The sequence below is a fragment of the Arenibacterium sp. CAU 1754 genome, assembly GCF_054482635.1.
The window spans coordinates 1-57,671 of record NZ_JBTLRG010000002.1; the positions used below are offsets into that span (position 1 = coordinate 1).

General features: G+C 59.3%; 55 protein-coding genes and 1 pseudogene (1 of these 56 running past the window's edge). 30 read left to right on the top strand and 26 right to left on the bottom strand.

Going from position 1 to position 57,671, the window contains the following annotated elements:
- From ACXYMO_RS06630 to ACXYMO_RS06660, 7 genes and pseudogenes are all read left to right on the top strand, one after another.
- Positions 1–119, top strand: a pseudogene (locus ACXYMO_RS06630) (S-(hydroxymethyl)glutathione dehydrogenase); the annotation flags it as partial.
- Positions 120–127: 8 nt separating this feature from the next.
- Complete coding sequence (fghA, locus tag ACXYMO_RS06635) at positions 128–964, top strand: S-formylglutathione hydrolase (RefSeq protein ID WP_458877904.1); 837 nt, start codon at positions 128–130, stop codon at positions 962–964.
- 11 nt (positions 965–975) lie between these two features.
- Entirely contained in the window at positions 976–1,392 is a 417-nt protein-coding gene (locus ACXYMO_RS06640; protein ID WP_458877905.1) for a c-type cytochrome, read from the top strand.
- A gap of 137 nt (positions 1,393–1,529) precedes the next feature.
- Positions 1,530–3,332, top strand: coding sequence for a lanthanide-dependent methanol dehydrogenase XoxF5 (gene xoxF5, locus ACXYMO_RS06645; protein ID WP_458877906.1), 1,803 nt, complete (start codon positions 1,530–1,532; stop codon positions 3,330–3,332).
- Positions 3,333–3,417: 85 nt separating this feature from the next.
- Complete coding sequence (locus tag ACXYMO_RS06650) at positions 3,418–3,945, top strand: c-type cytochrome, methanol metabolism-related (RefSeq protein WP_458877907.1); 528 nt, start codon at positions 3,418–3,420, stop codon at positions 3,943–3,945.
- Positions 3,929–4,771, top strand: coding sequence for a substrate-binding domain-containing protein (locus ACXYMO_RS06655; protein WP_458877908.1), 843 nt, complete (start codon positions 3,929–3,931; stop codon positions 4,769–4,771). The genes ACXYMO_RS06650 and ACXYMO_RS06655 overlap by 17 nt, the downstream gene beginning before the upstream one ends.
- A 14-nt stretch (positions 4,772–4,785) precedes the next feature.
- Positions 4,786–5,307, top strand: coding sequence for a PQQ-dependent catabolism-associated CXXCW motif protein (locus tag ACXYMO_RS06660; protein WP_458877909.1), 522 nt, complete (start codon positions 4,786–4,788; stop codon positions 5,305–5,307).
- Positions 5,308–5,410: 103 nt separating this feature from the next.
- Here the strand turns inward: ACXYMO_RS06660 and ACXYMO_RS06665 are convergent, their stop codons facing one another.
- From ACXYMO_RS06665 to ACXYMO_RS06680, 4 genes are all read right to left on the bottom strand, one after another.
- Positions 5,411–6,226: a quinoprotein dehydrogenase-associated SoxYZ-like carrier gene (locus ACXYMO_RS06665; protein WP_458877910.1), complete on the bottom strand. Its 816-nt coding sequence runs from the start codon at positions 6,224–6,226 to the stop codon at positions 5,411–5,413.
- Between the two features lie 2 nt (positions 6,227–6,228).
- Entirely contained in the window at positions 6,229–7,095 is an 867-nt protein-coding gene (locus ACXYMO_RS06670) for a YncE family protein (protein WP_458877911.1), read from the bottom strand.
- Between the two features lie 67 nt (positions 7,096–7,162).
- Positions 7,163–7,702, bottom strand: a complete 540-nt coding sequence (locus tag ACXYMO_RS06675; RefSeq protein WP_458877912.1) for an SRPBCC family protein — start codon at positions 7,700–7,702, stop codon at positions 7,163–7,165.
- Positions 7,703–7,709: 7 nt separating this feature from the next.
- On the bottom strand, positions 7,710–8,213 hold the full coding sequence (locus ACXYMO_RS06680) for a DUF3280 domain-containing protein (protein ID WP_458877913.1): 504 nt from the start codon (positions 8,211–8,213) through the stop codon (positions 7,710–7,712).
- Between the two features lie 120 nt (positions 8,214–8,333).
- Between ACXYMO_RS06680 and ACXYMO_RS06685 the strand changes: the two genes are divergently transcribed.
- From ACXYMO_RS06685 to pqqE, 10 genes are all read left to right on the top strand, one after another.
- The gene (locus ACXYMO_RS06685; protein WP_458877914.1) at positions 8,334–9,518 is read left to right on the top strand and encodes an ABC transporter substrate-binding protein; all 1,185 of its coding nucleotides are present in this window, start codon (positions 8,334–8,336) and stop codon (positions 9,516–9,518) included.
- A gap of 13 nt (positions 9,519–9,531) precedes the next feature.
- Complete coding sequence (locus ACXYMO_RS06690; RefSeq protein ID WP_458877915.1) at positions 9,532–10,506, top strand: YVTN family beta-propeller repeat protein; 975 nt, start codon at positions 9,532–9,534, stop codon at positions 10,504–10,506.
- Positions 10,507–10,571: 65 nt separating this feature from the next.
- Positions 10,572–11,003: a hypothetical protein gene (locus ACXYMO_RS06695; protein WP_458877916.1), complete on the top strand. Its 432-nt coding sequence runs from the start codon at positions 10,572–10,574 to the stop codon at positions 11,001–11,003.
- Positions 11,004–11,396: 393 nt separating this feature from the next.
- Positions 11,397–12,983: a sensor histidine kinase gene (locus ACXYMO_RS06700; RefSeq protein WP_458877917.1), complete on the top strand. Its 1,587-nt coding sequence runs from the start codon at positions 11,397–11,399 to the stop codon at positions 12,981–12,983.
- Positions 12,984–12,992: 9 nt separating this feature from the next.
- Positions 12,993–13,682 (top strand): response regulator transcription factor, encoded by a 690-nt coding sequence (locus ACXYMO_RS06705; protein WP_458877918.1) that lies wholly within the window; start codon positions 12,993–12,995, stop codon positions 13,680–13,682.
- Between the two features lie 116 nt (positions 13,683–13,798).
- On the top strand, positions 13,799–13,894 hold the full coding sequence (gene pqqA, locus ACXYMO_RS06710; protein WP_458877919.1) for a pyrroloquinoline quinone precursor peptide PqqA: 96 nt from the start codon (positions 13,799–13,801) through the stop codon (positions 13,892–13,894).
- A 22-nt stretch (positions 13,895–13,916) separates the two neighbouring features.
- A complete protein-coding gene (gene pqqB / locus ACXYMO_RS06715) occupies positions 13,917–14,813 on the top strand; it encodes a pyrroloquinoline quinone biosynthesis protein PqqB (protein ID WP_458877920.1) in 897 nt (298 codons plus the stop codon).
- Positions 14,810–15,559 carry a pyrroloquinoline-quinone synthase PqqC gene (pqqC, locus tag ACXYMO_RS06720; RefSeq protein WP_458877921.1) on the top strand — a complete coding sequence of 250 codons (750 nt, stop codon included), beginning with the start codon at positions 14,810–14,812 and terminating at the stop codon, positions 15,557–15,559. The genes pqqB and pqqC overlap by 4 nt, the downstream gene beginning before the upstream one ends.
- A complete protein-coding gene (gene pqqD / locus ACXYMO_RS06725) occupies positions 15,556–15,834 on the top strand; it encodes a pyrroloquinoline quinone biosynthesis peptide chaperone PqqD (protein WP_458877922.1) in 279 nt (92 codons plus the stop codon). The genes pqqC and pqqD overlap by 4 nt, the downstream gene beginning before the upstream one ends.
- Positions 15,831–16,940 (top strand): pyrroloquinoline quinone biosynthesis protein PqqE, encoded by a 1,110-nt coding sequence (gene pqqE / locus ACXYMO_RS06730; protein WP_458877923.1) that lies wholly within the window; start codon positions 15,831–15,833, stop codon positions 16,938–16,940. The genes pqqD and pqqE overlap by 4 nt, the downstream gene beginning before the upstream one ends.
- A gap of 15 nt (positions 16,941–16,955) precedes the next feature.
- Here the strand turns inward: pqqE and ACXYMO_RS06735 are convergent, their stop codons facing one another.
- On the bottom strand, positions 16,956–20,549 hold the full coding sequence (locus tag ACXYMO_RS06735; protein ID WP_458877924.1) for a BTAD domain-containing putative transcriptional regulator: 3,594 nt from the start codon (positions 20,547–20,549) through the stop codon (positions 16,956–16,958).
- 290 nt (positions 20,550–20,839) lie between these two features.
- Between ACXYMO_RS06735 and ACXYMO_RS06740 the strand changes: the two genes are divergently transcribed.
- Together ACXYMO_RS06740 and ACXYMO_RS06745 are read left to right on the top strand one after the other, a co-directional pair.
- A complete protein-coding gene (locus ACXYMO_RS06740; RefSeq protein WP_458877925.1) occupies positions 20,840–22,099 on the top strand; it encodes a hypothetical protein in 1,260 nt (419 codons plus the stop codon).
- Positions 22,089–22,991, top strand: a complete 903-nt coding sequence (locus tag ACXYMO_RS06745; protein ID WP_458877926.1) for a histidine decarboxylase, pyruvoyl type — start codon at positions 22,089–22,091, stop codon at positions 22,989–22,991. The genes ACXYMO_RS06740 and ACXYMO_RS06745 overlap by 11 nt, the downstream gene beginning before the upstream one ends.
- A gap of 757 nt (positions 22,992–23,748) precedes the next feature.
- Here the strand turns inward: ACXYMO_RS06745 and ACXYMO_RS06750 are convergent.
- Positions 23,749–24,147, bottom strand: a complete 399-nt coding sequence (locus tag ACXYMO_RS06750; RefSeq protein ID WP_458877927.1) for a VanZ family protein — start codon at positions 24,145–24,147, stop codon at positions 23,749–23,751.
- Between the two features lie 115 nt (positions 24,148–24,262).
- Positions 24,263–24,529 (bottom strand): hypothetical protein, encoded by a 267-nt coding sequence (locus ACXYMO_RS06755; protein ID WP_458877928.1) that lies wholly within the window; start codon positions 24,527–24,529, stop codon positions 24,263–24,265.
- Positions 24,530–24,786: 257 nt separating this feature from the next.
- On the opposite strand from ACXYMO_RS06755, the gene ACXYMO_RS06760 reads away from it, so the two are divergent.
- Positions 24,787–25,932 (top strand): polysaccharide pyruvyl transferase family protein, encoded by a 1,146-nt coding sequence (locus tag ACXYMO_RS06760; protein WP_458877929.1) that lies wholly within the window; start codon positions 24,787–24,789, stop codon positions 25,930–25,932.
- Here the strand turns inward: ACXYMO_RS06760 and ACXYMO_RS06765 are convergent.
- The 10 genes from ACXYMO_RS06765 to ACXYMO_RS06810 all read right to left on the bottom strand — a co-directional run bounded on the left by ACXYMO_RS06765 (position 25,929) and on the right by ACXYMO_RS06810 (position 36,719).
- Complete coding sequence (locus tag ACXYMO_RS06765; RefSeq protein WP_458877930.1) at positions 25,929–27,266, bottom strand: nucleotide sugar dehydrogenase; 1,338 nt, start codon at positions 27,264–27,266, stop codon at positions 25,929–25,931. The genes ACXYMO_RS06760 and ACXYMO_RS06765 overlap by 4 nt on opposite strands.
- A gap of 52 nt (positions 27,267–27,318) precedes the next feature.
- Positions 27,319–27,831 (bottom strand): glycosyltransferase, encoded by a 513-nt coding sequence (locus tag ACXYMO_RS06770; RefSeq protein ID WP_458877931.1) that lies wholly within the window; start codon positions 27,829–27,831, stop codon positions 27,319–27,321.
- Positions 27,828–28,289, bottom strand: a complete 462-nt coding sequence (locus tag ACXYMO_RS06775) for a UDP-N-acetylglucosamine--LPS N-acetylglucosamine transferase (RefSeq protein WP_458877932.1) — start codon at positions 28,287–28,289, stop codon at positions 27,828–27,830. The genes ACXYMO_RS06770 and ACXYMO_RS06775 overlap by 4 nt, the downstream gene beginning before the upstream one ends.
- A 17-nt stretch (positions 28,290–28,306) precedes the next feature.
- Positions 28,307–29,041 carry a polysaccharide deacetylase family protein gene (locus ACXYMO_RS06780; protein WP_458877933.1) on the bottom strand — a complete coding sequence of 245 codons (735 nt, stop codon included), beginning with the start codon at positions 29,039–29,041 and terminating at the stop codon, positions 28,307–28,309.
- A gap of 91 nt (positions 29,042–29,132) precedes the next feature.
- Entirely contained in the window at positions 29,133–29,876 is a 744-nt protein-coding gene (locus ACXYMO_RS06785) for a CehA/McbA family metallohydrolase domain-containing protein (RefSeq protein ID WP_458877934.1), read from the bottom strand.
- Complete coding sequence (locus ACXYMO_RS06790) at positions 29,873–31,048, bottom strand: hypothetical protein (protein WP_458877935.1); 1,176 nt, start codon at positions 31,046–31,048, stop codon at positions 29,873–29,875. Before ACXYMO_RS06790 ends, ACXYMO_RS06785 begins: the two co-directional genes overlap by 4 nt.
- Positions 31,049–31,723, bottom strand: a complete 675-nt coding sequence (locus tag ACXYMO_RS06795; protein WP_458877936.1) for a polysaccharide deacetylase family protein — start codon at positions 31,721–31,723, stop codon at positions 31,049–31,051.
- Between the two features lie 86 nt (positions 31,724–31,809).
- Positions 31,810–33,369, bottom strand: a complete 1,560-nt coding sequence (xrtD, locus tag ACXYMO_RS06800) for a VPLPA-CTERM-specific exosortase XrtD (protein WP_458877937.1) — start codon at positions 33,367–33,369, stop codon at positions 31,810–31,812.
- A gap of 137 nt (positions 33,370–33,506) precedes the next feature.
- A complete protein-coding gene (locus ACXYMO_RS06805) occupies positions 33,507–35,981 on the bottom strand; it encodes a tetratricopeptide repeat protein (protein ID WP_458877938.1) in 2,475 nt (824 codons plus the stop codon).
- Positions 35,982–36,029: 48 nt separating this feature from the next.
- Complete coding sequence (locus ACXYMO_RS06810) at positions 36,030–36,719, bottom strand: sugar transferase (RefSeq protein WP_458877939.1); 690 nt, start codon at positions 36,717–36,719, stop codon at positions 36,030–36,032.
- A gap of 661 nt (positions 36,720–37,380) precedes the next feature.
- Between ACXYMO_RS06810 and ACXYMO_RS06815 the strand changes: the two genes are divergently transcribed.
- From ACXYMO_RS06815 to ACXYMO_RS06830, 4 genes are read left to right on the top strand one after another with little or no spacing between them, the layout of a single operon-like run.
- Positions 37,381–38,238: an ExeA family protein gene (locus ACXYMO_RS06815; RefSeq protein WP_458877940.1), complete on the top strand. Its 858-nt coding sequence runs from the start codon at positions 37,381–37,383 to the stop codon at positions 38,236–38,238.
- Entirely contained in the window at positions 38,239–39,789 is a 1,551-nt protein-coding gene (locus ACXYMO_RS06820) for a GumC family protein (RefSeq protein WP_458877941.1), read from the top strand.
- A 37-nt stretch (positions 39,790–39,826) separates the two neighbouring features.
- The gene (locus ACXYMO_RS06825; protein WP_458877942.1) at positions 39,827–40,675 is read left to right on the top strand and encodes a CpsD/CapB family tyrosine-protein kinase; all 849 of its coding nucleotides are present in this window, start codon (positions 39,827–39,829) and stop codon (positions 40,673–40,675) included.
- Entirely contained in the window at positions 40,656–41,546 is an 891-nt protein-coding gene (locus ACXYMO_RS06830; RefSeq protein WP_458877943.1) for a glycosyltransferase family 2 protein, read from the top strand. The genes ACXYMO_RS06825 and ACXYMO_RS06830 overlap by 20 nt, the downstream gene beginning before the upstream one ends.
- Before the next feature lie 69 nt (positions 41,547–41,615).
- Here the strand turns inward: ACXYMO_RS06830 and ACXYMO_RS06835 are convergent, their stop codons facing one another.
- The 3 genes from ACXYMO_RS06835 to ACXYMO_RS06845 all read right to left on the bottom strand — a co-directional run bounded on the left by ACXYMO_RS06835 (position 41,616) and on the right by ACXYMO_RS06845 (position 44,091).
- Positions 41,616–42,377, bottom strand: a complete 762-nt coding sequence (locus tag ACXYMO_RS06835; protein ID WP_458877944.1) for a VPLPA-CTERM sorting domain-containing protein — start codon at positions 42,375–42,377, stop codon at positions 41,616–41,618.
- Positions 42,378–42,534: 157 nt separating this feature from the next.
- A complete protein-coding gene (locus tag ACXYMO_RS06840) occupies positions 42,535–43,203 on the bottom strand; it encodes a VPLPA-CTERM sorting domain-containing protein (RefSeq protein ID WP_458877945.1) in 669 nt (222 codons plus the stop codon).
- Positions 43,204–43,416: 213 nt separating this feature from the next.
- A complete protein-coding gene (locus tag ACXYMO_RS06845) occupies positions 43,417–44,091 on the bottom strand; it encodes a rhomboid family intramembrane serine protease (RefSeq protein ID WP_458877946.1) in 675 nt (224 codons plus the stop codon).
- A gap of 129 nt (positions 44,092–44,220) precedes the next feature.
- Here ACXYMO_RS06845 and ACXYMO_RS06850 point away from each other — a divergent pair, with 129 nt between their 5' ends.
- Positions 44,221–45,447 carry a Coenzyme F420 hydrogenase/dehydrogenase, beta subunit C-terminal domain gene (locus ACXYMO_RS06850; protein ID WP_458877947.1) on the top strand — a complete coding sequence of 409 codons (1,227 nt, stop codon included), beginning with the start codon at positions 44,221–44,223 and terminating at the stop codon, positions 45,445–45,447.
- Positions 45,448–45,566: 119 nt separating this feature from the next.
- Complete coding sequence (locus ACXYMO_RS06855) at positions 45,567–47,144, top strand: hypothetical protein (RefSeq protein WP_458877948.1); 1,578 nt, start codon at positions 45,567–45,569, stop codon at positions 47,142–47,144.
- Here ACXYMO_RS06855 and ACXYMO_RS06860 read toward each other — a convergent pair.
- The 3 genes from ACXYMO_RS06860 to ACXYMO_RS06870 all read right to left on the bottom strand — a co-directional run bounded on the left by ACXYMO_RS06860 (position 47,141) and on the right by ACXYMO_RS06870 (position 49,320).
- Complete coding sequence (locus ACXYMO_RS06860; RefSeq protein ID WP_458877949.1) at positions 47,141–48,550, bottom strand: oligosaccharide flippase family protein; 1,410 nt, start codon at positions 48,548–48,550, stop codon at positions 47,141–47,143. The genes ACXYMO_RS06855 and ACXYMO_RS06860 overlap by 4 nt on opposite strands.
- 146 nt (positions 48,551–48,696) lie before the next feature.
- Positions 48,697–48,948, bottom strand: coding sequence for a hypothetical protein (locus ACXYMO_RS06865; RefSeq protein ID WP_458877950.1), 252 nt, complete (start codon positions 48,946–48,948; stop codon positions 48,697–48,699).
- A gap of 72 nt (positions 48,949–49,020) precedes the next feature.
- Entirely contained in the window at positions 49,021–49,320 is a 300-nt protein-coding gene (locus ACXYMO_RS06870; RefSeq protein WP_458877951.1) for a hypothetical protein, read from the bottom strand.
- A 348-nt stretch (positions 49,321–49,668) separates the two neighbouring features.
- Here ACXYMO_RS06870 and ACXYMO_RS06875 point away from each other — a divergent pair, with 348 nt between their 5' ends.
- Together ACXYMO_RS06875 and ACXYMO_RS06880 are read left to right on the top strand one after the other, a co-directional pair.
- Positions 49,669–50,226, top strand: coding sequence for a polysaccharide biosynthesis/export family protein (locus tag ACXYMO_RS06875; RefSeq protein ID WP_458877952.1), 558 nt, complete (start codon positions 49,669–49,671; stop codon positions 50,224–50,226).
- A 20-nt stretch (positions 50,227–50,246) separates the two neighbouring features.
- Positions 50,247–51,641, top strand: a complete 1,395-nt coding sequence (locus tag ACXYMO_RS06880) for a hypothetical protein (RefSeq protein ID WP_458877953.1) — start codon at positions 50,247–50,249, stop codon at positions 51,639–51,641.
- 21 nt (positions 51,642–51,662) lie between these two features.
- Here ACXYMO_RS06880 and ACXYMO_RS06885 read toward each other — a convergent pair whose 3' ends face one another.
- The 3 genes from ACXYMO_RS06885 to ACXYMO_RS06895 form a co-directional block, all read right to left on the bottom strand.
- Positions 51,663–53,024, bottom strand: a complete 1,362-nt coding sequence (locus tag ACXYMO_RS06885) for an efflux transporter outer membrane subunit (RefSeq protein ID WP_458877954.1) — start codon at positions 53,022–53,024, stop codon at positions 51,663–51,665.
- A gap of 169 nt (positions 53,025–53,193) precedes the next feature.
- Entirely contained in the window at positions 53,194–54,495 is a 1,302-nt protein-coding gene (locus ACXYMO_RS06890; RefSeq protein WP_458877955.1) for an HlyD family type I secretion periplasmic adaptor subunit, read from the bottom strand.
- A gap of 11 nt (positions 54,496–54,506) precedes the next feature.
- On the bottom strand, positions 54,507–56,555 hold the full coding sequence (locus ACXYMO_RS06895; RefSeq protein ID WP_458877956.1) for a type I secretion system permease/ATPase: 2,049 nt from the start codon (positions 56,553–56,555) through the stop codon (positions 54,507–54,509).
- Between ACXYMO_RS06895 and ACXYMO_RS06900 the strand changes: the two genes are divergently transcribed.
- Positions 56,445–57,482 (top strand): cupin domain-containing protein, encoded by a 1,038-nt coding sequence (locus tag ACXYMO_RS06900; protein WP_458877957.1) that lies wholly within the window; start codon positions 56,445–56,447, stop codon positions 57,480–57,482. The genes ACXYMO_RS06895 and ACXYMO_RS06900 overlap by 111 nt on opposite strands.
- Positions 57,479–57,671: the beginning of a fumarylacetoacetate hydrolase family protein gene (locus tag ACXYMO_RS06905; RefSeq protein WP_458877958.1), read on the top strand. Its footprint extends 506 nt past the window's final position; 193 of the gene's 699 nt are visible here — the first part of the coding sequence; its start codon is at positions 57,479–57,481; the stop codon falls past the right edge of the window. Before ACXYMO_RS06900 ends, ACXYMO_RS06905 begins: the two co-directional genes overlap by 4 nt.

Genomic DNA, 57,671 nt, shown 5'->3' on the forward strand with positions numbered 1-57,671 from the left:
TGGAGGGCAAGATCGAGATCGACCCGATGATCACCCACACCATGGGCCTTGAGGACATCAACAAGGGCTTCGATCTCATGCACGAAGGCAAATCAATCCGTTCCGTCGTGCTGTACTGAGGGGTATCATGGAGGTTCTGTCCGAAAACAGATGTTTTGGTGGGGTGCAGACGGTTTATCAGCACCCTTCCAAGACGTGCGGCGTGGACATGACATTTGCTGTCTACATGCCGCCACAGGCCGAGGATGGCCCCGTGCCGGTTCTCTGGTTTCTGTCCGGACTGACCTGCACCCATGAAAACGCCATGACGAAAGGCGGATTTCAGGAACATGCGGCGGATCACGGTATTGCCGTCGTGTTCCCAGACACTTCACCGCGCGGCGAGGGCGTGGCAGACGATCAGGCCTATGATCTGGGGCAAGGCGCGGGGTTTTACGTCAACGCCACCCGCGATCCCTGGCGGCCGCATTTTCGCATGTATGACTATGTGGTGTCCGAATTAAGGGGCATCGTGACCGACAACCTGCCGGTGACCGATGCGCATGGAATTACTGGGCATTCAATGGGCGGGCACGGGGCTCTGACGATTGCGCTGCGCAACCCGGATCTGTTCGCCTCGGTTTCCGCCTTCGCACCGATTGCGAACCCGACCCAATCGGATTGGGGCCGCAAACAGCTGAGCGCCTATCTGGGTGATGATGAATCGGCCTGGGCCTGTTATGATGCGTCTATCCTGCTCGAAGAATTCGGCTGGAAGGGGGACATCCTGATCGATCAGGGGTCAAATGATCAGTTCGTCGACCTGCTCAAGCCCGAGGCGCTGGCCAATGTGATGACCAAACGCCGTCAGCCCGGCCTCGTTCGCATGCAGCAAGGCTATGATCACAGCTATTATTTCATATCGACTTTCGCCGGGGATCACATCGCGTGGCACGCCGAAAGACTGCACCACAATCGACACTAAAAGGGGAACCTATGCTCATCAGAATTTTTGGCACCGCCTGTATCATCGCAATGACCGCCTGTGGCGCGTCGGCCGATGAAACCGAATATGAAATCACGGGCGATGCGGCCAAAGGCGAAAAAGTCTTTCGCAAGTGCAAGGCCTGCCACGAAGTCGGCGAGGGCGCCAAGGCCAAGACCGGTCCGATTCTCAACGGCATCATTGGACGTGCCGCTGGTGCGGCGGACTTCAAATATTCCGCAGCACTGACCGAGGCGGCCGAGGGCGGTCTGGTCTGGACGCCCGACACGATGGCCGAATTTCTGGAAAAACCGAAGGCCTATATCAAGGGGACCAAGATGTCCTTTGCGGGCCTGCGCAAGGAAAGTGAACGCGCCGACATAGTGGCCTATCTCGCGACGTTCAAAGCAGAGGAGGAGGGATCGTAACGCAAGGAACTTGCCCGGTGGGAGGAGACCAACAACGATCCGGGCTCTGTTTGATCTGTACCTCAGCAAAGCGACAGTGCATCGGCACGAGCGACTGGGTGCAGAGAACGGAAACAACATCAACAAGGGAGTTGAATATGAAAAAGCTATTTGCTTTGACATCCACCATCGCTTTGTGTGCGGCCGGACTGGCCAGCGCAAATGAGGCGCTGATGGCCGAAATGGATAACCCGGACCAGTGGGCGATCCAGACGGGTGATTATAAAAACCAGCGCTTCTCGGCTCTGGAGCAAATCAACAAGGACAATGTCGGCGATCTTCAGGTTGCCTGGACGTTCTCGACCGGCGTTCTGCGCGGGCACGAAGGTTCGCCGCTGGTGATTGGCGATACGATGTATCTGCACACACCGTTCCCGAACATCGTCTATGCGCTGGACCTGGCCAACGAAGGCAAGATCAAGTGGAAGTATGAGCCAAAGCAGGATCCGGACGTTATCCCGGTGATGTGCTGTGACACCGTGAACCGCGGTGTGGCCTATGCCGATGGCAAGATCTTCCTGCATCAGGCGGATACCACGGTTGTCGCGCTGAATGCGGACACCGGTGCGGTCGAATGGTCGGTTGTAAACGGCGACCCGGCCATCGGTGAAACCAACACTGCCACCGTGCTGCCGGTGAACGACAAGGTCATCGTCGGTATTTCGGGCGGTGAATTCGGTGTGCGCGGGTCGGTAACGGCCTATAACATGGCCGATGGTTCGCTGGCATGGCGCGCCTATTCAATGGGTCCGGATTCCGACATTCTGGTCGACCCAGCCACGACAACACACCTTGGCACGCCAGTTGGCGAAAACTCGGGGACCAATACATGGGAAGGCGATCAGTGGATGATCGGCGGCGGCACCACCTGGGGCTGGTATTCCTATGATGCCGAAGAAAACCTCGTCTACTACGGCACGGGTAACCCGTCGACCTGGAACCCTGCACAGCGTCCGGGTGACAACCGCTGGTCGATGACCATCATGGCGCGCGATGCGGACACCGGTGTAGCCAAGTGGTTCTACCAGATGACCCCGCATGACGAGTGGGACTATGACGGCATCAATGAAATGATCCTCACGGAGCAGGAAATTGATGGCGAGATGCGCAAGCTTCTGACCCACTTTGACCGGAACGGCCTGGGATACACCCTGGACCGTGTGTCGGGTGAACTGCTGGTCGCTGAAAAGTATGACCCGGCCGTGAACTGGACCACCGGTGTTGTCATGGACAAGGACAGCGATCAGTACGGTCGTCCGCAGGTTGTTGCTCAGTACTCGACCGAGCAGAACGGCGAAGACGTGAACTCGACCGGTATCTGCCCGGCGGCCCTGGGATCGAAAGACCAGCAGCCGGCAGCCTATTCGCCGGAAACACAGCTGTTCTATGTTCCGACCAACCACGTCTGCATGGACTATGAGCCGTTCCGCGTGTCCTACACCGCCGGTCAGCCCTATGTGGGTGCGACGCTGGCGATGTACCCGGCACCTGACAGCCACGGTGGCATGGGTAACTTCATCGCCTGGGACAACATCGCGGGTGAGATCAAGTGGTCCATCCCCGAGCAGTTCTCGGTCTGGTCCGGTGCTCTGGCAACTGCGGGTGACGTCGTGTTCTACGGCACGCTCGAAGGGTATCTGAAGGCTGTCGATGCGGCCACGGGTGAAGAACTGTACAAGTTCAAGACTCCGTCTGGCATCATCGGCAACGTGATGACCTACAGCCATGGTGGCAAACAGTATGTTGGCATCCTGTCGGGTGTTGGCGGCTGGGCCGGCATTGGTCTGGCAGCTGGTCTGACCAACCCGAACGACGGCCTTGGCGCCGTGGGTGGTTATGCAGCGCTCAGCGACTACACCGCTCTGGGTGGTCAGCTGACCGTGTTCGCTCTGCCTGACTGATCGTTACCTGAAAACAATTGGTCCGCATGCCACAGAACGGCATGCGGACCATTCCTTGTAAGTCCCATTAGAGAGAGGTTCGCGCATGAAGCGTAGCGCAATGATCCTGTTCGTCGCCATTGCCGTGCCCGCCACGGCCTTCGCGTGGAGCGACCAGCCCGTCGATCCTGAAAAGCAGGCCGAAAATGTCGAGATCGCCGTCGCCTACGAGGAGGGCGGCAAATATTTTACCGATGATGATATCCCGACCTACAACGTCGCCGAGGACGGCACTGTTGACTGGCTAACCTTCTCCGGCTTCCGGCGCTATCACGCAGAATGCCACGTCTGTCACGGGCCCGACGGCGAAGGTTCCACCTATGCGCCGAAGATCAAGAATTCCGCCGTGAACATGGGCTACTACGATTTCTACGACGTGGTGGTGAATGGTCGACAGGTCGGCAACTCGGTGATGCCGCATTTCGGCGAAAACCCGAACGTGATGTGCTATCTCAATGATATCTATGTCTATCTCAAGGCCCGCGGCATGGAGGCTGTTCCGCGTGGACGTCCAGCCAAGAAGGAAGCGAAAAGCGACCTGATCCGCGAGGAAGAAGATGCCTGCATGGGCTAAACATCTGACCGCGCTTGTCGGCGCGGTCCTTTTGTCCTGTCTGGCTGGTGCCGGGCAGGCCCAAACCTCGGATCTGGTGTCAAAGACCGCCTTCAGGGTGTGCGCGGACCCGGCCAATTTTCCGATGTCTGACAATGCGGGCAAAGGATACGAAAACAAGCTGGCCGAGTTCATGGCGCAAAAGCTGGACCTGCCGGTGGAATACACCTGGTATCCGATGGCGACCGGGTTCATCCGCAACACGCTGCGCGCGAACAAGTGCGATGTTGTCATGGGCTATGCACAGGGCCACGAAATGGTCCTGAACACCAATCACTATTTTACATCCGCCTACACACTGATTGTCGACGGAAACGGGCCGCTGGCCAATGTCACGACCCTGTCCGACCCAGCCTTGCAGGGGCTCAGGATCGGCATCATTGCAGGCAGTCCGCCAGCCAGCCACATGGCGCGCAATCGTCTTTTGCCAAAGGCCAAGGCTTATAACCTTGTTGTGGACCGTCGCCATGAATCTCCCGCGATCGACATGCTTGAGGATCTCAAGGCAGGGACAACCGACGCCGCTATTCTGTGGGGGCCCCTTGGCGGACCTCTGGTCAAACAGCAATATCCCGGTCTGGTGGCCATTCCCCTGTTGCAGGAAACACTGCCGCCACGGCTTTTCTTTCGCATCACGATGGGCGTTCGCCAGGGTGAAAAGGTCTGGCAACGTAAACTGAACTCGCTGATCCGGCGCAATCAGGCCGAGATCAACGCGATCCTGACCGAGGCTGGAGTGCCGCTTCTCAACGATATGGGAACCGAGCTTCTAGACCTGGCAAATTGATCCGCGCGGCAGCAATGCTGGCCCTGTTGCTGCTGCCGCTGCCCGCCCCGGCACAGGTTGGTGAACCGGACGATTACAAGATGGACCACTATCGCGGTCCGGTGCCCGGCACGTTGCGCGGTGGGACCGTGGTCGACACCGAGCAGGCCCACGCGTTGTGGCAATCCGGCGAGGTGGCTTTCGTCGATGTCCTGCCCCGGCCTCCCAAACCGAAGAACCTGCCCAAAGGCACGATCTGGCGCGACAAACCGCGCCACTCCATCCCCGGTTCTATCTGGTTGCCGAATGTCGGCTACGGCGCGATTGCCGAGATCACGCATGACTATTTCCGGCGCGGGCTGGAAAAGGCGACGGGCGGAGACACCATGCATCCGGTTCTGTTCTTTTGTCTGGAAGAATGCTGGATGTCGTGGAACGCAGCCAAACGCGCGTTGGAATATGGCTATACCACCGTCTACTGGATGCCCGACGGAACCGACGGCTGGACATTTTTCGACTATCCGACCGAGGTTATCGTCGCCGAACCCGAACCCTAGTGGCGATATCGGGTCAACCTGCCGTGAAGCATGTGATCAAAGCGGCCTGTGAGCCCAATCATTCGTCAAGCTGCAAACACGAAACCCAAAGGATGGGGCGGTCTTAGTACCCTGCCAGTGATTTACGCGCGTGGGTGACGGTGCCCTCGGTATCGGTCATGGTCACATCCACCGATTGGGTTTTCCCCGGAACCGACATGCCGATACGCGGGTTTTCGGACAGGGAAATGCTGCCGGTGACATCCACGTATCCGCCACCATCCAGGTCGACCTCGACATTTTCGACATAGCGCATGGGGATGAACAGAAGCGAAATCTGGTCCATCTGCATGCCTGAATGGCTGGGGTGGCTTATGTCGACGTCGATCTGCTTTTCGCGCAGCGCCAGCGCACCCAGTTTGTCACTCAGCGACCCGGTGCCAGGCATCGCATCGATCCCGATGGTCATGTTGCCCAAGGTGGCAAGCGCCAGGTCCAGGTCGGTCCCCGGCGGGGCGGAACACGCGCCCTGACCAGAGGTTTTGACAAACGCCTCTGCGACGTACAGTTGGCCATCGGCTGTTTCGGCCACCACATGCAGGGGCGTCGGGCCGTTGATCCGCATGGTCACATCGAAAAAGAACCGCGGCAGGGGTTCCTTGAAGTTGAACACCGCCGACACCGGCATCGGGTTTTCATCCAGGATCAGACTGACCTTGCCCAGCATCTGCCCGGTTGGCGCAACGATCTGTGCGGCAATCTGCGTGCGCGCGTCATTGTCCGTGCGATAGGGGCTGTCGATGGAAATGATGTCCGTGCCCGTGTTCAGTGTACGCCCCTCATAAAGCAGGGCCGACAGATCGTCCCACGTGGATTCAACGGCCAAGGCGGGCAGCGAAAATGCGGCCACAAGTGAAAAGGAAAGTGCCATCGTTTTCATAGTCAATTCCTTTGCGTGATGAATTTTCCAAATGCACGCGGCCCATCTCCCGTGCCGATTTCGCCAACCACTTCTAGGCTGCCGGTATCAATCAGACTCACCGAATTTGAGAACCAGTTTGCCACAACCACCAGCGTGCTGTCATGCGTGCTGTCGATCCCTTCGGGATATTCGCCCACGTCGATGGTTTCGACGACGACGCGATTGCCCATGTCGATCACGCTGACCGTGTCTGCATATTGGTTGCTGACAAAGGCGCGGCCCCTAGCAAAGGCAATGCCATAGGGGCGTTTTCCGACCGCGATCGTCGACAGCGTCTGACCCGTGACCACGTCCAGAACGGTCACGTCATCAGATCCGACATTGGCGACATAAAGGTGCCCATCCGGCGCAAAGCCCAGACCGAAGGGGCGGATGCCGACGGGCAGGCGGTGGATCAGGTCAAGCGTCTTCAGATCAAAGACCGATACCTGATCGGCGTCGCGATCTGCCGAGGCGAGCCAGTTTCCGTCCGTGGAAATCGCCAATCCGGCCGGGGCGCTTCCAGTTGCAAGGGTCTGGCGCAGGCGCATGTCCCTAGCGTCGATCACCCAGATGCGTGCGTTGTACCAGTCGGACACGAACAGGTGGTTGCGCACCGTGTCCAGCGCGATACCAATCGGCCCACCGCCCAGTTCCAGCGCCCCGATGACGTCCCCGGTTGCGGCGTCCAGCTTGCGCACCGTTTTGCTGTCGGGCGAGACGACAAAGAATACTCCATTGGCTGCGGTGACCACACCGGCGGGTTTCCCTGGCACCGACATGCGGTCAACCTCGCTGCGGTCCGAGAGGTCCAGAATGCTGACATCGTCGCTGTTCTGGTTGGTCACATATGCAAAATCCCCCGCCACCCCAATTTGGGCGGCGAGGGCAGGGAAAACCCAGAAAATCAGGTTTCTAATCCTTGGCGCCAAAGCGTTCGCCCAATGCATCAAGGCCCAGTTGATAGACGCCGGTAACCGCCGCGACCGCAGCCTCATCGCTCAGTTCCGGGGGCGGATCGTTGTTGGGATATCCGCGGTAAAAGGCCCCGCGCCATTCGATCAGGGACCCGCCGCCATCCAGCGGCTTGACTGTGAGGTGGGATGAATAATTGGTGACCGGCAGAACCTCGACCAGAACATCCGTGATCCGGTAGGAATAGCTCATCTTTTCGTCGCTGAACTTGTACAACTGCTCGGATATCGTCGCCCCGCCTTCTTCGCCCAGTGTCAGAACGCGGGTCGCGTCGATGTCATTGCCGCCTTCACCGGTCGAGGAGTGGACCGCCGGGTGCCAGCTCATATCCTGAAAATTGCCGATTACGGCCCAGACTTCGGCCGGATCTGCCGCCACGGAGGTGGTCAGCGTCACCTTTTGACGGGTGGGTCCGTGCGCCGCCGCAAGAGTGGGCAACACAAGGCCCAGCATCACGGCAAGTAGTTTGATTAGTCGCATGTGCTCCTCACTTTTTGAAAAAATTGTTCTTCAGGATATAGCGGATACCCCGAAGCCAGCTGTCATCGGTGTTGGACCTGATATCGACCGACTGGCCACGCACCATGGCGCCGCTTTCCACGTCCCTCATGACAAGATTCATCGACAGGATCAGGTTCGAAACCTTTTGAACCTCCCCCACCAGCACGTATGTCGTGCCCAGTTCCGCCGCCATGCGCAGATCGCACCCATAGCATTTGGCCGGGTTCACGATGCGATCCAGGTCTTCGCGGATCGGACCCAGATCAGCCAGATGAAACCCTTCTTCCTCAAATCGCGCCCGGACGGTGTTTTCCAACAGGACAATCCGCGCGAGTTCTTCGGGCTTTTCCCCGAAATAGGCGCCTTCAGTCGAGGTATCGAGATAGGTAATTCCCAGAAACGCGACGCTTGCGCGGGGCTCCAGAACGGGTTGCGCTGCGGCCGCCTGAGCGCCCCAAACAAACACCAAGATGATCAATGCCCGCCACATGGTAACACCCTAGTTCACAGGCCCTTTCCCGCAATGCGCCAAAAGTATCGGTATGGCCCATCCGAAGGCTCTGGCAGTGTTGTACAAAGTTCATTCTAATGTACACGGGGGAGGGAGCCATTGCAGCGTATCGCACTTACTGTGCTGTTCAGCATGCTGCCCATTTTGGCCGGGTCGGCGGGATGGGCCCTCGACGTGCGCGCGGTGGTGTTCAGAATCGACTATCCGCGTCTGGCGCCGATTTCGCGATATGAACGTGTCCCCGACGATCTGGGGTTTGCGGGCGGTATTCTTGCCACCGAGGACAACCAGACCACGGGGCGATTTACCGGGCAGAATTTCGAACTTGAAACCGTGTCTGCCCCCCCTGAGGAGGCGGATGCGGCTTTTGACGCGCTTTTGGCGGATGGGCAGGACATCATCGTTGTTCTGGCCGAAGCCGACGATCTGTTGCGCCTGACGGACCGGGCCGGGGACAAGGTGATGATCCTCAATGCCCTGTCGCGCGACACACAGCTCAGGGATGAGGAATGCCGCCGCCAGATCCTGCACGTTGCGCCGTCAACCGCGATGATGTCCGACGCGGTGGCACAATTCACCATGTGGAAAAAGTGGCCAAAGTGGTTCCTGATCTACGGGTCGAACCCGGCCGATATTGAAATGGCCGACGCCTATCGCCGCTCGGCACAGAAATTAGGCGCCAAAATCGTGGAAGAGCGGGAATTCGAAGACACTGGCGGATCGCGCCGCACCGACACGGGCCATGTTCTGGTTCAGCGTCAGTTGCCGATGTTCACGCAAGACGCGCGTGACCATGACGTTGTGATTGCGGCGGACAAATCGGACGTGTTTGCGCCCTACCTTCCCTTTCACCTGTGGGAGCCGCGCCCCGTCATGGGGGCGGCGGGCCTGCGTCCGGTGACGTTCCACGCCGCGCACGAAGGATGGGGCGCCACCCAGTTCCAGCGTCGGTTCGAAGAATTGACAGGCCGCTACGTTCGCGAAGAAGACTATCAGACGTGGCTGGCCCTGCGCGTGCTGGGCGAGGCCGTGACGCGCACCGGAACGAGTGATGTAGAAACCCTGCGCAGCTATGCCCTCAGCGATGAATTCGAACTTGCCGCGTTCAAGGGGCAAAAGGTGACCTTTCGCAATTGGAACGGTCAGTTGCGTCAGCCCATCCTGCTTTATGACGGGCGCATCACGGTCAGCGCTTCCCCGCAAGAGGGGTATCTGCATCAGACGTCACCGCTCGACACGCTGGGACTGGACCAACCTGAATCGGCCTGCACGGCCTTTCAATGACAAGGAAACTCTCATGAATCGTTTTCTGACCGCTGCCTGTCTTCTTGCGCTGTCCGCCAATAGTGCGGCGGCGAACAAGGTCTTCGTGACCAACGAAAAAGGGAATACCGTCACCGTTATCGAAAGCGAGACCTGGGAGGTTCTTGAGGAATTTCCCGCCGGCAATCGGCCGCGCGGCATCACGCTCAGCCCGGATGGAAAGCTGCTTTATGTTTGCGCATCCGATGATGACACCGTGCGCGTCTTTGACACCGGTACCTATCAGGAGCTTTACACCCTTCCGTCGGGACCGGACCCTGAATTGTTCGTGCTGCACCCATCGGGCAACCCGCTGTTCGTCGCCAACGAGGACGACAACCTTGTGACGGTTGTGGATACGGAAAAACACACCGTTTTGTCCGAAATTCCGGTCGGCGTCGAACCCGAAGGCATGGCGATCAGCCCAAACGCAAAATTCGTGGTGAACACCTCCGAGACCACGAATATGGCGCATTTCATCGACACGTCCGATTTTCAGATCAAGTATAATGTGCTGGTCGATCAGCGCCCCCGATACGCTGAATATTCCGCGGATGGGTCCACGTTGTACGTGACATCGGAAATCGGGGGCACCGTCAGCGTCATGGAGATTGCCGCGGATGGCGCGCCCACCCTTGCAACCAAGATCAAGTTCGAGGTTCCCGGCGTGCTGCCTGAATGGCTGCAACCGGTTGGCGCCAGAATCACGTCCGATGGCAAGTGGCTGTTCGTGGCGCTTGGCCCGGCGAACCGGGTTGCGGTTGTCGATACGGCGACGAACGAGGTGGTCACCTATATCATCGTCGGACAGCGGGTCTGGCAAATGGCGTTCACGCCGGACGAAAAATACCTGGTGACAACCAACGGAAACTCGAACGACGTGACCGTGATCGACGTTGCGGCGCAGAAAGCGATCAAATCGGTTCAGGTCGGCCAACAGCCCTGGGGCGTGGCCATTATGCCCGACTAAGGACCTATTTCGTTCTTCATTTCGATCAGGTCAAATGGCGACCGACGTATAGAAAGGATAACCCTATGAGATCTTTTGTGACTGGTGCTGTACTTGCGGCGCTGATCGGCGCGCCAGTGGCGGCGCATGATTTCGGCTTTGCCGGAATTCTGTCTTCGTCCAACATGGAAGAGATGCCCGAGATCGTTCTGAGCATCGGAAAGCCGCTTTCGGATGGACCGATCACGCTCAAATCAGGCACGGGCTATGAACTTGAGATCACATCGGACGGGACGGGGGAACTGGGCCTTGAGGGGGCGGGATTTTTCCGCGCCATCTGGATCAATGAAATCGTCATCAACGATCTCGAAGTGCGCCCCTACGGAATTGAGAGCGTGGAATTTGACGATGAAGGGACGATGGAGATTGAATTCATCGCGATCAAACCCGGTCGCTATTTCCTGCGGATTCCCGGTTCGACAGGGGATAGTCAGCGGGTCGAAATCACGATTCAGTAACGCTATCGCCGGGCGGTGCGTTACGCTTCTTTCTCGGCGCTTCGCACGGTCTGACATTTCCATTTGGAAATGGCCCATCGCGGATGGGATTCAACCCATTTGGCCAGCTCAGGCTGAGCCCCCAGAACGCAGGTCATGGGGGAGATATCCATGTACAACAGGCTGCGTCGTTCGCAGTCTTGGGGGGATGCGCTCAGACAGGCGACAAAAATCAACTCAATCATCTCGACCTCGCGTCAACTCATACAATGGTATTGATAAGATAAGACCTCGGAACCGATTGAAAAACGGTTATGCCGTAACGTCCCTTTGGCAAAAACGGTCGAATATCGCGATAATCTGCGCGAAAAATGCGCATTCGCCGCAGATTTACGCAGTCCCGGTTTCGCTCTGATGGCTTGGCGCACATCTTCTCTCAAGGTGCGGCTTGGGGTCGGGGCCGCGATACTGGGGCTTGCTGCCCTGGCCGCCGTCGCGATGACAATTGTCGGAATGGCCAGCATTTCCGCCCGGATCGATGCCTCGCTTGCGGCCGAGCGGCGCATTGATCGGTATTCGGTCCTGTCGACACAGGTTTCGACCTTTATCGTTGTGGCCGCCGAGGCATTGCAATCCCGGCTGAGCGCAGAGGACCGCGCCGACCGTCTGCGAACGCTGGACGGCCAGATCACCGCGACATTCGAAAAAATCCGCCGCGATCACGAGGTGTCGGTGACCGAGATCCGCGAACTGGGTCTGGATGCGCAATCGCGCCGGGCCACGCAAAGCATCGGCATCGCCCGGATGGAGGCCCTGTTTGCCGCGACAAGCGCTGGGCTGATGGGGGACTCGGATAATCGCGAACGGCTGCAGGGGTATATCGACACCTTCGCGCTTGGATTCGACCCGCTGCTGAACGGGGCTGTGACCGGCGAGGTCCGCGCCCGCGACGCGATCATCGCCAGCATCGCGGACCTGCGCGAAACCCTGACCCTGTGGGCCTTTGGCATTGCGGTGGTCAGCCTGTTGTTGGTCGCGGGGTTCTACCTGGGCCTCGTGCGGCCGGAGTTTCGGCGGTTGGACCTGCTGCGCGGCGCGGCGCAAAAGATCGGGCGAGAGGATTTTGCCGTGTCCCTGCCGCAGGATCGAAACGATGAAATCGGACAGCTTTTTGCCGAGACCAATGGGATGGCTAATGCGCTGGCGGCCCGAAAATTGCAGGTCGATGAGGAATGGGCGCATCTGAACGAAACCATTGCCCAACGGACCGAAGAACTGCGCGCGGCGAACGAAGAACTGGCCAAGACAGACGAAAACCGCCGCCGGTTCTTTGCGGATATCAGTCATGAACTGCGCACCCCCCTGACCGTCATTCTGATGGAGGCACAGCTGGGGCGCGCCGGATCGGCGGGCGAGGCGGATGCATTCGGTCGGATTGAAAACCGCGCGCTGCGTCTGAACCGGCGGATCGACGATCTGCTCCGTATCGCCCGGTCCGAAAGCGGGCTGCTCGAACTGGACTCCGAGACATTCGATCTGAGCCAGGCAGCGCAGGATGCGGTGGTCGATACACAGGCCGAAGTTGACAGTGCCGGTATGACCCTCGCTTTTGATGTCCCCCCGCCGATCCCGGTCCTGGGGGATCGCAACTGGATGCGCCAGGTGATTTCCGGGTTGATCCAGAACACGGTGCGCCACGCCCGAAGCGGCGGAGCGATAACGGTGCGGATTGACTGTATCGGCGACATGGGATGCGTCCATATCACCGACAACGGGGGCGGCATCGACGATCAGGATCAGATCAACGTTTTGGAGCGGTTCGCCCAAGGCAAGAGCAGTGCGAAATCCGAAGGGTTCGGCATTGGTCTGGCGCTTGCTCGATGGGTGGTTGAACAGCAGGGCGGCGAGATTTCGATCACCAGCCCTGTGCCCGATGCTGAACGGTTGGGCCCCGGAATCGGGACCAAGGTCACGGTATGCATACCGCGATGCAAGGATTAGGTTTTTCGCATGTCTGACCGTCCCGCCCGCATATTGATTGTCGATGACGATCCCGAAATCACCTCGGCCCTTGCACGCGGACTGGAATTGCACGGCTATTCCGCGATCAGCGAAAACCGCGTCGACAGGGCGCTGTCGCGCTTCCGCGACCGTAATCTTAACGCGGCTATCGTGGACGTGATGATCGGGGCCGACAGCGGCATCGACCTGGTGCGTACCGTGCGGAAAGAAGGCAACACGACGCCCATCCTGATGCTGAGCGCGCTTTCGGCGGTGGATGACCGCGCCAGTGGGCTTGAAGCGGGAGCAGACGATTACATCGTCAAACCGTTTTCCTTTGATGAACTGGTTGCCCGGCTCAAGGTGCAGGAACGGCGCGCCCGTCAGGCCACGCCGGCCCGCGCGCGTTTAAGCGCCTCGGCGCGAAGTGTCGAAATTCCGGGCCGCAAGGTTACGCTGACCCAGCGCGAATTCTCGCTGCTGCAATTGTTGGCCAGTCGGCCCGATCATGTCTTTTCACGGCCTGAAATCTTTGAAAAGCTGTGGGCCGATGAAGGGGCCAGTTCCGAGAACGTCGTTGATGTCTATGTCGGATATCTGCGTAAGAAACTGGATCCGATCGGCGCGTTCGGATTCGAGATCAACACCATCAGAAACAAGGGTTTCGTGCTGGTTGGCGCGCCCCCGAAAGGAAGTTAAATGCTTGTAATTAAATCATTTTTATTTTTTCTTAGAACATTGTCTTTGACCGATCGCCTGCAACCGGCGATAGTCCGTGGCGTAGAAGACTGTAACTCAGTTAGGAGGAGTCAAAAATGGCTTGGAATAAACCGACGATCCGCGAAATCGAATGCGGCATGGAAATCAACATGTACGGACCCGACGGCGACGACGACGGCGTCCTGTTCTAAATAGCGGCGCGCGGAGCTTATCATGAACTTCCGCGCGCGCATTCTGGGTGCAGCCGCCGGTGGCGGCTTGCCCCAATGGAACTGCGGCTGCAAGAATTGTAATCTGGCCCGCAGTGGTAAAATACCGTCTCAGACCCAGTCCTCGGTTGCCTTCACTGCGAATGGCATGGATTGGGCGGTGCTGAACGCCTCTCCCGATATCCGACAGCAATTGGCCGATTGTTCCGACCTGCATCCCACAGGGCTGCGCGAGTTGCCGCTGCGTTCGGTCCTTTTGACCAATGGCGATATTGATCATGTGGCCGGTCTGCTGACCCTGCGGGAAATGCAGCCCTTCACGATCTTTGCCACGGCCGGCATCCATGACGTTTTGAATGAAAACCCGATATTCGGCGCGCTCAACGCATCTGTTGTAACGCGCGAGACCGTCACCATGGAGGAGCCCACGGAAATCGCGCCGGGGTTGATGGCGACGCTGTTCCCGGTGCCGGGCAAGGTGCCGCTATACCTTGAGGGTGATGTCGTCGAAACCGAATTGCTGGGCGAACAGACGGTCGGCGTGCATCTGAACGCGGGGGACAAGGATGCGTTTTACATCCCCGGCTGCGCCACGTTGAATGACGATCTGCGCGCCCGCCTGCGCGGCGCGGCGCTGGTGTTCTTTGACGGGACGCTGTGGCAGGATGATGAAATGGTTCAGGCCGGGCTGGGGTCGAAAACCGGCAAGCGCATGGGCCACATGTCGATGAGCGGCGATGACGGATCGATCGCGGCCTTTGCCGATCTGGACGTGAAGAAGAAAGTATTTGTTCATATGAACAACACCAACCCGGTGTTGCGCCCCGACTCGTCCGAACGGGCCGATGCGCAGGCGGCGGGCTGGATCGTTGGTCAGGATGGAATGGAGGTGACACCATGACCCAGACACGAGACGAGTTTGAAGCGCGGCTGCGCCAGATCGGGGCCGAGCGGTATCATGACAAACACCCGTTCCATCACCTGCTGCATTCGGGCGGTTGTACCCCTGATCAGGTGCGCGCCTGGGTCATCAACCGCTATTATTACCAGCACAGCATCCCGATGAAGGACGCGGCATTCATGTCGCGGGTCGAAGACCCGGACCTGCGCCGCAACTGGCGATCCCGGATCGAGGATCACGATGGTACCGATACCAACGAGGGCGGTATCAAACGCTGGTTGCGTCTGGCCGAGGCCGTCGGGCTGGACCGCGACTATGTCGCCTCGACCGACGGCGTTTTGCCGGCCACCAAATTCGCCGTGGATGCCTATGTTCGGTTCGTGCGCGACAAGACCCTGCTTGAGGCGGTTGCGTCCTCGCTGACCGAGCTTTTTGCGCCGAAAATCCACTCCGAACGGATCGAGGGGCTTCTAAAGAATTATGACTTCGCCGATGACAGCAGCCTCAGTTATTTCCGGAATCGCCTGAAAGAGGCGCCCAAGGATGTGGCATTTGGCCTGTCCTGGGTTCTGGATCATGCGGACACACAGGAAAAACAGGATGCGGCGGCCAATGCGCTGATCTTCAAGACCAACGTTTTGTGGGCGCAATTGGATGCATTGCATTCGGCCTATGTCGAACCGGCGCGCATTCCGCCGGGGGCGTGGGTGCCGGGCCAAGGCATGGCCTTGGCGCGGGCGTCGTGATCGGGGCAGAGGACATACTGGTCCTGCCGCGCGGTGTGCGGTTGCATCAGGACCGCGTACGCGGGGGCTGGGTCTTGCTGGCGCCTGAACGCGCGCTGACGCTGGATGAAACGGGTCATGCCATCCTGTCGGAAATCGACGGAGAGCGCAGCTTTGGCGCGATATGCGACAGTCTTTCCCAGCGGTACAATGCGCCCATTGATGCAATTATGTCGGATGCGCGGGAGTTTTTGCAAACCCTGCGCAACCGCCGTTTTCTGGAGGTTCAGCCATGACCGCACGCCCCCCCATTGCCATGCTGGCCGAGTTGACCCACCGTTGCCCGCTGTCCTGCCCCTATTGTTCAAACCCGATCGAGATGGAGCGTCAGGAAAGCGAACTGGATACCGAAACCTGGGCCGACGTGTTCAAGCAGGCCGCAGATATCGGCGTGCTGCAACTGCACCTGTCGGGCGGTGAACCCGCCAGCCGCCGGGACCTGATTGACCTGGTCAGCGCCGCGCGCGAGGCTGGCTTATATACAAACCTGATCACCTCGGGCATCGGGTTGACGGAAAAACGTCTGCATGCGCTGGACGAGGCCGGGCTGGACCATGTCCAATTGTCCCTGCAGGGGACGACGCCGGAAATGGCTGATGAGATCGGCGGGTACAAAGGCGGTTTTGCCCGCAAGATGCAGGTCGCCGGGTGGATCAAGGATATCGGATTTCCGCTGACCCTGAACGCGGTGCTGCACCGTCGCAACCTGCACCAGTTGCCCCGCGCGTTGGAGATGGCCGTTGAAATGGGCGCCCGCCGGATCGAGGTGGCGACCGTCCAGTTTCACGGCTGGGCCCTGAAAAACCGCGATGCCCTGATGCCGACGCTGGAACAGGCGCGCGAGGCAAACGCCATCGTGAAAGAGGCGCGTGAAACCCTGAAGGGGACATTGGTCATCGACTATGTGCCCGCCGATTACCATTCGGATTTCCCCAAACGCTGTATGGGGGGCTGGGGCACCACCGGTCTGAACGTGACACCCAATGGCGATGTGCTGCCATGCCACGCGGCCCAATCGATCCCGCATCTGACGTTCGACAATGTGCGCAAGACGCCGCTGAAAGACATCTGGTACGACGGTATGGCGTTCAACGCCTATCGCGGCACCGATTGGATGCAAGAGCCGTGCCAGTCCTGTGATCGCAAGCTGCAGGATTTCGGCGGCTGCCGCTGTCAGGCCATGGCAATTGTCGGCGATGCCGCCGCCACGGATCCGGTCTGTATCAAGTCACCACATCACGGCGCGCTGCAGGCGCAGGCCGATGCGTTTTCACATAATGACGATGCTCCGCTTGTCTATCGCACGGCACCGGGCAAGCCAGTTCCCGAACCGGCCGAGTAACCGCCGGTTCGCGCCTTAGCGGCCGGGCGCAGAGGACATGGAGTTCCCCAGCTTTTCGGCAAGCCGTTTCAGTTCGAAATCGAAATAGGTTTCGCCCGACGCGCTGCTGAATTCCAGCGCCTCTTTCAGCGCGTTGTCCGCTTTGCTCCATGAGCCGCTGTCAAGATAACCTTCGGCCAGCCATGCCATCACATAGGGCAGTGCCAGCGTTGCGCCGGTTTCCATATATTCCTGCAACCCCTCGCGCATCAGTTCCATTCCGTTCGTTTGGTTGGTCCGGTCCAGCGCCCGACCCAGGTTCACTTTTGCCTGTGCTTTCAACTGTGCAAAACCGTGACCCTCGGCCATGGCCATACCAACCAGCGCGTGCTGCTCGGCATTCCTGAAATCACCGAGGAAATTATACATCCCGGAAATGAAGACGTGCGAAAATCCAGCGCTAAAGCTGTGATCACCGTCTTCGGCCTCTTGCTGCAGAATCCGGCTTTGGCTGACGGCCTCGTCCGGTTTGCTGGTCAAGGCCAGAATCCACAACAGATAGGCCCTTGCGGTGATGCCAAGATCGACGCCATAGCGGATCACCATTTCGTCGTGCTGGTCGCTGCTGCTGGATTGAATGGCCTTTTCGAACGATTGCCGGGCGTCCTCGAACTCACCCGTATAAAACTTGCCGACACCAACCATGTAATGCCCCGCGGCAATTTCCAGCGTGTCGCTGCCCCTGTCGGCCAGCGCGAGGAATTCAACGGCGAAATCATGGGCGGTCGCGATGCGGGCCCTGACGATGTAATAGCCCCACAAGCCCCACAGAATATGGCTCATCTGTTGGTCTTGGCCGAAGTCGGCACGCATTTCCAACGCTTCGGAATAGACCCTTTGCACCTCGTCCGATGCAAACCCCTGTTCCGCCAGAACCTGCGGACCAAGTAGCAGAAGGAAATGCCGGATGCGGTCGCTGCTCTCATCCGATGTTGCAAGGCCGCGGGCCAGTTCGACGGCCTTGCGGAAATGTTTTGCGGCTTCGTGGTGCGCTGACACGCGCACGGCCTGTTTGCCCGCGGCTTCATAGTAATCGAGAGCGCGTTCGATTTGCCCGGCCTGTTCGAAATGGCGGGCAATCACCTCGGGCGCGGCGCTGTTTCGGTCGTCCCTGCTGAGGGCCAGGGCTATGCGCTCGTGATATTTGGTGCGCATGTCCCGCAGGATCGACCGATAGGTCAGTTCCTGCACCAGCGCATGTTTGAATTCGTACCGCGCGTAGGGCGGTTGACCAATGCGGAACACCAGGTCCTGTTCCTGCAGCTTTTGCAGGTATTTCTCGATGGTTTCAGTGTCCTGCCGAGCAACATCCAGCAACAGCGCATGGTTGAAACTGCGCCCGATGGCCGCCGCGATATGCAGGATTTCCTTTTCCTGGCCCATCCGGTCGATGCGGGCCATCAGCGTTTCCTGCAAGCTTGCCGGAATTGCGTGTTTTGCGGCGGTTTTCCCGGGGGCCTTTTCAGACAGGGACACCATGTTGATCAGCTCTTCGAGGAACAGCGGAATGCCATCGGACCGGTCGACGATCTGGCTGAGCTGGCTGTCGCTGATGTGCGCTGGTTTCAGGCTTTGGGCCATGTTCAGGGCCTGCGCCTCGTCCAGCCTGTTCAACTCAATCATGTTACGGGTGTCGATCCTGGCGGGGCCCTCCTGTTGGACCGGCCGGCTTGTCGCCAGCACGAACATCGGATGCCGCAACAGGTTTTGCCGCAGCTTGCCCAACAGATCGAGCGATCCGGAATCCATCCATTGAACGTCTTCAAAAATGAACAGGACGGGGGTTTTCTGCGTTAGTTTGAGGAAACAGGACACCATCGTGCCCACCGGTTTTTCCTTGTCCGTCAGGGTAATCGGCGCTTCGCCGTCGCCGCCGTGGTTCAAGACCTGCAAGATCACCTTGCGGTTCTGGTCGGTGTCCAGCCCAAGGTCGGCCAGCCACTTGGCCACTATGGTCCTTGCGTCGGCCGGGTCGGTGCCGGCGTTCAGGCCCAGAAACCGCGATAGGCCTTGGGCAATGGGAAACAGAGCCGTATGCGCATGGTGGTTCGATCCATTGAATTCCAGGATCAACGGCGCCGAGTTCTTGATGGCGCGCAAAAAAGAATAAATCAGCCGCGACTTGCCGATTCCGGCCTCGCCTATGACCGTTGCGCTGGTGCCTTCGCCGTCCTTTGCCGTGTTCCAGAGCGTGATCATCTGATCCAGTTCCGATTGCCGGCCCGTCAGGGTGGTCAGCGTGTTTGATCCTTCGCTGACGTCGAACCTGCTGGCAAACGGGCGTTCGCCATCTACCCGATAGGCTTCTATCCCGCCTTCGCCCCCCGCGACGCGGGCAAAGCTGAATTTGTACCTGAGCAACGCCAGTGTTTCGGACGTCACAAGCAGCGTGTTGTCACCGGCCTGCTGTTCCAGCGCAATCGCCTTGGTCACGGGCGGGCCTGTCACCTGTGCTGGTGGCGCTTGCGGTCCGTTCCCCGGCATGACCAGTGATTCACCGCTGGCGATGCCACAGCTGACAAGAACCCCGTCAGGCAGTGCCGTGCTCTGTGTGTGTTCCACCACTTGCAGGGCTGCAAGAACCGCGCGTTCGGCATCCAGTTCGTCGACAAGAGGATAGCCAAAAGCAACCAGCACACGGTCGCCGAAATGATCAAGAAGCCTGCCGCCGAATTTACCCATCGTGGCGGCGCAATAACTGTGGAACCGGGCCTGTACGTCCGCCAGATCCTCGGCGCCAAGATCATTGCTCAGCACGGCAATGTTGGAAATCCCAAAAACCGCGATGGTCAGTTCACGCTTTTCCTCGGTCACGTTGATCGGACGCGCCTGCCATTGGGTTTGCACATCCACAGCCTTGGCTGCGGATTGCTGCAGAATGCTGGTATAAAGCGCGGTTGTCTCTTCCGAGGGCTCGGCGTCCAATTCGCGGTGCAACGCCTCGACACAGCGTTTGAACTGGCTCAGCGCCTCGGCGCGCCGGCCCATGCTGTTATGGCTGCGCATGATGGCGCGGTGGGCCACTTCGACGGTGTTGTCCACGTCAAGAATCTGGTGCGCGCACTGCGATATCTGCTCGGGATCACCCTGGGCTTTGTCGTTTTCAAGAACCCTTAGCAGGCAACCCAGCGTGACGTCGCGCAGGCGCTGGCGTTCCGTGCGCAGCCATTCATCGAACCGGTCGGATTTGACATTCAGCCCATATACCAAATCGCCCGTGTAATATTCGCGTGCCTTGCGGGCGACCGAGATATCCTGTGACCGCGCCGTATCTTCCAGAAGATGGGTGTCGATCACAAAACAATCGTGCTGAAAGACGATGGTATCCTTGTGGGATATGATCGCGTCGATGCCATGGGTGGTCAGCGTCTTGCGCAGCACCGCCAGTTCCTGGCGCAGGCTGGCGCGGGCCTGTTCCTCGCCACTGCGGGGCCACAGCAATGCGGCCAGCACTTCGCGGGAATGACCCGCCCCCGGAGATTGGGCCAGATACGCCAAAAGCGCCCACGATTTCTTGGTAGAAATGCGGATCTCATGACCGTCGCCAGCCAAAAGCTGGTAGCTGCCCAAGAGTTTGAGAACAGGTTTCAGTGACCCGCGTCCTTCGGTGGCTAAGCAAGCAGGTCAACAATAGAGACATGTGGGTTGTATAAAAAGCCGGGAACTTTCTTTTATGAATAATTTGCGCCGTTTGCCTGGGCTGGGCTGCTATGTTTGCTCATCATTCGATCATCGGGCCTGCTGCCGGGCCAGCAAATTTGTTTTTCAACCAGTGCATTGGTTTAATTTGAAAAAACTGAGGGGGCGGAATGGATACGTCTGCACAACACCAGCCAGGCCTGACCGTGGCAGGACAACGTTTGGATTCATCTGACGATTCACTGCATGTCATCGAGAAACACGTGACCGTCCCGGCCGATCGTCAGCAAGACGCGGTGTTCAAGAATGGAACCTCCGACCAGATCAGGGCGCTTGAAAATCCCATGGCGCGCCAAATCGTGGACGCGATGAAGGCTGCGGGTGAGCCATATTCATTTCTGTCCACCGATGATCTGCTGGAAAACATCCTGTTCCGCCTTGCCGCGATGCAGGCCTTTCAGAACTGCAACGCCGGCACGTTCGACATGGATTACTACAATCAGGATGTCGGTCTGAAACCCCGCGTCGGGACAACCGGCGCATCAGGTGTTTCGCAATACTGGTCCTTTCTGAACCCAGGGGATCTGTGGGATGCCGAATGGATCCAGAATGCGGATACCGTCCCGTCCCTGGCAATGGCGTCCGAACCGGGTGCGACGATGCCGTTTCGGGGCGAATGCGCGGGCGCGTTTCAGATGGCCGTGTATTTCGGGTTGCTGAACGGGTTGGGGGTGTCCCGTTTTGACGAAATGGCCAAGAAATTTGGCACCATGTACATCGGCCCGTGGAGCGTGGACGACGGGAAAACCCCGAACCCGGCAACGCTCTACATGCAAAAGGCATCCCTTGCGGATGCGCCGATCCCCGGTGATTACATGTATTTCAAGAACAAGGACGACTATCTGAAATGGGCGCCCGAGGGGTTCTGGACCGGGTTGAACGCCATGTACATGGGCAAGGACGCGCTGGGCACGCCACATTATTCCGGCATGGGGGCCTCGTGGCTGAGCGAGGTCAATCTGCGCGCGTCTCTGGTCAACGCTTATTACCATGACTGCAGCCCACACACGATTGACGACCCGAATACCGAGGTGCGGTTCACTATTCGCCGGACCTTGGTCATCCCCAAGGATCTGGAGGCCGCATTGACCGACACATCAAAAGGCTCATCTTCGAAACCCGCGGCGCCGGCGCTCAAGGCTCAGACGCTTGTGGCGGCCGGGTTCACCCAGCACGAACCCGACCTGTTCGAACATGCCGATATGTCCCTCGGGCAGGTGGCGGAAACACTGGGCGTCGATCTGTCGGCCCTGCGGCAGGTCCCGAGCGCGGGGCTGGAAAACCCGCCGCACAGGATCATGACCAAAACGGCCACGGTGATCGTGACCTATCATGACAGTACCGCCGCGCGGCGGGATCCAGAGGCCCGGGTGCAGGCGGTGATCAAGCTGACGCCGGAGGACGGCAAAAATGGCCAGTAACATCGATCTGAGCCTGCCGCATGACGCGCATATCAAGCACGTCATCGAAAACGCAATTGGCCCCTATCCGCAACATTGCGCCGGGTACATGAACCCGCCCGCCGGCGGCTGGGGCTATATCGCGGCGATGAAACTGTCGATTGGTACAGTTCCCGCCGATATGGACGACGGGCTGGATGGCATCGTATCCTATGACCGGGCCGAATGCGAAGATGCGTATATCGGGCAGATCAACATGCTGACCGCGTCGTCGTTCTGTGGGGTGAACGGGGCGCTTTGGGGCTATGACCTGGCCCGGCAGGATGATCTGCACAAGGGGCTGATCAAGCCCAAAATGACGCTGCCGCGGCATGACGGGGTCGAGGTTCCGATCATGCCAATGGATCCGCTTCTGGATGCGGCGTACCGCCTGTTCGGGTCGCGCAACGAGCGCCGGTTCGCCCCTCTGCCAGGGGCCATGGTTGTCTGCGCCAACAAGTCCCGCACGATCAACCCCAAGGCTGAAACGACGGTCTGGTGCGCGTTGGCCGTTGCCATCGCCGATGATCGGATGACCACCGCCAATCTGTTCATCGAGGATAGTTCCGATACCGAAAGTACCGGCACAGCCCCGGTCGAAAACCTTGAACGCAATATTGCCCTGTCGATCCTGCGTTGCGGTCAGGATCAGGGGGTGAAATATCGAGAAATCTTTATCGGTATGAAGTCTTTGAAGGTGACCCACGGAACGGTCGGCTGTGCGCTGGCCTGTGTGCCCTACGTGACGCTGCCTTCCGGGGTGGTGCCGCGGGGCAAGCAACCGGGCGATCTGGCCGACATGACGCTGAGCGAGTGGGAGCAGGCGCTGGGGCTCGATCCGATGGTGCCATACCCGGGCAACTATCGCGGGTGACGCGAAAGAGCGGACTCGGTTGAGTCGCTTATGCTGAGTTGTCAAATGCCGATTCTTTTTCTCAAATTCCGCGTAATGAATACGTAAAAAATTCGTAAAATATTTTATGTTGATATTGCGTAAGAAACTTATCCACATCTAATACATTGTTTTAATTTTTAAAATTTTGATAGAACCCTGCGAAACAAGTCGACCTATCCCTCGGCGCCATTCCGCTTTTTGCGATTTATTAATTCGGTGAAAACCCGAATTTTTGGTAAAACTTACCTGTGATTGATGGCGCACGCTCTGCAACGTTTCCCGGTGGTGTTGAGCAAAGTTACAGCGTGAAGTGAGTGGAGCGTGCGTCGCAGTCACAACCGGTTTTGGCCTTCGTTGCGTCAATGGATATTTTCATCCTGACACGCACTGCGGACGAAGGTCGCGATCGGAAAGACGCGGAGGAGAGACATAGGGCAAATCCCGGATCAGACAGCGAAACCCCAGTTCTCGCTTCACTTGGTTCAGGACACGCTCAAGTCAAACCGATGCACCGACTAGATATGGGTGACAGACGGCCTGATTGTCTGAAGCAACTTGACTGCTTTTCCCGAAAGGGGGCCGATTTTTGCGTAAAGGTGATCGCGGGTTTTGCAAGTAATTGAGCCGCAAATCCCTTGGTGAGTGCTGGATACCTTGGAAAGTAATTTTATAATCAAGCGCAACAGCTGTTGCTGACATATTTCTGCGCAAAGGCCCGGAACCCAGGTTTCGGGCCTTATTCTTTTGGTGCGATGGACACGCGCTCAGTGCGCCGGGCCATTGCGATCCGAAATATACCAAAGCCGATCATCGCCCCCGCCAAAATCCCGACCGCATCGGCGAGCAGATCCAGCGCCTCGCAGCTGCGTCCGAAACTGGGCTGGATAACTTCGATCGCAGCGCCATAGATCAACGCCAATGGTGCCCCCCAAACCAGCATCCGTGGGATCAGCGCGGCAATCGGCAATATCAACAAGGCATAGGCGATCCCATGGCCCAGCTTGTCATGGCCCGGTGGGCCGGGCATGTCCGGTGGTGGGGCCAGTGATGCAATCGCAATGAGGACGGCAACCAACCCTGTCGCGATCAGGGCGATTTTGCGCAGTCTTGCATTTGGGCGGGTGTCATCTGACATTGTCGGCGTCCTGGGGGCAACTCCTTGTTCGCCACGGTCATACAGGTCACACAGACCCGTGCAATGCCCTAACGTGCGGGCCGCTGTTTTCCGCCAGTTTTCGGGCGCTGCGCGATCACACCGCAGGCGATTTTCGCGGAGGTTCATTCAGTGGCGCCGGCGTATCCGGGCGCTTGGTCATCGGTTGCATTTTATGCGGCTCAATTTGCGATCTTTGCACGCTGTCCGCCAGGATCACTGCGCCAACTGTCGCGAGAATGGTCATAACACCAACACCGGCATAAATCATGAAAGCAGCCAAAACTGATGTACCCGTGATCAGCATGGTCAGACCCGCGATCATTCCGGCCACTGTACCAATCAATACAAAACCCAGAATCATGTATCACTCCCCGCCCGTTTCAGGGACACCGCACCCTCCTTCGATGAGGGGCAGCCAAATGCCAAGCGTAGGGTAATGAAGTCATGATGATGCTAATTTTCGGTTAACGCGACCCTGCGCCACCAAACCGGCGCCGAATATCCGGGTCCAAAACTTGCGCATTGACCCTTTTCATATGGGCGCAAACATGTGCTTTATGCGTCAAACACGTTGTTCCCGGATCAATTGCTGGACCAAGAATTTTGCTGACAATCGCTTTGATTTTTCATTCCACCCGCAACGACAACCTGGGCGTTGGTGCGCTGACGGTGTCAGACATCCGCATCATGCGCGATCTGGCACAGGCACGGGGCATAGATCTGAAAATGGTGGTGGTTGATTCCCATGACCCCCGCGCAGTCTATGTACAGGGCGATGACGTCGATATTCGCGAAGTCCGCGAATTGCGCAACGTCCCGACCATTTTCAACATCTTCCGCAACGCTGATATCGTCGTCGACATTGGTGGCGGAGACAGTTTTTCCGATATCTATGGTGGCAAGCGTCTGTTCCGGTTGTTGCTGTTGAAATACCTTGCGCTGTTGGCGGGTAAGCCGTTGGTTCTGGCGCCGCAGACCATGGGGCCCTTTGCGCGGAATTTCTGGGCGCGTCTGTCGCGCCCGGCCATCAACCGCGCTGCCATCGTGGCCACGCGCGACAAGCTGTCGACGCAATATCTGCGCGATCTGGGGGTCAGGCGGGACATTGTCGAAGCCAGCGATGTGGCGTTGAAACTGCCCTATGACGCGCCCACGCGCACGCCCGGCGGCAAGGTAAAGGTTGGGATCAACGTGTCCGGCCTGTTGATGAGCGGCGGCTATACCGGGTCCAACCAGTTTGGTCTTGCGATGGATTACCCCGGCCTGATGCGGACCCTGATTTCGGGGTTCCAGGAACATTCCGACGGGTGTGAGGTGCATCTTGTCCCGCATGTGATTTCCCACATTCGTGGCGCGGTCGAGGATGATTACCAGGCCTCTGTCGATCTGGCCGCCGAGTTTGAGGGCGTGACCGTCGCGCCCGACTTTGCCTCACCGTCCGAGGCAAAGACCTATATCGCGGGGATGGATTTCTTCATGGGCGCGCGTATGCACGCCTGTATCGCGGCGTTTTCCTCGGGCGTTCCGGTGGTGCCCATGGCCTATAGCCGGAAATTCGCAGGGCTGTTCGGTAGCCTTGGGTACGATCAGACGGTGGATTGCACCACCGAAACGGGCGAGGCGATCGCTGCCAAGATCTTCGCTGCCTACGACAACCGCGAAACCCTGTTGCAGGACATGTTGCGCGCGCGCGATCAGGGGTTGGTCAAGCTGGGCGCCTATGAAGACGCCCTTGGCGCGCTGATGGAGAAAGTCGGGCGCTAGGCCTTGGTTGTTGTGCCGCTGGGCAGGTTGCGTTTTTCAATCGCGTTGCGCGTGTCGATGATCGGAATGTCCATCGCCGTCAGCGCGGCATAATCAATTGCGTCATGGTCCGTTGAAATCAGGATCGCGTCGAAACCGGCACCGGGCACATCGTCGGGGGCCATCGCGGTTTTGCCAAGCAGATCGGGATGTTCGCGCATGGGCGGGATGCTGGGCACATGCGGGTCCAGGTATTCAACCTGCGCTCCGTGTTCCATCAACAACTCCATGAGACGCACTGACGGGCTTTCGCGCATGTCAGAGACGTTTTTCTTATAGGCGATGCCGACGATCAGAACCTTGGCCTTGCTCAGCCCGATGCCGGCGCTTTGGTCCAGAACTTCGCGCAGGCGGGCCACGACGTAATGGGGCATGTTCGTATTGATCTCACCGGCCAGTTCGATGAACCGGGTGGTCAGGTCATATTCCCGCGCCTTCCACGTCAGATAGAACGGGTCAATCGGGATACAGTGCCCGCCCAGGCCGGGGCCGGGGTAAAACGGCATAAAGCCGAACGGTTTGGTGGCCGCGCCGTCGATCACCTCCCAGATGTCGATGTCCATGGCGTCGAAAATCACCTTCAACTCATTCACCAGCGCGATATTCACGGCGCGAAAGATGTTTTCTGTGATCTTGACCGCCTCGGCGGTCTGGGTGGTGGACACCGGAACAACCTTGTCCACGGCGATTTCGTAAAAGGCGATCATCGCGTTCTTGGCGGCCTCGCCATCGCCGGCGACGATTTTCGGGATCGTCGCGGTGCGATAGCTTGCATTGCCGGGGTCTTCACGCTCTGGCGAGAAGCCGACGAAAATGTCGGTGCCACAGGTGTGGCCGGACGTTTCCAGAATGGGTTTGATCACCTCGACCGTGGTGCCGGGGTAGGTTGTGGACTCCAGCACGACCAAGGTGCCGGGCGTGATGTGCTGGGCCACGACCTGGGTCGTCTTTTCAACATAGGACAGATCGGGATCGCGGTTTTTCGACAGAGGAGTCGGGACGCAGATCACGATCACGTCCATGTCGGCCAGACCGCTGAAATCGGTTGTCCAGTCGAGCATTCCGGCCTTGTGCAGGGATGCGATATCGCCGCTCTCCACCGCCTCGATATAGCTGTCATGCGCGTTCAGCCTGTCCATCTTGGACTGGTCGATATCAAACCCGGTGGTGGGCAAACCACGTTTGGCGCAGGTCACGGCTAAAGGTAGGCCAACATATCCCAGACCGATCACGCCGATGCGTGCCGATTTGGCGTTCAGTTTCTCGATCAGCGGGCCAGAGTCGGAATGGGCCAAGGGCGGGCTCCCTCAAAAATTGTCGAATGGAAATAACGGATGGGTCTCTGATTCAACGTCTCGTTTCGGACGCGAAAATGAACTCCCTCAAGGCAGAAGTAAAACCCGCGTCGGCAAATTCTGAGATTTGGGGCGCGTTTGCATCACTGATTTGCGATAGGGCGGCGTCGATGGTTTCGACAAGGCGGGTTTCGTCCTGGGCGACGTGGATTCCGGGGCGGCCGGCCAGTTTGTTGGCGGTGGCAAACTGGTGATCGTTGCGCGTTTCGCCCAAATGGCCGCGACGGGGCATAACGACGATGGGTTTGCCTGCCTGCAGGGCCGAAATGATCGTGCCCATGCCGGCATGCGACACGATCAGGGAGGCCCTGGCAAACCGTGCGCCAAATTCCACCGGGGTAAGGCGTTCGACATATTCGAAATGGCGGGGCAGGCGGTTTTGATCGGCACGCGCAGTGATCTGGCCGAAAACCTCGGGGTGGCCGGGTGTGGCGGCGCACCAGTCGTCCACGGCCTGAACCAGCCGGTCAAACGGTTCATGCGTGCCAACGGTGAGAAAGATCATATGACGGATCCCAGATGATCAGGCCCATCCGGGTCGGCCAGATGATCCCACTGGGTCAGCCACAAATCGGCATGCTTGCGCACTTTCATTCCCGACAATGACATTTCTTCTGCATTGGCGATGCTGTCGACCCAGATGGTGCGCGCGCCAAACAGGCGGCCAATGCGCAGGGCGAAATACCCGGGCGCGGCCCCGGTGGTGACCACCACGTCCGGGCGCGTGCGCAGGATCACATAGGCCAGCTGCAACAGCTGACGCACAAGGCGCATCTTGTGCCAGCGGTTCGCTTCAACCACCGTGTAGAATCCGGCCACGGTATCGCCAATGCGGTCACTGTCGCCGCGCACCGTCGCCTCAAGCCCCGGATCGGTGGTGACGTAGGTCACATCACACCCCGACCACGCCGGACGTAGGCGCATCAACTGGACCCAATGACCGCCAGCCGAGGCTGTCGCCATGATTCTGATAGGACGTCTCAATGGGCCGGTTCACTTTCTCTCGGGGGGCTGTACAGGTCGGAAAACCGGCACAGACGCATGTTGTTCTTGCGCGCAAAGTCGATGATTTCACGGGTCGCTTTCAGCACATAGTCCAGATGCTGGGCCGGATCGGGGCCGCGTTTGGGGATTTCGAAATCGTGCATCAGGACCACGCCGCCCTGCTTTTGCAGGATCTCTTCAAGAACATCGGGTATCTGGCGCCGGTCCCAACTGTCGCGCGTGTCGACCGTCCAATAGGCATAGCGCAGTCCGTGGCGCAGGCGATGCGCCAGACCGGCCAGCGTCGATTTGCCAAAGGGTGGGCGGAACAGGGATGTCTCCACCTCCAACCCCCGCAGCGTGTCGCGCCCGGCGCTGATATCCCGGTTGGACACCCATGGGGACACGCGCCATGCGTTGGTGTGGTTCTGCGTGTGATTGGCGATCTCGTGGCCGTCCCGTTTGAGGGTGCGGACCATGTCGGGTTCTGCCAGCGCATTGCGCCCGATCACGAAAAACGTAGCCGGAACGCCTTCGGCCCTTAGCAATGCGGCAAGCGGTGTACTGACATAGGGGGCCGGGCCGTCGTCATAGGTCAGGACAATCGCGCGCTGGTCCCGGCACAGCCGTTCCAGCCGGCGGGTTTCCAGCTTGCGCAGACCAAAGGGCAGAAGGAACCATGCGATCCCGCCCAGACACAGCGCACCAATAATCAGCAACGCGACAGTCAACTTTGTTTGGTCCTTATCATCATGTCGAACTGTTTCATTTTCGATTGTGGTTTCTAGGGGGTCAATGGGGCGTTATCGCGGCGCGATCGGGTTATTTCTTTCGCTTGATTATGGCTTTGAGGCCCCGGCGCAAGGTTTCACCATGCCGGTGCAGTCCCGGGCGCACGGTGCCCGAGGCGTCCACGATGGGGCGGCCAAAAGCGCACGGCGTTACGCGCCCGGCACGCAGGGCCGCGACCAGGCTCGCTTCGGTGATGGGGCCATCGACCTCGAACAGATTGGTCAGTGGCCACAGTTGGTTGCGACGGTGAAAATCCATCCCGACAACCGGCGGCAATCCGGTTCTTGGCAGCAACTTCATCGCCTCATGGCCCGGGGCAATACCGTCGGTCTTGCGGTTCCAGACCTCCAGTCCGGCCAAAAGCGGGGTCCAGGCCGGATCATAGATGCGCCACACATCGCGCCGCGCCGGATGGGCAAAGACCGATGCCCCGCCATATCGGGTCACATCGGCAAGAAGGTCCGCAACGGGGCGCGATTCCCCCAGAAATTCGCGGATCCCCCAGGTCGGAAGGTGCACGTCGTTGTTTTCGTCGCTGTATTCAATGCCGGGAACGATCAGGCAGTCAGGGGTCGAGGCCACGGCGCAGGCGGCGCGGTATTCGTCCCACCGGTCGGCGGGGAACCCGGTGTCATGTTCGCACATCATGACCACCTGCGCGCCGAACCGGGGCATGACTTGCGCAATCCGGTCCAGCGGCCACTCGGCATCATAGGACCATTCGGAATGGGCGTGCATGACCACGCGCACGGTCTGGCGGTGCGGAGCTGTCACCGGCGTTTCCTCAGCACCGCGGTCACGGTGTCCCATGCGTCACCCAGAAAGAACAGGGGGTGCGCGGGATCATAGTTGTAAAAGCTGCGGGGCCAGGTCGGTGCCAGAACTCCGGCCAGTGACTTGTACCACTTGGGCCAGTGGGAGCGGTGGAATTCGGTCTTTGGGCCGCGCAGCAGGAATATCATGTGCAGGATCTCACGGCCCAGATGGCGCACCATGTGGCGGCGACGGGGGCCGCGTTTGGGTGTGAACCCCTTGTCGAACGCGGCCTCGGCGGCCCAGGTGGGGTAATCCAGCCCATTGCGCCGGGCCAATGCCATCGACCCCCAGACACGCCCGTTCAGTTCCATGAACCAGGCGATGCCATGTTCGTCGCGCAGCAGTTCAATCATGAACGGCCCGCGCCATCCCAGCGTCATCATCATGGTTTCGACCCGGTTGCGCAGATCGGCCTCGGGTTCCAGAACCATGCAGGCGCTTGAGCCCGAGCCATGCGGGTTCATCATGCGGACACGGCGATGTCCGCTCCAATGGGCCACGCCCTCGGCGGTTGCAAAGCCGAAAATCCCTTCGCCGGACCCGTGGATCAGCGTCTGCACGATCAGCGGGCTCTCCAAGGCAGGCAGGGCGCGAAAATTGGCCACGTCCTGGTGCGTCATCAGGTAATGCACGTCGCCCTTGGTCAGGCGACCGTCGATTTCTTCGACAGCCATCATCGGTTTGGCTATGGCCGGCGTCTTGAGATTGTCGGGCAGGTGCGACGGCGTGCTGATGATCGGCCCCTCTGGCACGTCCAGACCTGCCGCGCGGGCTGCGGCCAGTTGTTTCTTTTTGTCCAGCGCCACCTCGGCCCGGCCCGCGGTGGCGTGGATGTGGCGGATTGTGCCGGTCTGATCTGCGATATCGGCAAACAGGCGCAGTGACACATCATCCAGCGCGAAAACCCCGTCCACACCGTCACAGGCGCGCAGCAGGTCGCGCCGCGCGGCGCCGATGTCCTGTTCCGGTGCGGTGATCTCGACCAGGTCCAGTTTCAGGGTTCGCGCCAGCCTGCTTTTACGGCCCGTCCGCGTGAACAGGCGCAGCCGAAAGCCCGCCGCAGCAAGCCCGAAAACAACCTCGGGGGCAGACAGGGATTCAGCAAATCCAACAAGCAGGACAGGGCGCATTCAGAACAACCTTTTGCGGGCCATGGCCAGTGAGCGGCGCAGGGTGCGCGCCTTGCTGATCGGATCGAACAGGGCGCGGCGCACATCCTCGATCGACATGTCATTGCGCACGGACATGCGCGGGCGCAGGAAACGGTTCGGGTTCATCGGGCCGCCGTCGCTGGTCCAGGCGACAGTGTATCCGGCGCGTTTCAAGGCGGTCAGAACCCGGCGGTTATAACTGCCAAAGGGAATCGCCGCCTCGCGCACATGCGCGCCCAGAACGAATTCCAGCCGCTCCTTCGAGCCCCATGTTTCGCGTTCCAGGTCCTTGTCCGACAGCTTGGCCCAGTTGACGTGGTTTTCCCCGTGCGAGCCGATCTTGAACCCCATGTCGCGCAATGTATTGGCATCGTCCCGGGTGAGATACCCGGATTTTTCCAGCCGACCGGTCAGCACGAAAAATCGCGCTGGTAATTTACGACGTTGTAGAATCGGTGCTGCAATCTCGAGATCGGACAGGTTTCCATCATCAAAGGTGATGGCGATTTCGTTGCGGATGACGGCGTCGGCAATCAGATCGATGATCTGTTCGAAAAACGCGGGTTCGATCCAATAGGGGCGTTCATCCGGCGGGATGTCCGCACCCGGAGTGCCGATTCCGTGAAAATTTATCGTGCGGACCAAATCGTTCATTCCGGGCCTCTGTCACACGGTGTGGGCAGCATGGTGACCGCAGTGTGGCGCTTTTGGTCGCGGCGTCGGACTCGGGGCGCCATGGGTCAGAACGGGACGAAGCGGGGCAGACGCGGCAGGCTGTCGGCCATGAACCGTATCAGACGCGCGTCGGCTTCGGCCTCGTCCTCGCCGGGGATGATGGGAGTGACAAAGCGCACCAGCGCCCCGTCGCTGCGGCCCATGGTCAGGCTGTCCATGACAACGCTGGCCTTGGCCTTGAAATCATTGACCATCCGTTTGCCGCGCTGTTCGAACCAGTAGTACACCAGCTGTTTGGACACGCCTTTCTGGATCACCGCACGGTTCACATCGAACGTGCCATACCCTGCGTCCGTCATGTCCACCTGACGCGGTTCCAGGCTGAACACTTCCCAGCCGCCGACAGGCAGGCAGACTTCGGGTGAATGGATGCCGCTGCCTTCGGTCTGTTTGTCGTAAAAGGCGACGAACATGTTCACATATGTCGACGCGCCGGGGCGGATATAGGTGGCGTTCAGATAGTCGGTTGCCCCCAGAACGGCTTCGACGTCGGCGTCCAGCCGATGGGTCGATCCGGCCCAATCCTGAAAGTTGCGCGGGAACAGGGCAAAGGGATCGCGGTCGATCCGTTCGGTCTGCGGGTCTCCAAACCAGATCCACGCGGCGGACACGGCCGCCGTCAGCGTTGCTACGGCGCCGAGGGCAACGGATGGACGGATGGTCAGGATACGGCCCATGATGGCGCCGAACCCTTCGAAATCCAGATCGATGACTTCGGCCAGTGACTTTGGCTCCTTGGTCAGGCGCTGCAATCCGATAGCCATCAGGAACAGGATCACCACGCAGGCCATGAACACGACCCAGCCTTCAAAGAAGTGCAGGAACCCTTCGGCCTGTTCGATGCCGTATCGGTGGACCATGATGCCGATCACACCGATGCGGACGGAATTCATGAACACGGTCAGCGGCGCCGCCGCCAGCAACAGCAGGACACGGTGCCACATCGGGCCGCGATAAAGGATCGCGAACAGATAGGAAAACGACAGGATCGGGAACAGGTACCGCAACCCCGAACAGGCCTCGGCCACCTGCAATTTGTAGACACCCAGATCGATCACGTTCCCTTCCAGAAAGACCGGAACGCCGGCAAGGCTGACAAACCAGACGCCCAGAACGGACGAGATGCCCTGCAACAGGATGGTCAGTTTCCAGAAGACGAACTGCGGCAGGGGCAACATGAACACCAGGTGAATCACAGGCAATTGGTGTTGACGGCCCCGGTCCCAGCCAAACACGGTCAGAACCACACCGCCGACCCAGACGATCATCGCATAGGTGACGATGTCCGGAATGCGGGTCAGATTGCCGAAAGCCGCCAGGACAAGTGCCAGCGCCACAACCACGACCCCAGGCCACCTGTCGCTGACGTGGGGCGCGGGCATTGGGCTGTTTCGAAGTTCGCGCAGGAACAGGTACAGCGAAATCAGCGGAATCAGCGGACCATGACTGTATTCGGCAGTGGTCCATGCCTCGCCCAGAGACACAAAGCCGATCCAGAATATCGGCACCGAGGCCGCAGCCACCAAAATGAACAGGGCCAGGCCCATCGTTGTAAACGCGGGCATGCCTGTCATCTGTCGTGAAATAGTATTATCAACTGGCATTTCTGAACTTTCCGTCAAGATGCTGCCCCCGCAGGTGTCGGCCATGTATCACGTCCCGGACCCTTTGGCAGCCCGGCCGCGATTTCACGACTGCATCGCTATTCCTTGGGCGCCTCCGTTCCGGCTTCCAAGCGCGCGATTTCGCTTTGAATGGTATCTGCATAAGGTGGCGGATTATCTGCATCAACCAAGGCAGCCGCCTTGCGGAAATACTCCAGCGCCTTTTCGGTTTCACCTGTTCCGGCGTAAGCCACCGCAAGATGATACTGAACGGACACTTCATCGGTCAGGCTAGCGGCCGCCTTTTCGAGATATTCAACCGCTTCTTCCTTGTTCCCGCGGCGATAACTGATCCATCCATAGGTATCCTGAAAGGCCGCGAGATCGGCATCGCGCAGGCGGCGCGCAATCGTATAAGCCCGTTGCAGGCTTTCCGCATCGTCGCGGTTGTCGGCCAACAGACTGGCCAGATTGTTTGCCAGGATCAGAGACGAGGATGACCGCTCGTAAAGTTGCTCATAAATGGCAATTGCGCCTTCTGCATCGCCTTGCTGTTCAAGCTCGCCCGCGCGTGCCCACAAAAGGTTTGGGTTGTCGGGCGTGGCCTCCAACGCCTGCTTCAGAATTTCGCTGGCTTCTTCCGGTTTCTGCTGAGACGTTTTCATGCGGTACAGAGTCATCCAGACCTGCGGGCGCTTGGGGTTTTCTTCGAGCAGGTTGCGGAAGATTTCCTCGGCCTCGTCCGGTTTTCCCGTGCTCGCCAAAAGGCCACCCTTTACGAATAACAGCCCGGAATCCGTTGGGGCGCCTTCCAGCAGGGTTTCCAGATATTCGAGCCCGGCCTCGGGCCCTTCGGTACTGATGCGCGTCCGCAGCAAGGCGACACGCGCGTTCGCCGCCAGTTCCGGATCCTCGGTCATACCTTCCAGAAGCTGGGTCAGTTCCTCGCTGCGTTGCTGTTTGAAAAGCGTGCGGGCGGTCAGTTCCTTCGCGCTGGTTTTGGCCTTGTCGCTGCCTTCTTCATTCAGGGCGCGGATCACACCATCGGTGCGCGACCAGTCTTCCATCTGGATATAGAGTGAGCCTAGCTGGAACAGCAGCGCGAGGTTCTTGGGCTGCAAGCGCAGGGCGTCGATCAGAACGCTTTCGGCGGCACGCAGTTTGTCGTCAGCGGCCAGCACAGTGGCATAACGCATCGATTCTCCGGGGGCCTTGTTGGAGGCCTGAACTGCGAGGGTCAGCATTTCGAGCATCAGCTCGCGGTTGCCTTCGCGTTCGTGCGCCTTGGCCATCAGTGTCATCAGGTCGGCGTCCTGCGGCGTTTGCCCCAGGGCATCGCGCAGCATCACAATGGCGTCGCCTGTTTCATCGTCCTCGATCAGCCAGTTGGCCTTGAGCTTGACCGCGTCGGGTTGCGAGCGGTCCTCGGCCAGCACTTTTTCGACAAGGGCGCGGGCGCCAACGGCATTGTCTTCGGCAAACAACATGCGGGCGAGGTTGATCTCGATGCCACGGGTTTCCGGGGTCCGCTCGGCGCCTTGCAGCAAATCTTCCATTTCGGCGATGGCCTCGTCGCGGTCACCACGCTCGAACACTAGCTGTGCACGCACCGCACGGAACACCGATTTGTCCGTCCCGTCCTGAGCGATGATATTTTCGACCTCTTCAAGGGCCGCGTCCTTGCCACGATACTGTTCAAGGAACCGGACCAGAAGACCGCGTTCCGCGGTTGTTGCGTCATCTGCGGCAGCCACTTCGCGCAAAAAGGTCTCGGCCTTGCCCAGTTCATTCTGTGAGACATAGAATTGAATCAGGGCCTGCTTGAACTGTTCCTTGTCTTCGGGGAACCGCGTGATCAGGTCGCGCAACTGCGCCTCAAGCGCGGCCGTATTGCCCAACTGCTGCAGGACACCAATCCGGACCCGGTACATCGACTTGTTGTCCGGATCGACGGCAAGGCCATCGTCAATCGCATCCAGCGCGGCGTACCAGTCCTGCTTTCGAATCAGATCATCGATCACGATCTCGCGAGATGTGCCCAGCGTTTCGTCCTCGGACACCAGTGCCTGGGCCTTGATCACGGCCGCCTCGCGGGCGCTTTCGTCCTTGTCACGGATCGAATGAAAGTAGGCCAGCGTGTTGGCAACCGACTGTACGATCCGGTCATCGGGCGCCAGTTCCTGGGCCTTGGTCACATGCCGCTCGACCTCTTCATAATTGCGGGTCGCCAGCGCCATTTCGGACAGGGCGCGGCGACCTTCGAGATTGTCGGGGTATTGTTCGACCAGACGCAAATACTGGCTGTAGGATTGCTGCAGGAAGCCACGCTCGCGCTGAACGCGGGCATAGGTCAGGCGCGCATCTTTATGCTTGCCATTCAGTTTGAAAACGTTGCGAAATTCGACGAGGGCGCGTTCGACATCGCCCTCTTCCAAGAGGGCCAGACCGGACTGATAATGGTTCTCGGCGCGTTCTTCAGCTGTGTCGCAGGCTGACGTTGCCCCCAACCCCAAAACGAGAGCAAGCGCGAGACCCAAACGGTTCAGGCGCACGCCAAGGCGGTTCTCAGACAATTGTCCCAAGTTCAAATACCTCAAAGGTGTGTTTCAAAAGCTACTTAATCAGTAGCCGGTAGCGCGAAACACGACAACAAAGGTTTTTGCGATGATGGCGCAGTCTGCCTTGAATGACATGATGTTGAAGTACTTGTCATCATAGGCAGCACGATCGGTGAACGCCGAGTTGTTACGCTCGTTCACCTGCCACAAACCGGAAACGCCCGGACGCATCCAGTAATAGGACTGGCCGGGGTACAGATTTGCCTGATCCACCATCATGGGCCGGGGCCCAACAAGAGACATGTCACCGGTCAGTACGTTCCAGAACTGCGGCAGCTCGTCCATCGAACACTTGCGCATCAGTTTGCCCACGCGGGTGACCCGCGGGTCATCCTTGAGCTTTTGCGTGCGGTCCCACTCACTCTGTGCTTCGGGGTTCGTCTTGAGATAGCTGTCAAGCTTGGCATCGGCGTTGCGCACCATGGTGCGAAACTTGACCATGTTGAAAACGCGGCCGTTCCGGCCGATCCGCTTTTGCACATACAGGGGCGAAACGCCTTCAAGCGCGACCAGTAGTGCCATCAACGCAACCAAAGGAACGGTGATCGGGGCGGTCAGCACAACAATGGCAATGTCCAGAAGGCGCTTTCCAAAATCGGGATAGAGCACCATTGGTCTGCGTCGACGTGCGGGCGTCACCTTTGAAACGGAGACGGCTTTCAGTTGTGCCGGGTCGTTAAATTGAAATGTCATTTTTCACTCACTTGCACGAAATAAAATCAAATTGGTCACAATATCGCGGTTCGTAATGCCCGCTCTTGGTCTGCCCGAATAAGCCAAGTTTTAACGAAAAACCGCCGACAGACAACCAATTTCTTTCCCCAGGATTGGTGCATTTCAATTGTAACATTATGATAAAACTTAAAAAATATGCACGCACCCGGCTGTCAAGAGCTCAAATTTCCGGCCCGTTTGGGTGCAAGTTAAGCAATTTTCCCGTCATGGTAGAGTGAGGACTCGGTGGATCGCGTTGGATTTTTCAACATTTGGACGAAATACCGTCAGATACACCATTTTGTTTCCGAATCTGAGCCCGGTGGCCTGCGTTTATCTTGTGGGTCTGCACCCGTCAGCTTCCTGAAAATATTCGATTCCGGCGGCACGACTTGGAATCGTCGCGTATTTGCCAAAACTTCGACAAAACCTTTGCTTAGGGTACTGTGCACAGCAAGCAACCATTCTGACGCCGCAAGGGGGGCGAGTCGCCGCGTTTGTAACTTCTTCCTTGCGTTTTCAATGAATAAACACGAAGGAACATGGCATTGGCGATGTTTCAAAATGCATTCAAAGTGCTTCAAATTGCAGAGGCAGTGCACATATGTTCAAGAGCAGGTTCTTAGGTAACTGACAAGAAATGGCGCAATCACCATTCTATCTGGACTATTTCGGGTTGCATGAACGCCCCTTTACGTTGGTGCCTGATCCCGACTTTCTGTACTGGTCACCGCAGCACCGGCGTGGCTATTCCGTGCTGGAATTCGGGGTGTTGTCCCAGGCGCCGATCACCCTGTTGACGGGTGAGATCGGATCCGGAAAAACCACGCTTTTACAAAAGCTTCTGTCGCAGCTGGATGACAGTGTCACTGTCGGTCTGATCTCGAACGCGCAGGGCAATCGCGGAGAACTTCTGCAATGGGTTCTGAATGCCCTGGCGGTCCCGATCGACCCCAATACGACCTATGTGCAGCGGTTCCAGAAACTGCAGGATTTCCTGGTCGAGGAATACGCGCGCGGCAAGCGGGTCGTCCTGATCTTTGACGAGGCGCAAAACATCTCGCGCGAAGGTCTGGAAGAGCTTCGGATGCTCACGAACATCAACGCCAACAAGGACGAACTGGTGCAGCTGATTCTGGTCGGCCAGCCCGAATTGCGCGATATGGTCCGCCATCCCAGCATGAACCAGTTGGCCCAACGGGTCTCGGCCAGCTTCCATTTGCAGCGGATGAATGCGGAAACGACGCATTCCTATATCTCGCACCGGATGAAGGCCGCCGGCGGATCAGGCAACGAATTTTCGCCCGAGGCCAGCAATCTTGTCTATCGGACGACCGGTGGCGTTCCGCGGCTGGTCAATCAGTTGTGTGATTTCGCGCTGCTATACTGCTGGTCCGAAGAAGCGGGGAACACGATCACAAAGCAAATGGTGCAATCCGTTATTGATGATGGTGTTTTCTTTTGCGAAAAAATCTCAGAAGAGGAGGCGCAGGCATAGATGTCCAACGTCCAGTATTACCTGTCTCTCTTTATCCGGCGTCTGCCAGCCTTTCTGGCGGTGTTTGTCGTTGTGTCCGCCGTATCGGTTATCGTGGCGATCTCGTTGCCGCCAGCCTACGTCTCGCGCACCACACTCATCATTGAGGCACCGCAAATCCCCGATGAACTGGCGCCCAGTACGGTGCGCACTCCGGGGCCTGAACGTCTTCAGATCATCGAGCAACGCCTGCTGACACGGCCCCACCTGCTCGACATTGCAACCCGGCTCAGCGTGCTGGACGGTCAGGAGGATATGAACCCGGACCAGATCGTTCAGGCGATGCGCGCGCGCACCCAGATCGAGAAAAGCTCGCGCCGGAACCAGGCCAGCATCATGACGGTCACCTTCGAGGCGCGCACGCCTCAGCTGTCCGCCGAGGTCTTGAACGCCTATCTCAGCCAGATTCAGTCTGACGATGCCTCTTATCGCCGGGGGCGTGCCGGGCAGACGATGGAGTTCTTCGAGCAAGAGGTCGACCGTCTCGACAAGGAACTGCAACTGCATCGTGCACGGATTCTGAACTTCAAGAACTCCAACAGCGATGCCCTGCCGGACAGCCTTGATTTCCGCCAAAGCCAGCGTGCTGAACTTCAGGACCGTATGGAAGAGGCCGGTCGTGAAATTTTCACACTGAAATCACAGCGAGAGCAGCTGATCGCGATCTTCAGTCAAACCGGGCGCGTCGGTAATTCGATTCAGAAAGACCTGTCACCCACAGAACAGGCCCTGAACAAGATCGAGGATGAGCTGTCCCAGGCGATGCTGATCTATTCGGCGTCCAACCCGCGCGTGCGGATGTTGGAATCGCGGGCCGAACAGTTGCGTGCGCGCGTTGAAGAAGAGCGTGCCACTGCTCAGAACGCCCCCAAGGATGACACGGAAAAATCAGGCAACAGCGCGCTCGATTTTCAACTTGCCGGGATCGACACCCGTGTGACCGCGTTGGAAAATCAGCGTGCCACGCTGGAACGCGATATCAAAGAATTGACAGACACCATCGAACGGACGCCTGCCAATGCTATCGCGCTGGATGAACTGGAGCGCGAATATGAAAACGTTCAGGCGCAGTACAACGCCGCCGTCGACCGACTGGCCGACGCGTCGACCGGCGAGCGGATCGAACTGCTGTCGCGGGGCGAAAAGATCGCGATCATCGAACAGCCTGCCGTTCCCAGTGAGCCGACCAAACCGAACCGCATCCTGATTGCGGGTGGCGGTACCTTCCTGGGTCTGATGATGGGCATCGGGCTGGTGCTGCTCATGGTGATGATGAACAGCGCGCCGCGCCGTCCCGAAGATCTGATCAACAAGATGGACGTCTGGCCCATTGCGACATTGCCCTATATTCGCACGCGCCGCGAATTGCTGATGCAGCGGGGTCGCAAGCTGATCCTGATCCTGATCATTCTGGTGGGCGTGCCTGCCGCGGTCTGGGCGCTTCATACCTATTATCAGCCGCTGGACCTGATCGCGGATCGTATCATGGACAAACTGGGCGTCAGATGGTGAATTTTTCAAAAGCTGCAATTGCGCAAGCGAGGGTATCGTGACCGACCGTCTTCAACAGGCCATTCAGAAAGCACGCGACGAACGTGGCAAAACCGATACCGCGCACAGTGCATCCCCACGCACGCCGGGGCGTCCCGGCCGTGCCTCATCGACCACCAGTGCCGAAAATCTGCGCGCGGCGTGGCAGGAACTGGCGCCGCTGCACATGCAGCCCAAGACAATTCTGCGCAACCGGCTTGTGGCTTATTCCAGCGGCGAGCATGCCATTCCCTATGACATGCTGCGGACCAAGGTCTTGCAGCAAGCCAAGAAAAACAACTGGAAGCGCATCGCGCTCGTGTCGCCCAGCAGCGCCTGTGGAAAGTCAACGACGGCGGCCAACCTGGGGTTCAGCTTTAGCCGGATGAGCGAGGTGCGCACCATTGTTCTGGATTTCGACCTGCGCCGTATGGGGCTGGCCAAAATTCTGGGGCAGAAGGTGAAATACGGCATGCGTGACGTCCTGCAGCGCCAGGTCACCTTTGCCGAACACGGGCTGTGTCACGACGGCAATGTTGCCTTTGGGCTTAACAGCAAGGTGGGCGCGAACCCGTCGGAAATTCTGCAGAGTCAACAGGCGGCCGAGGTTCTGGACGAAATCGAAGCAACCTATAAACCAGACATCATGCTGTTTGATTCCCCGCCGCTGATGTCCAGCGACGACAGCCATGGTTTTCTGCGTCATGTCGATTGTGCGCTGCTTTTGGCCGTGGCCGAAAAAACCCCGATGGATCAGATCGATGTCTGTGAGCGTCAGTTGTCCGAGCTGACAAATGTCATGGGCATCATTTTGAACCGGTGCCGCTACACCACGGGTGCGCACGGCTATGAACACGAATACTACTGATCAAAGGCCCACCGCCGCGGTCATCATTCCGCATTACAATGACGTGCAACGCCTCATGCGGTGCTTGCATGAACTGTCCGCCAACGACCTGACCGGCGTCGAGGTGGTCGTCGTCGACAATGGGTCTTCGGTGCCGCTGGATGAACCGATCGCGGCCTTTCCCGATTTCCGGTTCCTTGTCGAAGCGGAAAAAGGGGCCGCCGCCGCCCGCAACCGGGGCATTGCGGAAACCACGGCGCCGTTGCTGCTGTTCATTGATGCCGATTGTGTGCCTGATCATGACTGGGTCACCGTCGCGCGCGAAGTTGCGCCGCGGGCTGATCTGACCGGCGGGCGGGTCGCCGTGTTTGACGAAACTCCGCCGCCGCGCACCGGGGCCGAGGCGTTCGAGGCGATCTTTGCCTTTGATTTCAAGACATACGTCGAAAAGGGCGGGTTCTCCGGGGCTGGCAATCTGGTCACCCGGCGAGACATTTTTGAAGACATCGGCGGATTTACCAACGGCCTGTCCGAAGACCGCGAATGGACCATGCGGGCGGTCGCACGCGGCTATTCCCTTGCCTATGAGGACAGGATGCGCGTCAGCCATCCGTCGCGTCAGGACTGGCCGGCGCTGCGCCACAAATGGAAACGCATGACCAGTGAGATGTACCAGACGAATGGCACCGACCTGCGCGGGCGCCTGCGTTGGCTGATCAAGGCGCTGGCCATGCCGGTCAGTGCCGTGGCGCACACACCCAAGATACTGCGCAGCGGAAAACTGGGATCGCCCAGCGAATACCTGCGCGCAATTGCAACCCTGTTCCGATTGCGCCTGTGCCGGATGGCCTGGATGCTGCGGCAGGTTGTTGGTCTGCCCATCCCGAACTGAACGTACAAAAAGAAAAAGGGCCCCGAAGGGCCCAAATTCGAAACTCAGACTGTAACAGCGTTAGCTGGTTCAGGATGCCTTGCGGCGGCGGCGTGCGACACCGAACCCGCCCAGGGCGGTCAGCAGCATCAGGCCAGCGGCCGGCAGCGGCACAGCAGCGATGATGGTCGCATCGTAGGATGCGATCGACGTACCTGCCACAACATCGGTGATGATGTACATGCCGAACGGATCACTCAGCACGACGTTCCCGACCTGGCTGATGTTATCGCTCGTCGAATTGATCGCCTGCTGATCAAAGCTCAGGCTGCCAGCACCAGCGCCACCCAACAGCGACCCGCCTTGCGACAGGCTGCTTGCGTTCATGACAAAGCTGACTTCGCTCGAACCGGGTGCAGCAGCACCAGACCCATAGCCCGAGTGTGACGCGTCGATCCACAAGTTACCATCGGCACCCGCTGTCGCATTGGTAATATTGACCTCAAGGAACGAATATCCGTTCTGGTCGTTCTGGAACGCCGACGAAATCGAGATGGTCGAATCGCCGATGGTCAGACCGGTTGCGGTGATCGTACCGTTCACCAGGCCATCAAGGTCACCTGCGCCACCATCGTCGATGGTCAGAGATGAACCTGTACCTGTGTCGTTGATGCTCAGCGACAGAGCATTTGAGGCAGTCGGAGCAGCCAGCATGGCAGCAGCGGCAATCACCCCTAGAAATTTGAATTTATCAATCATGGTCCACACTTCCGTTTTACTAAAATAAAAGGCCGACTCGCCATAATCGCGGCCAGACACAGGTAGCCTTGCAGAAAAATAGTAAATTTTCAAGTGAATCCCATGAATGCGTTAATCTTTTGTTCGCAATTTGAATCCAGCGATCCGATTTGATCACGTTTTGATCGGACGACAAGGGGGATGATACAGCCATGAAAAAGGGCCCCGAAGGGCCCAAATTCAAACCTTACCTTGTACGGCGATAGCCGGTTCAGGATGCCTTGCGACGGCGGCGCGCAACACCGAACCCGCCCAGGGCGGTCAGCAGCATCAGGCCAGCGGCCGGCAGCGGCACAGCAGCGATGATGGTCGCGTCGTAGGACGCGATCGACGTACCAGCCACAACATCGGTGATGATGTTCATGCTGAACGGATCACTCAGAACGACGTTTCCGACCTGGCTGATGGTATCGCTCGTCGAATTGATCGCCTGCTGATCAAAGCTCAGGGCGCCAGCACCAGCGCCGCCCAGCAGCGAACCGCCTTGCGACAGGCTGCTTGCGTTCATGACAAAGGTGACTTCGCTCGAACCGGGTGCGGCAGCGCCAGACCCATAGCCGGTGTGATATGCATCAATCCACAGGTTGCCGTCGGCACCTGCTGACGCATTGGTCACGTTGATCTCAAGGAACGAATATCCGTTCTGGTCGTTCTGAAACGCCGACGAAATCGAGATGGTCGAATCCCCGACGGTCAGGCCAGTTGCCGTGATGGTGCCGTTTACGAGGCCATCAAGGTCACCTGCGCCACCATCGTCGATGCTCAGCGATGCACCTGTTCCATTGTCATAAATGTCCAAGGTCAGAGCATTCGAGGCAGTCGGAGCAGCCAGCATGGCAGCAGCTGCGAAGGCCCCTAGAAATTTGAATTTATCAATCATTGTTCAGTCCCATTCCGAAATTACCCGCGGACTGCCATGAAAAGCAGCCCGTTAACGTCAAGTTACTCTACGTGGACCGGCATTCAATATTAACTTGCCCTCAACCCCGGATCGGACCGCTTTTTCCTTAACCATTGTGCATCAACTGCTCATCGACTTGGGGTTGAATGGGTTATTGTGTCCGATCCGAGCACAATAGGGCGGCAATCCATCTCAAATCGTGGCCGAATCATGGCGCGGGATGAGAAGCGTGGCAGCAAACCATCCAGCGAGGAATCCGCCCAGGTGGGCCTCCCACGCGACCTGGCCGTTCTGGACATACCAATGCAGAAGATTCAGCAAGAACAAGGCGGCTGCCACGCCGATCAGGGTGCGCCGGTTTTGCCCCGATCTCGAGGCCAGATACCAGTCCTGCCATATCCAGGCGCCGCCCAGACCAAAAATCGCACCCGAGGCCCCGACCATCGGCTGTGCGCTTGAATTCAGCAGGGCGAACCCGATCCCCCCGCCGATGGCAGAGACAACGTAGATCACGGCAAACCACATCTGTCCCGTGCGCGGGACAAGGGTGCGGCCGGCCATGTAAAGCATCGCCATATTGCCGGCCAGATGCGACAGGCCGGAATGCAGCAACGAATAGGTCAGGAACATGGTCCAAGGCTGCGCGGGATAGTTGGCGCGCCAGTTGTCCAGCAAGCCGGACCAGAAGGCCCCGTTCTGATAGGCCAGCCCCCGCCAGCGTGGTCTCCCGATAAGCCCATGATCCGCAGCGGTCAGTGTCAGCTCCACAAGGAGGGTGGCCAGAATGATGACAATCACGACCGCAGAGGGGCGCCAGGACAATTCAGGCGCATCTGTTGTGGGTGTATCGGGGTCCTGCCTGTCCATGCCGAATGTTTGCCGTGCATGTGTCCAAACAGCAAGGGCAAGTGACCTGACATGCATGCGTGGGGTGTTCAGACGCGGCCGGCTGTGGCACTTCATGGCCGATTACAGGCAGATTGGCCCAAAAGCGATATGGACAGCAGCAGATTTGACAGCCCCTCTTTGAAACGCGTGGCGCGCGGTGCGTTATGCGCAGGCTGTGGCGCCTGTGCGCTGATTGCGCCCGGTCAGGTGCGCATGGCGCTGGAGGAACCGGGGTATCTGCGCCCGCGGCAGTCCGGCCCGCTCAGCCCCGAGGCGGAAACCCGGATCGCCGCGACATGCCCGGGCTTGGGGCAGGCCGTTGATCCGGCCGGGCGCACCGACGACACGCTATGGGGGCCCTATGTCGAAATGCGCACCGGCCACGCCACGGCGGATGATCTGCGGTTTGCCGCGTCGTCCGGGGGCGGGTTGTCGGCCATTCTGGTGCATCTGATCAACAGCGGCCGGGTCGATGCGGTGGTTCACAATGGTGCGGACCCCGACTTGCCAATTGCCAATGTGCCGGTCATATCAACCACCGCCGAGGAAATTCTTGGCGGTGCCGGATCGCGTTATGCGCCCTCGGCCCCGGTTGCGGCGCTGACGGACCTGATCGGGGACACGCGCAGATATGCCTTTGTCGGCAAACCTTGCGATGTGGCTGCCCTGCGCGCGTTGACCCGCCAGGACCCGCAGATCGCGGCGCGGTTCCCGGTTCTGCTGTCGTTCTTCTGTGCCGGGGTTCCGTCGCTGGCGGGCGCCGCTCAGGTCGTCGAGGCCCTGGGGACGTCCCTGTCGGACACACAAACTTTCCGCTATCGCGGCAACGGCTGGCCGGGGCGGGCCACCGCCACGCTGCGCGATGGCAGCCAGCGCTCGATGACTTATCATGACAGCTGGGGGAAAATCCTGTCGAACCACGTTCAGCACCGCTGCAAAATCTGCGCGGACGGCAGCGGGGTCGCCGCTGATATCGTGTGCGCCGACGCCTGGGACAGTGACGAAAACGGGTATCCCCTGTTTGAGGAGGCCGACGGGATCAGCCTGATTGTCGCGCGCACGGCTCTGGGCGCCGAGATCCTCGGTCAGGCCGAAGCCAAGGGTGAGATCAGCACCCAGCCCTTTGATGTGGCCCAGTTGACGATCATCCAGCCGGGCCAGTTCAGCCGTCGCCGGTCTCTCTTCGCGCGGCTTTCGGGGTTGGCCCTGCTGGGGCGCCCGATCCCGCGTTATCGCGGTCTGCACATTCGCGCGGCAGCGCGGTTCAACGGTCTGCGCCAGAATATAAAGAACACGCTTGGCATGATGCGCCGGGTGCTTCGGGGGCGGACGTAACCGCTTTTTGTGCAGTGTTCTATTGACGGGCAGGGGGCGGGCATGGTCCCGTAAGTCAAGACAAAGGGCAGTGCCCGGACCGTGGAAATATTATCCAAATGCGGATCAAGACATTGTATATGAAGCCATTTATTTTTGCGGCCAGCATGGTCATCGCCCTGTGTGGCGCGGCGACCGACCTGCGCGCGGGTGAGATTACCGTCACTGCGGATGATCTGACCCGGATGGGCACCGGCCCCTTCATCGCGAAAGATATTCAGGGTCTTCCGGCGGTGCCGGGTCTGCCCGTCGTCGACCCGAACCGCCAGGACGAGGCCGCAGCGCAACTGCGCCGCCTTGTGGCGCGGGGCCAGTCACAGGGGTTCGGAGGCATTCTCTATGACAACCGCGACCGCGATCATTCCATCCTGTCCAAGACCCTGTTTCCCAACCTGACCTTTCTGGATTATGGGCCGGAACTGGTTACGAACCAGTTGGATTACGGGCTGGCCGGAAACATTTTTATCCCGGCGCTGGTGTTCGGCAATTCCTCGACCGCGTTGACCGCGGGCGGTGCCCCGCGCAGCCTGCCGCGTCTGGCCATGACCATTCCGGGCGGCGCTGCCGCTGCCTATCGCGACTACACGTCCAACAGCCTGTATGTGTACCCCGAACACCGCGATTATGACGGGGCCGACCTGTTTCCGGCGAACTGGCCCTATCAACTGATCAGTCAGGGGTCGTCAGGGTCTGATCGTCCATTGCTTGAGGCCGTGGCGATGACGCTTGCGGCCTTTCCCGCGGAAACCCGCGCCACGCTGGTGGACAAGGGGCTGGTCGTCCCCACGGTTCAGATGATCCTGCGGCGGAACCTCACCCAGATCAGAACACGCGACCAATATATGTCCGGCGCGGCGCACCCGGCCGTTTTCGAAAAGCACTGGCTGCAGCCGACGCGCATGATCGCGCATGCCGCCGGGATGTTACCCCAGGACATTCCCCCGGTGGTCAAACTCAAGGTCACGGCAGAAAGTTTCACCACCCGCGCAGGCGTGATCGGTCAGGACGAACGCCTGTTTACAACCCCCTCGGCCATCGCACGCATCTGGCGCAATCATGGCTGGCTGAATGAAATGATCGTGTCCGCCGATCAGACCGAAGATCCCAACGGCCGGGATTTGACCTTTCATTGGGTGGTCCTGCAGGGCGATCCGCAGCGCATTCGCGTGGAGCCAACCGACGAGCGGGGGACATCGGCCCGTATTCGCGTCCTGTGGCACCCGCCCTTTACCCTGCATCCGCGCGTTGCCGGCAAGGACAATGCGCGCAGCACATCGCGCGTCGATATCGGTGTGTTTGCATCCAACGGGGTCTCGGATAGCGCCCCGGCCATCATCTCGATCAGCTTTCCCACCCATCAGGAGCGCGCGTACGAGGTGACGGACAACGAACGCGTGCGGCTGAAATCCATCGACTATGATGCCCGTGGCCGCGGGCGCACCTATGATCCGGTGCTGCACTGGTCCGCCCAGTGGCGGGATAAGTTCATGTATGGCGACGATGGCAGTTTTCTGGGCTGGACCCGTATTACCGGGGATCAGAAAACCGTATTCAAACCTGACGGCCTGCGCCAGGACGGCACCCCTTTCAAATATGAACTGGCCGAACGGAAATCGGGCAAACCCATCCTGACCATGGTCGCCCCCGAGGCGGATTAATCTGCCGCGCCGCGCTTCTCTTCCGGGAGGGCATAACGGCGGAGTTGCCGCATTGTCAAAAGCGACAGGGGAAACACCAGGAAGAGGCTGATGCGAAGGACGTATTCCGGCAGGTGGGTTAAATCAACGATATTGCTGAACTCGGCCACGAACAGGAGGTAGATCAGCGTGAACAGGATGGGCCAGCCCATGTCGCGCAGGGAAATGTTCAACCGGTGCCGCACCAGCAACAGCGATGTGAAATAGGCGGCCAATTCCCCCAGCAGCCCGATTGTGATGATGGTGCCCAGACTGCCGCCATTGCTGGCAACATACCAGACGGCAGGTATCACCAGCAGGCGCACGGCGTTGGCAATCATTCCATTGGCCGTGTGCTTGCGTGCCAGCGCGGCGATCGTGCTGCCGACCTTGAACCCGCGCACCGATTGCTGCACCGCCAGCCAGACGATCAGCGGCAGCAGGGCCGCGTATTTTTCCCCCAGCAGGAACCAGATCACCGGTTGCCCCAACAGAACAGTGCCTGCGATCATGAACAACCCGGCAAACAGGCTGGCTTGCATCGCGGCAATGGTCAGGTGCTGGAATCTCACGTCATCATTCTGGGCGTTCGACAGGCGCGGAAGGAAGAACATGTTCAGGCTTTTGGCGACAATCAGGATGGGCACCTGCGTCAGCGTCACGCCCATGGCAAAGATCGCCAGCACCTCCATACCCAGCTCTCGACCGACAATCGCCTTGTCGCCCTGCAGCACAAAAAACATCAACACGTTGTTAATCAGGATGGGCCAGCCAAAGTTCAGACATTGACGGATGACTTTGCGATCCAGCGAGATCTGATAGCGCCGTTCGGCCACCATGTGGGACACCAGGACGCCCAGAACCCATTGCACCAGCATCGAATAGAGCATCACCCGGTAATCGCCGAACATGCTGTTCAGCGGCCATACGGTGATCAGCCCGATCGCCGCGGGAATGGCGGTGTGCAGGATGATCGGGCGATAGATGTTTTGCCTGTTCAGCCGATGCATGTCGAAATGTTCGAACCCGCGCAGCGCCGGGATCAGCGCCAGCACCTGATAGGCCCAGGCGATTTCACCGACCCCCAGAAACCACGCGATGGGATAGGCAAGCAAGAAAAGGAACACGGCGGACACCAGCGACCGCAACAGGTGAAACCCGTGCAGCCCCGACTGAAACTCGACATCTTCGCCGTTCGGATCCTGAATGATCAGTTGTTGCACGCCCAGGCCCGAGGCCATTTCCACGACGGCCATGCTCAATGCAAAGGTCGCGGCGATGCCATAATCCTCGACGCTGACAAGGCGGGCAACCAAAAGGTTTCGGGCAAACAGGAAAAACCAGCCGAATGCGTTGCCCGAAAGCAAAAGAACGGCAGTTCGTATCATCCAGCAATAATCCCGTGGTTCAATTGCCGCGATAGGTGACGATTACGGCCGCACAGTCAACGCCTTGTTGGCCAATCGCGTCCATGTGACGTTGAAATTAACAGGCAAACCCGATCCGCGCAGTTCCGTGCCGCGATTTTGATCGTTCAGTCCCAGAATTCAAAGCTGTCGGACTGGAACACGTCTTCGCTGGTGGTGGTGCTGTACGGCTCGGAGCCGAGCGGCGCAGTCATTTGCATTTCACCGTCATCGGCGGCGGTCGGCATCTGGTGTTCTGACAGTTGCGGGTCCTGGCTTTCGCCGCGCCACAGATGGAACAGCGCCGCACGCGTCCCTTTTTCAGTGTTGGGGGCAGGCGACTCTGTCGCCGGTTCGCGAAATGACCTGTTATCTAACATTCAGCTTCTCTGATTGTTCAGCTAACTATCAGTTAACGCTCAAATTTGATGAAATAATGGCAGAGAACCAAATTATTGCCGGGCCGGATCAAGCCGCGATGTCCGATTTGAGCCGGCTGTGGCCCGAACGAATGCCTCGGCGCGTTCGGGGGCACATTCCGTGTGAGACAGGTCAGGGCGCATCATCCGTTCACTGGAACGTTCGCGCAGGCGCGTGGTCACGCAAACCGCCAACATGCCTGCAACAACGGTGGAAACACCCACTGCGGAATACAGGAAAAAGGCCGTCAAAAGACTGCTGCCCAAGATGAAGGCGGTAATTCCAGTGAATATCCCTGCGACGGATCCCATCAGAATGAGCGCAACAATCATCGCTTGCATGTCCTCGTTGGTTTGCTTCGTTGGTTTACGCGTTTTTGGCGACTAGGTCACATGGTTGCGACTGAATGTGGCAAGAATGAGCCTTATTTCACGAAAAATCGCTCAACCTATGGCGGAAACCCGCCGGTGCCAAACCTTGTGGCATCTGTTGCAGGATCGGCACGCAATGCGGACCGGATCGGCTAAGCCGCTGAAATGGGTGAAATCTCTTTCGAAATAGGCTAGAAGAAGATAGTCAATTCAACGGGGCAACACCGTCCAATTCAAAGAGAGCCCGAAATGAAATTCCTACTAGCTTTTTTGGCCACCCTTCTTTTTGTTCCTCTTGCTGCAACAGCAGTGTCTGCGCAGGACAGTTATCGGATCAAGTCGGGCGATGTCCTGCGGATCGAAGTTCTGGAAGACTCCACGATCAACCGTGAAACACTGGTTCTGCCCGACGGTCGCGTTTCGGTGCCTCTGGTGGGAACGATTGTCGTCGGCGGACGCAGCGTTGATGACGTGCGCGCCGATCTGGTCGAAAAGCTGCGCCCGAATTTCGCGTCGGACCCGACTGTTTTCGTGTCGCTTTCGCAATTGGCAGAGCCGCGTCCGCAATCCTCGCGCGCCGCCGCACCCAGCAACATGACTATCTATGTCTTGGGCGAGGTGGCCACGCCGGGCGCCATTGAACTGAAACGCAATACAACAGTGCTCCAGGCGCTTGCGGCGGTTGGCGGCTTCTCGCGTTTTGCGGCAACCAAGCGCGTACAACTGCGCCGTACGGACAGCAACGGCGCTGAAAAACTATACCGCGTGAATTACGAAGACATTCTGGCAGGCAAATCCAGTATAGGCACGACCGTCCTCAAACAGGGTGACGTGATCATCGTGCCGCAGCGCAAACTGTTCGAGTAGTACCGAGCAAGGGGGCAGGTTTGAAAAAGGGGCTGATCGTTGGCGTCGCTTTCGCGGGTGGCGTTGCGGGTGCGCTAAGTCCGGTACTGGCGCAGGACGACGAAGGCGGTCTGCGTCATCGCATTCGGATTGAGCAAAACTTCTCGACAGGATCGAATCTTGGGCTGGAGGTTCCCGAAGAGGGGACCACATCCCTGGCGACCACGCGCCTGTCCTATGGGTTGGAAAGCACCACCCGCACGCAAAGTTTTGGCTTTGTCGTGGGCGGCGCGCTGCGCTTTGGCAGTGTGGCTTCGGGCAACGCCATCGACACCGGGTTCACCGATCCGTCGATCGGGCTGCGGTATTCGCGTGAAAACGCGGATTCGATTTTGTCTTTTGACGCCGATTACCGTGAACTCGATATTTCCCAGACCGGGCCTTTGTTCACCTTTCTCGACAACGACGGGCTGATCGCGGCCCCGCGAGATTTCTCTTCGTTGACCGGGTCGGGCAAACGCCGCGCGTATTCGTTGAACGCGGGTCTGGAAACCGGGCGCAATGCGCCCATCGGGTTCGTCTTTAGCGCCGCGGCGAACGGAGCGCGCTATATTGATCAGACCGACGCGAACCTGGCCGATTATGACCGCACCACGGCGGGCGTTTCGACTATTTTTCGCCTGAACCCGGTGACGCAGGGTATCATCGATCTGAACTATACCCAGTTCGACGCGGATAATGTTCTGAGCACCGACCGCACCACCGAAAGTGTTCAGGTCGGTTTCGACCGCGCGATTTCCCCCCGCTCGACCTTTGCGTTCCGAATCGGGCGCACGCAGGTCGATTCGACCGAAGGCGGCGTCCTCACCACGATTTCGGGTGTGAGCGGGCGCATGGCCTATTCAACCGACCTTCCCAACGGGACGCTGAATGCCGCGCTGGACGTAACGCAGACGCAGAACGGTCAGCTTTCCACGTTCCGGGTGACGCGCGCCATCGACTTTCCGCTGGGATCGCTGTCCGCCAACATTGGTGTCAGCAAATCCAACAGCTCCAGTTCGCGGGTGATTGGTGGCCTTGATTGGAATTACCAGCTGGCGCGAAGCCAGTTCTCGCTGAAATTGGATCGTGGAATTCAGTTTGACGCCAATGACGATGAACGCTTTACCACTTCGGTCATCGGCGGCTTCCGCCAGGAACTGAGCGAGGTTGCAAACCTGACGGTTGATGTGTCGCTCTACCAGAGCGAGGCAGGTACGCTGACCAACGCGGTGGACCGGGGCGATCTGGTTGTCGGCTACGAACGCGAGCTGACCAGCGACTGGAGTTTCAGCGCCGGTGTCGATTACCGCTTCCGCGACGAAGACACCGTGGGCAAGGCCGATTCAACCTCGGTTTTCTTTGGGTTCGGCCGGAATTTCGACTTCGTGAACTGATCGCGGGGCCAGCCCCGGGGGTCAGCTGTCGGGGTCGGCCGTGGTTTCGTCCGACAGGGCATGACCCTGTCCCAAAGCCGAGCGCAGATCGACATATCCGGTCGCCACGCGCAACGTCGCGCTGGCCAGAACCGACCGCGATGTCGACAGCGCGCGTTCCCGGTCAAGCACATCCAGAACAGTGATATTGCCCTGACTGTTCAGCAACCTGCGCGACAGTTCCAGGGCTTCTTCGTTCAATGTCACCACCTCGCGCGCGGCGCTGCGCGCGGACAGCGCGGTGCGCAGGGCGGTTTGCGCGGTTTCGACCTCTTCCACCGCCTGCAGCACGGCCAGCCGCCATTGCAGATAGGCCTGGTTCACGCGGGACTGTGCTGCGTCGACCTCGGCCGCCAGTGCGGGTTGGTTGAAAACGGGCAGGGCAAGCCCGCCAAGGAGGCTGGACGAACTTGCACCGCCACCGATCGGGGCGGTCAGCAATCCGCTCAGTTTCAGGCTTGGATAGCGCGCGGCGCGGGCCGCATCCATGTCCGAGATCGCCGCGGCATAAAGCCGTTCGGCGCGGCGGATATCAGGGCGCGCGCGCAACAGGTCGGCCGGAACACCAATTTCGGCGACCCGATCGGGCAGGGGCTGACGGCCCTGGTAATTCAGATCAACCGGCAAGGTGCCGGCGGGCAGGCCCAGCAATGTCGCCATCCGGTTGCGCTGGCGCAGGATCTCGGTTTCGATCTGGGGGATTTCCACCTGCGTTTCCGCGGCCAGCGACGTCGTGCGCAACTGGTCCAGGCGCGTCGCAGCCCCGGCCTTCAGTTGTTTGTCCACATCCGTCACGGTGCGTCGGCGCGATGCGAGGTCCAACTGGCGGATGCGCAGGTTTTGCTGCTGAAACCGCAGGGTCAGATAGGTCACGGCAATTTCGGTGAGCACAAGGCGGCGGGCCTCGTCCGTTCCCAGGCGTGCCGCCTCAAGCCGTTCCAGCGCGGCGCGGGTGCGATGCTGGTCGCGTCCGGCCAGATTGATTTCGGCACTCAGACGCACGTCGCGGGTGTTGGGCTGATTGCGGCGTCCATTGATGTCGACTTCACCATCGCCCGTAATGATCCCGCCGCGCGCGAGGCGTGCGTCCGCTTCGGCCTCGCTCAGCCGGGCGCGGGCATCGGCGATGCTGAGGTTGCCGGTCAGTCCCTGTGCGATCAGCCGGTTCAGAACCGGATCGCCAAAGTGGCGCCACCATTCCAGATCCGCAGTCTTGGGGCGGGTGATCGGCGCAATGCGGGAATAGCGGTCAGGCAGGTTGATGGTCAGGTCACGCGTCACCGGCGCCTGACCGGCGCAGGCCGAAAGAATGACCCCAAGCGAGATCGCCAGAATTGGACGCATGTGACTCTGCTCTTTTACTGCCTCGGTGGGGTTTCTGGCTGCGCTTGGCACGCTTGACGCTCGGACCCCGTTGGCCACAACCTATCAAACTATTGCGTTTTTTGCCAGAATTGTTGGTTTCGTTGCAGATTTGTCGAGCGCTGTTGCGCGCCTGCGCCACCGTCAGCGGTCAGTTTTCGCGGAAGGATTTGTTGAAAAAGCTGGTGAACGGCGCGATCAGATAGGTCAGGGGGGTCCTGTTCCCGGTCTGCAGGAACGCCTCGACCGGCATGCCCGGCACCAGGGTTTCCCCCTGCAATTTGTCCAACTCGCCGGGGTCCAGAATAATCTCGGCTTCGTAATAGCCAGCGCCGGTGATCTCGTCGGTGATCACGTCCGCCGAAATGCTGGAAATCCGACCGCGCAGTTCAGGCACCTCGCGCTGATCAAAGGCCGGAAGGATCAAAACCGCCTCTTGCCCGACATAGACCTCGTCGACGTTGATCGCCTCGATCCGGGCGGACACGATCAGCGGCTGATCCTGCGGAATGATGTACATCAGCGGTTCGGCGGGTTGGACCACCGACTGAATGGCAAAGACCTGAAGGTCGTAAACAATGCCGTCGACCGGTGCGCGCACGTCTAGCCGCGACAGGGTTTCGCGCAAGTCGATCCGGCGTTCATTCAGCTCGATCTCGCGGAATTGCAGGTCGCGCAGCGTGGTAACGGCCTCTTCTCGGCGGCGGGTCTGCAGTTGCAGGATGGCGATGTTGTTGCCCGCGATCTTGCCCCGCAATTCGGCGATCTCCGCTTCCAGCTGACCGGCGCGGCCTTGCAGGTCGGCCTCGTTGCGCATCAATTCGTTAACCAGTGACGCTTGGGTCAACTGTTCGGCCAGCAGCTGCTGCTGATAGCTCAGTTCCTTTTCCACCAGATCGCGCTGCAATTGGATCGCGTCCATCTGCGCGGTGATCCCTTCGATCCGGTTTTCGATCTGGCTGTTCTGTTCCTCCAGCAGCGTCACCTCCTGAAACAGGGCGGCGCGGCGGGCATTGAACAGAACCATTTCCCCGGCGACGATCTGGGCGCTTTCGGGGTTTCTGCGGGCGTGCAGGATCAGTTCCTGATCAAACCGCAGCGCTTCGGCCCCGTCGCGTTCCGCCATCAGGCGTGTCTTGCGGGTGGCGATTTCGTGCAGCTGGCTTTCGGTGATCGCCAGTTCTGACCGGATGCGCCGCCCGTCCAGGCGGATCAGCACATCGCCTTTCTTGACGGACTGGCTTTTTTCGACCTCGATGGCCCCGACAACCCCGCCTTCGGGATGTTGGACCACCTGGCGGTTGGATTCGACCTGAACCATCCCCGAGGCCACGACCGCACCGGAAATTTCGGCCAGAATGCTCCACAGGCCCAAGCCGGCCACCAGCGCAATCAGCGCGGTGATCCCGGCATAAAGGGGCACATTGCCGGTCCATTCCGGCGTCGGGTCCATCTGCGCAACCGTCAAAACGCAGCCTTTCTCTGAAGCGAGGCGCGGACCGGTTCGACATTCTTGACCATCCGGGCCATGACCTCATCGCGCGGGCCCAAAGCGGTGACCACGCCGTTTTCCAGAACCAGCAACCGGTCACATTCCGCAATCGCAGCGGGGCGATGCGTCATGATGATCGCCGATTTGCCCGACGCCTTGAAGTCGCGAACGGTCTGATTCAGCGCTTCGGAGCCATCGGCGTCGAGCATCGAATTGGGTTCATCCAGGATCAGCAGAACAGGGTCGCCATAAAGCGCACGGGCAAGCGCGACGCGCTGGCGCTGACCGCCGGACAACATGTTTTCATTTCCGTCCAGATAGGTGTCATAGCCTTTGGGCAGCGACATGATCATGTCATGGGCGTTGCATCGTTTGGCGGCTTGCACCACGGCGTTGCTGTCGGGGGACAGGTCCATGCGCGCGATGTTTTCCGCGACCGTGCCGGGAAACAGGGTGACCATTTGCGGCAAGTACCCAATGTGCTGACCCAGCCGGTCGGGGTCATATTGGTCCAGCGTGGCACCGCCAAGGCGCACTTCGCCGGCGCTGATCCGCCAGTACCCGGCCAGCGCGCGCGCCATGGTGGATTTGCCGGAGCCGCTGCGTCCGATCACGCCGAGGGCCTCGCCCGGTTCAATTGCGAAATTGACCGCCGTCAGGGTCGGGCGGCTGTTGCCGGGGGCGACGACGGTCAGGCTTTTGACCCGCAGGGCCGGATCGGGCCGGGGCAGTTCCATCCGGACGGGTTCGGCGGGCACTTCGGCTAGATACCGGCCCAGTGACTTCCAGCCATAGCGCGCCCGCTGCAACAGGGACCAACTGCCCATGGCCTGTTCGATGGGTGCCAGTCCCCGGCCCAACAGAACCGACCCGGCAATCATCGAACCGGGGGTCATTTCCCCCTGAATAACGAAATAGGCGCCCGCGCCCAGCATGGCGGATTGCAGGAACATCCGGAATGTCTTGGTCGCCGAGGCAAAGGTTCCGCTGCCATCGACAGATCGCAGCGTCTGGCGCATTGCGGCGGTCCGCAAGCGCGCAAAGCGGCGTTGCATGTTGGCGCGCAGTCCCTGGGTCAGCGCCACCTCGCTGCCGGCACGGGCCATTTCGCCAAAGACGCGTGCCTCCTGTTCGGCGCTTTGCGCCTCGCGAACGCTTTTGGAGGTCAGAAACTGATTGCCCAGGGCCAGTGCGATGATGGCCAGACCGCCGGTAACCGCCAGCCAACCCAGCATCGGGTGGAACAGGAAAATCGCCACGATGAACACCGGCACCCAGGGCATGTCGAACAGAGCCAGCAGTACGGGGGAGGCGATGAACCGATGGATCACGTCCAGATCCTGCATCGCCGCGGCTGATTTGGCCTGTTCATGCGGCCGGGTCGACCGGCGCAGTGTGGCATCGAACAGGCGGCCGTCCAGCGCCGTCTGAAACCGGGCACCCACGCGGGCCATCAGCCGTCCGCGGGCATAATCCAGAACGCCCATCAGAAAGAACAGCCCCGTGACCAGCATCGACAGGGCCACCAGCGTTTCCACCGACCGCGACGACAGGACCCGGTCATAGACCTGCAGCATGTACAAGGGGCCCGTCAGCATCAGGATGTTGACGAAGATCGAAAAGATGAATGCCCAGAAGAGCAGCCAAGCGCCCTTTCGCCGCGCCGCCTGTAATTCCTGTGGTCCGGTCGGATTTGAACTTGTCATCGAGTGACGTTCACTTTTCTGCGCCTGTTTTTTTGTCTTGATAACAGCATTACTGGGCCAAGTGGAAACAATCTGTAAAGTCCGGCGGGCCGGTCGGCGTAATTTCACTGAAATTGCATACAGTGCGCAGGGTCGGAAGAAATACCTTGTATGCATATAGTAAGTGTGCTTCTTATTTATGAGCCGAGTCGTGGGAGGAGTAAGATGTCGGAGCAACTGGGAACCCTTGAGGAATTGCCGCAGGAGTATCGCGATGAGATGGCCAAGGCCGGTGTCGCGCCGCTGTGGCCGATGATGCGCAACGTGCTGCCGCATGGCGCACCCAACCCGGTCACGCGTTCGGGGCATTGGGCGTTCAGCAAGCTGCGGCCATTGTTGTTGCGTGCGGGTGAGTTGACCCCCGTCGAAAAAGCCGAGCGCCGGGTGCTGGTTCTGTCCGATCCCGGACGCGGAACCGGCGCGATGCAGGCGACCTCTTCGATCTATCTGGGCATGCAGCTGCTGCTGCCGGGCGAAACCGCCCCGGCGCACCGGCATACCCCGTCCGCCGCGCGTATCATCGTCGAAGGGCGCGGCGGGTTTACCGTGGTCGATGGTGAAAAGCTCCCGATGAAGGATGGCGATCTGGTGCTGACCCCGGGTGGCGAATGGCATGACCACGGCCACGAAGGCAGCGAACCGGTGATCTGGCTGGACGCGCTGGATTTGCCGCTGTTCGTCTATCTGGAGGGGTCCTACGCGGAAGAGGCTGAATTGCAGGCCCAGCGAAACCGTCCTGATGCCAGCATGGTCGAATATCTTGCCGCGGGGCTGGCCCCGACGCGGCGCATCGGTGCCGCGCCGCGCCGTTACCCAATGATGCGTTACCCGTGGGTGCGCACCGAAAAGGCGCTGCGCGAAATGGCGAAATACGGCGATGATGGCGTTGCCGAACTTGACTATATCAACCCCGAAACCGGGCAAGACGTACTGCCGACCATGGGCTTTACCGCCATGATGCTAGCCGCCGGGCAATCCGATGAACCGCCGCTGCGCTCGACCTCGGCCGCGTTCCACGTGGTCAAGGGGACGGGCCGGACCGTGATCAACGGTCAGGAAATCACCTGGGGCCCCAAGGACACATTCAGCGCGCCGGTCTTTGCCGACATCGCGCATCACGCAGACACCGAGGCGTTTCTGGTTCGTATCCACGACCGCCCGCTTCAGGACAAACTTGGATATTACGAGGAACGTAGCAAATGACCGATCTGTTGTTCGACCTGCCCAAACCCGTGACCGTGCCGGTTAACGGCGAGAGCGCGGAATACCCCATCGGGCGCATCTTTTGCGTCGGGCGCAACTATGCCGCCCATGCCGCCGAAATGGGGTTCGAAGTGGACCGCGAGGCGCCGTTCTATTTCACGAAATCGCCTGCCAACGCAGTGCTGACCG

Excerpts from the sequence above, each read along its gene's own strand:
- ACXYMO_RS06705 (WP_458877918.1), top strand. The coding sequence starts at position 12,993 with ATGTCTGACCGTCCCGCCCGCATATTGATTGTCGATGACGATCCCGAA.
- pqqB (WP_458877920.1), top strand. The coding sequence starts at position 13,917 with ATGAACTTCCGCGCGCGCATTCTGGGTGCAGCCGCCGGTGGCGGCTTG.
- ACXYMO_RS06700 (WP_458877917.1), top strand. The coding sequence starts at position 11,397 with ATGGCTTGGCGCACATCTTCTCTCAAGGTGCGGCTTGGGGTCGGGGCC.
- ACXYMO_RS06885 (WP_458877954.1), bottom strand. The coding sequence starts at position 53,024 with ATGCGTCCAATTCTGGCGATCTCGCTTGGGGTCATTCTTTCGGCCTGC.
- xoxF5 (WP_458877906.1), top strand. The coding sequence starts at position 1,530 with ATGAAAAAGCTATTTGCTTTGACATCCACCATCGCTTTGTGTGCGGCC.
- ACXYMO_RS06815 (WP_458877940.1), top strand. The coding sequence starts at position 37,381 with ATGGCGCAATCACCATTCTATCTGGACTATTTCGGGTTGCATGAACGC.
- ACXYMO_RS06820 (WP_458877941.1), top strand. The coding sequence starts at position 38,239 with ATGTCCAACGTCCAGTATTACCTGTCTCTCTTTATCCGGCGTCTGCCA.
- pqqC (WP_458877921.1), top strand. The coding sequence starts at position 14,810 with ATGACCCAGACACGAGACGAGTTTGAAGCGCGGCTGCGCCAGATCGGG.
- ACXYMO_RS06810 (WP_458877939.1), bottom strand. The coding sequence starts at position 36,719 with ATGACATTTCAATTTAACGACCCGGCACAACTGAAAGCCGTCTCCGTT.
- ACXYMO_RS06745 (WP_458877926.1), top strand. The coding sequence starts at position 22,089 with ATGGCCAGTAACATCGATCTGAGCCTGCCGCATGACGCGCATATCAAG.
- ACXYMO_RS06750 (WP_458877927.1), bottom strand. The coding sequence starts at position 24,147 with ATGTCAGATGACACCCGCCCAAATGCAAGACTGCGCAAAATCGCCCTG.
- ACXYMO_RS06840 (WP_458877945.1), bottom strand. The coding sequence starts at position 43,203 with ATGATTGATAAATTCAAATTTCTAGGGGCCTTCGCAGCTGCTGCCATG.
- ACXYMO_RS06900 (WP_458877957.1), top strand. The coding sequence starts at position 56,445 with ATGTCGGAGCAACTGGGAACCCTTGAGGAATTGCCGCAGGAGTATCGC.
- ACXYMO_RS06895 (WP_458877956.1), bottom strand. The coding sequence starts at position 56,555 with ATGCGGCAGCACGTTGCGCATCATCGGCCACAGCGGCGCGACACCGGC.
- ACXYMO_RS06650 (WP_458877907.1), top strand. The coding sequence starts at position 3,418 with ATGAAGCGTAGCGCAATGATCCTGTTCGTCGCCATTGCCGTGCCCGCC.
- pqqE (WP_458877923.1), top strand. The coding sequence starts at position 15,831 with ATGACCGCACGCCCCCCCATTGCCATGCTGGCCGAGTTGACCCACCGT.
- ACXYMO_RS06890 (WP_458877955.1), bottom strand. The coding sequence starts at position 54,495 with ATGGACCCGACGCCGGAATGGACCGGCAATGTGCCCCTTTATGCCGGG.
- ACXYMO_RS06830 (WP_458877943.1), top strand. The coding sequence starts at position 40,656 with ATGAACACGAATACTACTGATCAAAGGCCCACCGCCGCGGTCATCATT.
- ACXYMO_RS06695 (WP_458877916.1), top strand. The coding sequence starts at position 10,572 with ATGAGATCTTTTGTGACTGGTGCTGTACTTGCGGCGCTGATCGGCGCG.
- ACXYMO_RS06775 (WP_458877932.1), bottom strand. The coding sequence starts at position 28,289 with ATGGCGACAGCCTCGGCTGGCGGTCATTGGGTCCAGTTGATGCGCCTA.
- ACXYMO_RS06855 (WP_458877948.1), top strand. The coding sequence starts at position 45,567 with ATGAAGCCATTTATTTTTGCGGCCAGCATGGTCATCGCCCTGTGTGGC.
- ACXYMO_RS06675 (WP_458877912.1), bottom strand. The coding sequence starts at position 7,702 with ATGCGACTAATCAAACTACTTGCCGTGATGCTGGGCCTTGTGTTGCCC.
- ACXYMO_RS06770 (WP_458877931.1), bottom strand. The coding sequence starts at position 27,831 with ATGATCTTTCTCACCGTTGGCACGCATGAACCGTTTGACCGGCTGGTT.
- pqqA (WP_458877919.1), top strand. The coding sequence starts at position 13,799 with ATGGCTTGGAATAAACCGACGATCCGCGAAATCGAATGCGGCATGGAA.
- ACXYMO_RS06790 (WP_458877935.1), bottom strand. The coding sequence starts at position 31,048 with ATGCGCCCTGTCCTGCTTGTTGGATTTGCTGAATCCCTGTCTGCCCCC.
- ACXYMO_RS06640 (WP_458877905.1), top strand. The coding sequence starts at position 976 with ATGCTCATCAGAATTTTTGGCACCGCCTGTATCATCGCAATGACCGCC.
- ACXYMO_RS06655 (WP_458877908.1), top strand. The coding sequence starts at position 3,929 with ATGCCTGCATGGGCTAAACATCTGACCGCGCTTGTCGGCGCGGTCCTT.
- xrtD (WP_458877937.1), bottom strand. The coding sequence starts at position 33,369 with ATGCCCGCGTTTACAACGATGGGCCTGGCCCTGTTCATTTTGGTGGCT.
- ACXYMO_RS06795 (WP_458877936.1), bottom strand. The coding sequence starts at position 31,723 with ATGAACGATTTGGTCCGCACGATAAATTTTCACGGAATCGGCACTCCG.
- ACXYMO_RS06850 (WP_458877947.1), top strand. The coding sequence starts at position 44,221 with ATGGACAGCAGCAGATTTGACAGCCCCTCTTTGAAACGCGTGGCGCGC.
- ACXYMO_RS06845 (WP_458877946.1), bottom strand. The coding sequence starts at position 44,091 with ATGGACAGGCAGGACCCCGATACACCCACAACAGATGCGCCTGAATTG.
- ACXYMO_RS06680 (WP_458877913.1), bottom strand. The coding sequence starts at position 8,213 with ATGTGGCGGGCATTGATCATCTTGGTGTTTGTTTGGGGCGCTCAGGCG.
- ACXYMO_RS06660 (WP_458877909.1), top strand. The coding sequence starts at position 4,786 with ATGCTGGCCCTGTTGCTGCTGCCGCTGCCCGCCCCGGCACAGGTTGGT.
- ACXYMO_RS06865 (WP_458877950.1), bottom strand. The coding sequence starts at position 48,948 with ATGTTAGATAACAGGTCATTTCGCGAACCGGCGACAGAGTCGCCTGCC.
- fghA (WP_458877904.1), top strand. The coding sequence starts at position 128 with ATGGAGGTTCTGTCCGAAAACAGATGTTTTGGTGGGGTGCAGACGGTT.
- ACXYMO_RS06870 (WP_458877951.1), bottom strand. The coding sequence starts at position 49,320 with ATGATTGTTGCGCTCATTCTGATGGGATCCGTCGCAGGGATATTCACT.
- ACXYMO_RS06755 (WP_458877928.1), bottom strand. The coding sequence starts at position 24,529 with ATGATTCTGGGTTTTGTATTGATTGGTACAGTGGCCGGAATGATCGCG.
- ACXYMO_RS06860 (WP_458877949.1), bottom strand. The coding sequence starts at position 48,550 with ATGATACGAACTGCCGTTCTTTTGCTTTCGGGCAACGCATTCGGCTGG.
- ACXYMO_RS06690 (WP_458877915.1), top strand. The coding sequence starts at position 9,532 with ATGAATCGTTTTCTGACCGCTGCCTGTCTTCTTGCGCTGTCCGCCAAT.
- ACXYMO_RS06665 (WP_458877910.1), bottom strand. The coding sequence starts at position 6,226 with ATGAAAACGATGGCACTTTCCTTTTCACTTGTGGCCGCATTTTCGCTG.